Origin of the sequence: Streptomyces olindensis, assembly GCF_040645895.1 — a bacterium.
GTDB lineage: Bacteria > Actinomycetota > Actinomycetes > Streptomycetales > Streptomycetaceae > Streptomyces > Streptomyces olindensis.
Genome location: NZ_JBEYZD010000002.1, coordinates 55,625 through 111,663, shown reverse-complemented (window position 1 = coordinate 111,663; position 56,039 = coordinate 55,625). Strand labels below are relative to the sequence as shown.

The 56,039-nt window shown below is 72.5% G+C and carries 51 protein-coding genes, 1 pseudogene and 1 riboswitch (1 of these 53 cut by a window edge); of the genes and pseudogenes, 27 read left to right on the top strand and 25 right to left on the bottom strand.

Going from position 1 to position 56,039, the window contains the following annotated elements; translation table 11 throughout:
* The 4 genes in view from ABZ948_RS01660 to ABZ948_RS01645 are tightly spaced (at most 30 nt apart) and all read right to left on the bottom strand, a layout consistent with a single transcriptional unit that may run on beyond the window.
* A protein-coding gene (locus ABZ948_RS01660) for a class I adenylate-forming enzyme family protein (RefSeq protein WP_359756259.1) crosses the window boundary here: on the bottom strand, nt 1-1,141 show its 5' portion. 431 nt of this gene lie to the left of the window's left edge; the window shows 1,141 of its 1,572 coding nt (coding positions 1-1,141); the start codon lies at nt 1,139-1,141; its stop codon lies beyond the left edge, outside the window.
* Nucleotides 1,142-1,164: 23 nt separating this feature from the next.
* Nucleotides 1,165-2,688, bottom strand: coding sequence for an AMP-binding protein (locus tag ABZ948_RS01655; protein WP_359756258.1), 1,524 nt, complete (start codon nt 2,686-2,688; stop codon nt 1,165-1,167).
* A complete protein-coding gene (gene pabB / locus ABZ948_RS01650; RefSeq protein WP_359756257.1) occupies nt 2,685-5,633 on the bottom strand; it encodes an aminodeoxychorismate synthase component I in 2,949 nt (982 codons plus the stop codon). Before pabB ends, ABZ948_RS01655 begins: the two co-directional genes overlap by 4 nt.
* Nucleotides 5,634-5,663: 30 nt before the next feature.
* A complete protein-coding gene (locus tag ABZ948_RS01645; RefSeq protein ID WP_359756255.1) occupies nt 5,664-6,242 on the bottom strand; it encodes an antibiotic biosynthesis monooxygenase in 579 nt (192 codons plus the stop codon).
* Nucleotides 6,243-6,542: 300 nt separating this feature from the next.
* Here ABZ948_RS01645 and ABZ948_RS01640 point away from each other — a divergent pair, with 300 nt between their 5' ends.
* The 3 genes from ABZ948_RS01640 to ABZ948_RS01630 all read left to right on the top strand — a co-directional run bounded on the left by ABZ948_RS01640 (nt 6,543) and on the right by ABZ948_RS01630 (nt 9,710).
* Nucleotides 6,543-6,899, top strand: a complete 357-nt coding sequence (locus tag ABZ948_RS01640; RefSeq protein WP_359756253.1) for a hypothetical protein — start codon at nt 6,543-6,545, stop codon at nt 6,897-6,899.
* 15 nt (nt 6,900-6,914) lie between these two features.
* Nucleotides 6,915-8,096, top strand: a complete 1,182-nt coding sequence (locus ABZ948_RS01635) for a glutathionylspermidine synthase family protein (RefSeq protein WP_359756252.1) — start codon at nt 6,915-6,917, stop codon at nt 8,094-8,096.
* A gap of 45 nt (nt 8,097-8,141) precedes the next feature.
* A riboswitch (ZMP/ZTP riboswitch) is annotated at nt 8,142-8,227 on the top strand.
* 34 nt (nt 8,228-8,261) lie between these two features.
* On the top strand, nt 8,262-9,710 hold the full coding sequence (locus ABZ948_RS01630) for a glycine hydroxymethyltransferase (RefSeq protein WP_359756250.1): 1,449 nt from the start codon (nt 8,262-8,264) through the stop codon (nt 9,708-9,710).
* Nucleotides 9,711-9,722: 12 nt separating this feature from the next.
* Here the strand turns inward: ABZ948_RS01630 and ABZ948_RS01625 are convergent, their stop codons facing one another.
* Complete coding sequence (locus ABZ948_RS01625; protein ID WP_359756401.1) at nt 9,723-10,091, bottom strand: hypothetical protein; 369 nt, start codon at nt 10,089-10,091, stop codon at nt 9,723-9,725.
* A gap of 29 nt (nt 10,092-10,120) precedes the next feature.
* Nucleotides 10,121-10,345 (bottom strand): annotated as a pseudogene (locus tag ABZ948_RS01620) (sigma factor); the annotation flags it as partial.
* Nucleotides 10,346-10,434: 89 nt separating this feature from the next.
* Here ABZ948_RS01620 and trpS point away from each other — a divergent pair.
* Together trpS and ABZ948_RS01610 are read left to right on the top strand one after the other, a co-directional pair.
* Nucleotides 10,435-11,448 (top strand): tryptophan--tRNA ligase, encoded by a 1,014-nt coding sequence (gene trpS, locus ABZ948_RS01615; RefSeq protein ID WP_359756249.1) that lies wholly within the window; start codon nt 10,435-10,437, stop codon nt 11,446-11,448.
* 142 nt (nt 11,449-11,590) lie between these two features.
* On the top strand, nt 11,591-12,172 hold the full coding sequence (locus ABZ948_RS01610) for a 2'-5' RNA ligase family protein (protein WP_359756247.1): 582 nt from the start codon (nt 11,591-11,593) through the stop codon (nt 12,170-12,172).
* A 29-nt stretch (nt 12,173-12,201) separates the two neighbouring features.
* Here the strand turns inward: ABZ948_RS01610 and dprE2 are convergent, their stop codons facing one another.
* Together dprE2 and dprE1 are read right to left on the bottom strand one after the other, a co-directional pair.
* Nucleotides 12,202-12,957, bottom strand: a complete 756-nt coding sequence (dprE2, locus tag ABZ948_RS01605; RefSeq protein WP_031119875.1) for a decaprenylphospho-beta-D-erythro-pentofuranosid-2-ulose 2-reductase — start codon at nt 12,955-12,957, stop codon at nt 12,202-12,204.
* 33 nt (nt 12,958-12,990) lie between these two features.
* Nucleotides 12,991-14,373, bottom strand: a complete 1,383-nt coding sequence (dprE1, locus tag ABZ948_RS01600; RefSeq protein WP_359756245.1) for a decaprenylphosphoryl-beta-D-ribose oxidase — start codon at nt 14,371-14,373, stop codon at nt 12,991-12,993.
* 133 nt (nt 14,374-14,506) lie between these two features.
* On the opposite strand from dprE1, the gene ABZ948_RS01595 reads away from it, so the two are divergent.
* Genes ABZ948_RS01595 through ABZ948_RS01580 form a run of 4 tightly spaced genes read left to right on the top strand, consistent with a single transcriptional unit; the run spans nt 14,507 to nt 17,319 of the window.
* Nucleotides 14,507-15,028: a phosphatase PAP2 family protein gene (locus ABZ948_RS01595; protein WP_359756244.1), complete on the top strand. Its 522-nt coding sequence runs from the start codon at nt 14,507-14,509 to the stop codon at nt 15,026-15,028.
* A complete protein-coding gene (locus ABZ948_RS01590; protein WP_359756242.1) occupies nt 15,021-15,965 on the top strand; it encodes a decaprenyl-phosphate phosphoribosyltransferase in 945 nt (314 codons plus the stop codon). Before ABZ948_RS01595 ends, ABZ948_RS01590 begins: the two co-directional genes overlap by 8 nt.
* On the top strand, nt 15,962-16,414 hold the full coding sequence (locus ABZ948_RS01585) for a GtrA family protein (RefSeq protein WP_359756241.1): 453 nt from the start codon (nt 15,962-15,964) through the stop codon (nt 16,412-16,414). Before ABZ948_RS01590 ends, ABZ948_RS01585 begins: the two co-directional genes overlap by 4 nt.
* Nucleotides 16,402-17,319 carry a YihY/virulence factor BrkB family protein gene (locus tag ABZ948_RS01580; RefSeq protein WP_359756239.1) on the top strand — a complete coding sequence of 306 codons (918 nt, stop codon included), beginning with the start codon at nt 16,402-16,404 and terminating at the stop codon, nt 17,317-17,319. The genes ABZ948_RS01585 and ABZ948_RS01580 overlap by 13 nt, the downstream gene beginning before the upstream one ends.
* On the opposite strand, the gene ABZ948_RS01575 is transcribed toward ABZ948_RS01580, so the two are convergent.
* Nucleotides 17,267-18,586, bottom strand: coding sequence for a D-alanyl-D-alanine carboxypeptidase family protein (locus ABZ948_RS01575; RefSeq protein WP_359756238.1), 1,320 nt, complete (start codon nt 18,584-18,586; stop codon nt 17,267-17,269). The genes ABZ948_RS01580 and ABZ948_RS01575 overlap by 53 nt on opposite strands.
* 91 nt (nt 18,587-18,677) lie before the next feature.
* Between ABZ948_RS01575 and ABZ948_RS01570 the strand changes: the two genes are divergently transcribed.
* The 3 genes from ABZ948_RS01570 to ABZ948_RS01560 all read left to right on the top strand — a co-directional run bounded on the left by ABZ948_RS01570 (nt 18,678) and on the right by ABZ948_RS01560 (nt 22,146).
* On the top strand, nt 18,678-18,917 hold the full coding sequence (locus tag ABZ948_RS01570) for an SCO4848 family membrane protein (protein ID WP_359756237.1): 240 nt from the start codon (nt 18,678-18,680) through the stop codon (nt 18,915-18,917).
* Between the two features lie 23 nt (nt 18,918-18,940).
* A complete protein-coding gene (locus ABZ948_RS01565; RefSeq protein WP_359756235.1) occupies nt 18,941-20,422 on the top strand; it encodes a metallophosphoesterase in 1,482 nt (493 codons plus the stop codon).
* Between the two features lie 167 nt (nt 20,423-20,589).
* Nucleotides 20,590-22,146 carry an ABC transporter substrate-binding protein gene (locus ABZ948_RS01560; RefSeq protein ID WP_359756233.1) on the top strand — a complete coding sequence of 519 codons (1,557 nt, stop codon included), beginning with the start codon at nt 20,590-20,592 and terminating at the stop codon, nt 22,144-22,146.
* A 20-nt stretch (nt 22,147-22,166) separates the two neighbouring features.
* Here ABZ948_RS01560 and ABZ948_RS01555 read toward each other — a convergent pair whose 3' ends face one another.
* The 8 genes from ABZ948_RS01555 to ABZ948_RS01520 form a co-directional block, all read right to left on the bottom strand.
* Nucleotides 22,167-22,913, bottom strand: coding sequence for a TetR/AcrR family transcriptional regulator (locus tag ABZ948_RS01555; protein ID WP_359756231.1), 747 nt, complete (start codon nt 22,911-22,913; stop codon nt 22,167-22,169).
* Between the two features lie 11 nt (nt 22,914-22,924).
* The gene (locus tag ABZ948_RS01550) at nt 22,925-23,464 is read right to left on the bottom strand and encodes a thiol-disulfide oxidoreductase DCC family protein (protein WP_359756229.1); all 540 of its coding nucleotides are present in this window, start codon (nt 23,462-23,464) and stop codon (nt 22,925-22,927) included.
* A 14-nt stretch (nt 23,465-23,478) separates the two neighbouring features.
* Nucleotides 23,479-23,886, bottom strand: a complete 408-nt coding sequence (locus tag ABZ948_RS01545) for a hypothetical protein (protein ID WP_359756227.1) — start codon at nt 23,884-23,886, stop codon at nt 23,479-23,481.
* A 146-nt stretch (nt 23,887-24,032) separates the two neighbouring features.
* Complete coding sequence (locus ABZ948_RS01540; protein ID WP_359756225.1) at nt 24,033-24,812, bottom strand: succinate dehydrogenase iron-sulfur subunit; 780 nt, start codon at nt 24,810-24,812, stop codon at nt 24,033-24,035.
* Nucleotides 24,812-26,566, bottom strand: coding sequence for a succinate dehydrogenase flavoprotein subunit (gene sdhA, locus ABZ948_RS01535; RefSeq protein ID WP_359756223.1), 1,755 nt, complete (start codon nt 26,564-26,566; stop codon nt 24,812-24,814). The genes ABZ948_RS01540 and sdhA overlap by 1 nt, the downstream gene beginning before the upstream one ends.
* Nucleotides 26,567-26,585: 19 nt before the next feature.
* Nucleotides 26,586-27,068, bottom strand: a complete 483-nt coding sequence (locus ABZ948_RS01530) for a succinate dehydrogenase hydrophobic membrane anchor subunit (protein WP_359756221.1) — start codon at nt 27,066-27,068, stop codon at nt 26,586-26,588.
* Between the two features lie 5 nt (nt 27,069-27,073).
* Nucleotides 27,074-27,454, bottom strand: coding sequence for a succinate dehydrogenase, cytochrome b556 subunit (gene sdhC, locus ABZ948_RS01525; protein WP_031107855.1), 381 nt, complete (start codon nt 27,452-27,454; stop codon nt 27,074-27,076).
* A gap of 220 nt (nt 27,455-27,674) precedes the next feature.
* Nucleotides 27,675-28,148, bottom strand: coding sequence for a 2-oxo-4-hydroxy-4-carboxy-5-ureidoimidazoline decarboxylase (locus ABZ948_RS01520; protein WP_359756220.1), 474 nt, complete (start codon nt 28,146-28,148; stop codon nt 27,675-27,677).
* Between the two features lie 224 nt (nt 28,149-28,372).
* Here ABZ948_RS01520 and ABZ948_RS01515 point away from each other — a divergent pair, with 224 nt between their 5' ends.
* From ABZ948_RS01515 to ABZ948_RS01500, 4 genes are all read left to right on the top strand, one after another.
* Entirely contained in the window at nt 28,373-30,016 is a 1,644-nt protein-coding gene (locus tag ABZ948_RS01515) for a beta-N-acetylhexosaminidase (protein ID WP_359756218.1), read from the top strand.
* 96 nt (nt 30,017-30,112) lie between these two features.
* The gene (locus tag ABZ948_RS01510; protein ID WP_359756217.1) at nt 30,113-30,619 is read left to right on the top strand and encodes a hypothetical protein; all 507 of its coding nucleotides are present in this window, start codon (nt 30,113-30,115) and stop codon (nt 30,617-30,619) included.
* A gap of 108 nt (nt 30,620-30,727) precedes the next feature.
* Nucleotides 30,728-31,282, top strand: a complete 555-nt coding sequence (locus ABZ948_RS01505) for a hypothetical protein (protein WP_359756215.1) — start codon at nt 30,728-30,730, stop codon at nt 31,280-31,282.
* Nucleotides 31,283-31,436: 154 nt separating this feature from the next.
* Nucleotides 31,437-31,832, top strand: coding sequence for a hypothetical protein (locus tag ABZ948_RS01500; protein ID WP_359756214.1), 396 nt, complete (start codon nt 31,437-31,439; stop codon nt 31,830-31,832).
* Between the two features lie 2 nt (nt 31,833-31,834).
* Here ABZ948_RS01500 and ABZ948_RS01495 read toward each other — a convergent pair whose 3' ends face one another.
* Nucleotides 31,835-33,031, bottom strand: a complete 1,197-nt coding sequence (locus tag ABZ948_RS01495) for an N-acetylmuramoyl-L-alanine amidase (RefSeq protein WP_359756212.1) — start codon at nt 33,029-33,031, stop codon at nt 31,835-31,837.
* Nucleotides 33,032-33,243: 212 nt separating this feature from the next.
* Nucleotides 33,244-35,844, bottom strand: coding sequence for an FG-GAP-like repeat-containing protein (locus ABZ948_RS01490; RefSeq protein ID WP_359756397.1), 2,601 nt, complete (start codon nt 35,842-35,844; stop codon nt 33,244-33,246).
* Nucleotides 35,845-36,214: 370 nt separating this feature from the next.
* Between ABZ948_RS01490 and ABZ948_RS01485 the strand changes: the two genes are divergently transcribed.
* The 4 genes from ABZ948_RS01485 (at nt 36,215) to ABZ948_RS01470 (ending at nt 40,325) form a co-directional block, all read left to right on the top strand.
* Nucleotides 36,215-36,832 (top strand): RNA polymerase sigma factor, encoded by a 618-nt coding sequence (locus ABZ948_RS01485; RefSeq protein ID WP_359756210.1) that lies wholly within the window; start codon nt 36,215-36,217, stop codon nt 36,830-36,832.
* A gap of 162 nt (nt 36,833-36,994) precedes the next feature.
* Nucleotides 36,995-38,008 (top strand): hypothetical protein, encoded by a 1,014-nt coding sequence (locus ABZ948_RS01480; RefSeq protein WP_359756209.1) that lies wholly within the window; start codon nt 36,995-36,997, stop codon nt 38,006-38,008.
* Between the two features lie 494 nt (nt 38,009-38,502).
* On the top strand, nt 38,503-39,177 hold the full coding sequence (locus ABZ948_RS01475; protein ID WP_359756396.1) for an RNA polymerase sigma factor: 675 nt from the start codon (nt 38,503-38,505) through the stop codon (nt 39,175-39,177).
* Nucleotides 39,177-40,325 (top strand): hypothetical protein, encoded by a 1,149-nt coding sequence (locus ABZ948_RS01470; protein ID WP_359756208.1) that lies wholly within the window; start codon nt 39,177-39,179, stop codon nt 40,323-40,325. The genes ABZ948_RS01475 and ABZ948_RS01470 overlap by 1 nt, the downstream gene beginning before the upstream one ends.
* Nucleotides 40,326-40,495: 170 nt before the next feature.
* Here ABZ948_RS01470 and ABZ948_RS01465 read toward each other — a convergent pair whose 3' ends face one another.
* Nucleotides 40,496-41,353 carry a L,D-transpeptidase family protein gene (locus tag ABZ948_RS01465; protein WP_359756206.1) on the bottom strand — a complete coding sequence of 286 codons (858 nt, stop codon included), beginning with the start codon at nt 41,351-41,353 and terminating at the stop codon, nt 40,496-40,498.
* A gap of 135 nt (nt 41,354-41,488) precedes the next feature.
* Between ABZ948_RS01465 and ABZ948_RS01460 the strand changes: the two genes are divergently transcribed.
* Together ABZ948_RS01460 and leuE are read left to right on the top strand one after the other, a co-directional pair.
* Nucleotides 41,489-43,069 carry an acyl-CoA mutase large subunit family protein gene (locus ABZ948_RS01460; RefSeq protein WP_359756204.1) on the top strand — a complete coding sequence of 527 codons (1,581 nt, stop codon included), beginning with the start codon at nt 41,489-41,491 and terminating at the stop codon, nt 43,067-43,069.
* 60 nt (nt 43,070-43,129) lie between these two features.
* Nucleotides 43,130-43,777: a leucine efflux protein LeuE gene (leuE, locus tag ABZ948_RS01455; protein ID WP_359756202.1), complete on the top strand. Its 648-nt coding sequence runs from the start codon at nt 43,130-43,132 to the stop codon at nt 43,775-43,777.
* Between the two features lie 7 nt (nt 43,778-43,784).
* Here leuE and ABZ948_RS01450 read toward each other — a convergent pair whose 3' ends face one another.
* From ABZ948_RS01450 to ABZ948_RS01435, 4 genes are all read right to left on the bottom strand, one after another.
* Nucleotides 43,785-44,705, bottom strand: a complete 921-nt coding sequence (locus ABZ948_RS01450) for a class I SAM-dependent methyltransferase (protein WP_359756201.1) — start codon at nt 44,703-44,705, stop codon at nt 43,785-43,787.
* A gap of 63 nt (nt 44,706-44,768) precedes the next feature.
* Nucleotides 44,769-45,923, bottom strand: a complete 1,155-nt coding sequence (locus ABZ948_RS01445) for an acyltransferase family protein (protein ID WP_435857444.1) — start codon at nt 45,921-45,923, stop codon at nt 44,769-44,771.
* A gap of 179 nt (nt 45,924-46,102) precedes the next feature.
* The gene (locus ABZ948_RS01440; RefSeq protein WP_359756199.1) at nt 46,103-47,434 is read right to left on the bottom strand and encodes an alpha-2,8-polysialyltransferase family protein; all 1,332 of its coding nucleotides are present in this window, start codon (nt 47,432-47,434) and stop codon (nt 46,103-46,105) included.
* Nucleotides 47,434-48,420 carry a glycosyltransferase family 2 protein gene (locus tag ABZ948_RS01435; protein WP_359756197.1) on the bottom strand — a complete coding sequence of 329 codons (987 nt, stop codon included), beginning with the start codon at nt 48,418-48,420 and terminating at the stop codon, nt 47,434-47,436. The genes ABZ948_RS01440 and ABZ948_RS01435 overlap by 1 nt, the downstream gene beginning before the upstream one ends.
* A gap of 198 nt (nt 48,421-48,618) precedes the next feature.
* Between ABZ948_RS01435 and ABZ948_RS01430 the strand changes: the two genes are divergently transcribed.
* Genes ABZ948_RS01430 through ABZ948_RS01415 form a run of 4 tightly spaced genes read left to right on the top strand, consistent with a single transcriptional unit; the run spans nt 48,619 to nt 53,480 of the window.
* Nucleotides 48,619-49,965, top strand: a complete 1,347-nt coding sequence (locus ABZ948_RS01430; protein ID WP_359756195.1) for a DUF6716 putative glycosyltransferase — start codon at nt 48,619-48,621, stop codon at nt 49,963-49,965.
* A 35-nt stretch (nt 49,966-50,000) separates the two neighbouring features.
* A complete protein-coding gene (locus ABZ948_RS01425) occupies nt 50,001-51,266 on the top strand; it encodes a cytidylyltransferase domain-containing protein (protein ID WP_359756194.1) in 1,266 nt (421 codons plus the stop codon).
* A gap of 13 nt (nt 51,267-51,279) precedes the next feature.
* Nucleotides 51,280-52,218, top strand: a complete 939-nt coding sequence (locus tag ABZ948_RS01420; protein WP_359756193.1) for an N-acetylneuraminate synthase family protein — start codon at nt 51,280-51,282, stop codon at nt 52,216-52,218.
* Nucleotides 52,219-52,265: 47 nt separating this feature from the next.
* Nucleotides 52,266-53,480 carry a ferritin family protein gene (locus ABZ948_RS01415; RefSeq protein WP_359756191.1) on the top strand — a complete coding sequence of 405 codons (1,215 nt, stop codon included), beginning with the start codon at nt 52,266-52,268 and terminating at the stop codon, nt 53,478-53,480.
* 181 nt (nt 53,481-53,661) lie between these two features.
* Here the strand turns inward: ABZ948_RS01415 and ABZ948_RS01410 are convergent, their stop codons facing one another.
* Nucleotides 53,662-54,363 (bottom strand): class I SAM-dependent DNA methyltransferase, encoded by a 702-nt coding sequence (locus tag ABZ948_RS01410; RefSeq protein WP_359756190.1) that lies wholly within the window; start codon nt 54,361-54,363, stop codon nt 53,662-53,664.
* Nucleotides 54,364-54,661: 298 nt separating this feature from the next.
* On the opposite strand from ABZ948_RS01410, the gene ABZ948_RS01405 reads away from it, so the two are divergent.
* Nucleotides 54,662-55,894, top strand: coding sequence for a M20 family metallopeptidase (locus ABZ948_RS01405; RefSeq protein WP_359756394.1), 1,233 nt, complete (start codon nt 54,662-54,664; stop codon nt 55,892-55,894).
* Nucleotides 55,895-56,039 lie beyond the last annotated feature (145 nt).

Sequence of the window (56,039 nt, the reverse complement as noted above, 5' to 3'; positions counted from 1 at the left end):
GGCCCCGGGTGCGGGCCTCGATCCGGCCCGGTGTGCCCGGCGGGACCGTTCTGCCCCCGGCGTCGGTGACACGGACCCGGGTGAAGCCGGGTATCCCGTACCCGACCCGGCGGCCGTCCGCGCGGGCGGCGCTGCGCCGGGTCACCACCTGGAACGCCACCGGGCCCGTCTCGCTCTGCCCGTACAGCTGGACCAGCCAGGGCGTACGGCGCCGCGACGCGCCCAGCAGCCGCCGCACGGTACGCGGATGGATCGCGTCGAACGTCGAGCCGTACGACCGGACCCGGGACAGCGGGGCGCCGGGCGCGCCGGCCAGCTCCTCCCACAGCACGAACGTGTTGGGGTGCGTCTCCACGATGCCGGGCCGGTGCCGGACCAGCAGCGGGCCCACCGCGGCCGGGTCCGGGTCGGTGATCAGTACGAGCGGGCTGCCGAAGTGCAGCAGCACGCCGAGCAGATGGTAGAAGCGCGAGTGCACGAACGACATGTGCAGGGCCGCGGTCTCGCCCCGGGTGGGCCAGCCCATCGCCTGCTGCGGCACGAGCCGGTTCCACATGGCCTGTGCGCAGTGCACGGCCAGTTTGGGCACGCCCGTGGTCCCGGAGCTGTGCGTGATCAGGGCGGGTTCGCGGGGATGGAGCCGTACGGGCGGGGGCGGCTCGGCGCCGGCGTGCCGCGCCAGGGGTTCCGCCCCGGGCGCGTCGTCGACGGTGAGCGTCCGCCGCACGAGCCCGGGCAGGTCGACGCCCCGCAGTCCGTCCAGCGTCGCGCCGTCGGTGATCAGCCAGGGCCGGCGCAGCCGTGCCAGGAGCTGCCCGGCCACGGCGGGGGCCAGCGCCGGCGACAGCAGCACCGGCACGGCCCCGATACGGGAGACCGCGCAGGTCAGCAGCATGAGGTCGACGTTGTCCGCCTTGTGCACGACGACCTGCTCCGAGGGCCGCACCCCCGCCTCCCACAGCCGCCCCGACAACTCCTCGACCAGCTCGGCCAGGACCGTGTAGGTCAGGTCGACCCCGAGGGCGGGGGCGACGTCCAGCGGCCGGTCCAGGGTGACGAAGACGGCCCCGTGCCGGTCGGCGGCACGCCGGAAGACCGGTCCCAGATAGAAACCGCGGTCGGCGAACAGGGGCTGTCTCATGGGCCGTTCCTTTCCGAGGTGGTTCACCAGGCGCCCCGGCGGACCAGCAGGCGACGGAGCTTCCCGGTCGCCGTGCGGGGCAGCGACGGGACGAAGCTGACGCTGCGGGGGACCTTGAACGCGGCGAGGTTCTCCCGCGCCAGGGCGATGAGTTCGTCCGCCAGCCCGTCCCGCACCGGCGCGGCCGGCACCACGAAGGCCCGCAGCCGGCTCGCGCCCCGCCCGTCCGCGACGGCGGCGACCGCCACCTCCCGCACCGCCGGGTGACCGCGCAGCACGGCCTCCACCTCCAGCGGGGACACGGTGATCCCGCCGACCATCTCCATGTCGTCGACGCGGCCCAGATGCCGGTAGGAGCCGTCCGGCTCGCGGCGGGCCCGGTCCCGCGTCGCCAGCCAGCCGCCCACCAGGGTCCGGGCGGTCTCCTCGGGCCGGTTCAGATAGCCGGGCGTCACCGTCGGCCCGCGCACCCACATCTCGCCCTCCTCGCCGTCCGGCACCGGGCGCCCGTCCCGGTCGCGCAGCTCCACCTCGAAGCCGGGCACGGGACGCCCGACCGTGCCCGGGCGGTGGTGGGCGAAGCCGTTGGCGCAGAACGCGTGCCCGGCCTCGGTGGAGCCGATCTGCTCCAGCACCGGCGCGTCCAGCAGCGCGCCCACCTGCTCGGCCAGCGGCTCCGGCAGGCTCTCCCCGGCCGACACCGCCGCCCGCACCGACGCGAAGCACCCCTCGTGCCCACTGCCCCGCTCGGCCACCAGGGCGGCGTACGCGGACGGCACGGAGTAGAGCAGCGTCACCCGGTGCCGGGCGACGAGCTCGTCGAGGGTCGCGGGCGTGGGGCGCCGGTCCACCAGGACGGCGGACGAGCCCGAGAAGAGCGGGAAGACGAAGGCGTTGCCGAAGCCGTAGGCGAAGAACAGCTTCGACACCGACAGGGTGACGTCGTCCGCGGTGATCCGCAGCACCCGCCGGCCGATCAGGTCGTGGTACGTCCGCGGATCGCCGTGCGTGTGCACGACACCCTTGGGGCGGCCCGTGGTGCCGGAGGTGTACTGGACGTAGAGGGGGCTCCGCGCGTCGACCTGGTGGGCGGGCACGGGCCCGGCGGCCGGTGCCAGGGCCATCAGCTGGTCGGCGCCGAGGCGTGACCGGCCGGCGAACCGCTCCTCCAGACCCGGGCCCGTCACGCACAGCACGGCCCCGGTGTCCTCGGCGAGGAACACGTGGTCGGCCGCCGGGAGTTCGGGGTTGACCAGGACCGCCACGGCACCCAGGCGGGCGGTGGCGAGGAAGGCCGTCACCCAGGCGAGGGAGTCGGGCAGCGCCAGCAGCACGCGGTCGCCGGGCCGGACCCCGTGCCCGGCCAGCACGGTCGCGGCCCGGGCCGCGAGGTCGTGCACCTCGCCGTGGGTCCAGGACCGGTGGCCCTGGTGGAAGGCGGCCCGCCCGCCCCAGCCGCGCCGCTCGGCCAGCCCGGCCAGCTGGGCGGCGAGATTCCCGGGCGCCCCGGCCTCGGCCGGGTGCGGGGCGACCTGCGGACTGGTCATCGCCGGGCCTCCTCGGCCGTCCCCGCCCGGCTCCCCGGCGGGGCCTGCCGCCGCATCCGGTCGGCCGTGTGCTGGTTCAGGGCCCGCATCGGGGCCGCCGTCTTCAGCAGCATCTCCTCGTACTCGGCCTCCGGATCGGAGCCGAGGACGATCGCCCCGCCCGCACCCAGGTGCAGCCGACCGTCGGCGACCACGGCGGTCCGGATCACGATGCTGAGATCGGCGCCGCCGCCGCACCCGAAGTAGCCGAGCGCCCCCGAGTAGACGCCCCGGGCCTCGGTCTCCAGCGAGTCGATGATCTCCATGGTGCGCAGCTTGGGCGCACCGGTCATGGAGCCGCCCGGGAAGCAGGACCGCACGCAGTCCACCGCGTCCGTGCCCGGGCGCAGCCTGCCCTGCACGGTCGAGACGAGCTGGTGCACCGTGGCGTACGTCTCCGTGGCCATGAGCTTGGACACCCGCACCGACCCGGTCCGGCAGACCTGCCCCAGGTCGTTGCGGAGCAGGTCCACGATCATCAGGTTCTCGGCCCGCGTCTTGGCGTCCGACGCGAGCGCGTCCCGCAGCCGGGCGTCCTGTGCGGGACTGTCGCCCCGGGGCGCGGTCCCCTTGATGGGTTTGGCCTCGACCGTGCCGTCCCGGCCGATCCGCAGGAACCGCTCGGGCGAGGAGCCGGCCACCTCCAGCTCCCCGAACCTCAGGAACGCCGCGTACGGCGCCGGGTTGTCGCGGCGCAGCGTCCGGTAGAACTCGAAGGTGTCGGGCGGGGCGGGCAGCCGGGCGGCGTTGGTCAGGCAGACCTCGTAGCTGGTGCCGGCCCGCAGCTCCCGCCGGCACGCCTCGATGTCCGCGAGGTACCGGGCCCGGTCGCGCACCAGCCACGGCTCGGCGGCGCCGGGGTCCGCCGGGGCCGGCGGCACGGGCAGGGGCGGCCGCTCCGCCGCCACGCAGCTGAGGTCGGCCAGGGCGCCCTCCAGCCAGTCGGCGGCCTCCCGGGCGGCCTGCGGGGTGTCCTCGGCCAGGCAGACGGCGTACGTGAAGCCCTCCTGGTGGTCCACCGCGATCACCCGGTCGGCGAACAGCCAGGCGGCGTCCGGGACCGGGGAGCGGTGCCGGTTGGGCGACCCGCAGTCGGCCTTCATCTCGTAGCCGAAGTAGCCGACATAGCCCCCGGTGAAGTCGAACGGCAGCCCGGTCGCGTCCACGCGACGGTTCGTCAACTGCCGCTTCAGGTAGTCGAAGACACTCGCCGTGACCTTCCGCACCGGCCGCCCCGCCCGCTCGATCTCGCAGCGCCCGGTGCCGACGTCGTACCGCACGAACTCGGCGAGCGGCCCGCTGCCGTCCCCGAGGAACGAGAACCGGGACCGACCCGGCTCGACCAGGGAGCTGTCCAGCCAGAACCCGCGCGGGGCCCCGGCGAACATCCGGCCGAACACCGCCTCGGTGTCGACGGCACCGGTGATCCGCCGACTGTGCAGCCGGTACCCGACACGGTCGGGGCGGCGGGGCCGGGGAATGGTGGCGGAGGACGCCACTGCTGTGCCGCCCAGGGCACCCCTGCCGCCCACGGCACCCCGGCCGGACCCGGCACCCACCGCCGGCACGGTTCCCGCGGACCTGGCAGCTTCACCGGTCTTGGCTGCTCCGTCGGACGCGGTGATCCTGTCGGGCCCGGCAGCTCCGTCGGACGTGGCGACCCTGTCGGGCCTGGCAGCCCCGCCGGACGCCACACTCCCCGACGTGACGGCCCCGTCGGACCTGGCGGCTTCGCGGGACGCGGTACCTCCCGACGTGACGGCCCCGTCGGACCCGGCGGCCTGGCGGGACGCGGCGGTCCCGCCAGGCTTGGCAGCCTCAGCGGTCCTGGCACCTTCGCCGGACGCGGCGACCCCGTCGGTCCTGGCAGCTCCGTCGGACGTGGCGACCCTGTCGGGCCTGGCAGCCCCGCCGGACGCCACACTCCCCGACGTGACGGCCCCGTCGGACCTGGCGGCTTCGCGGGACGCGGCGCCCCCGTCGGGCTTGGCAGCCCCGCCGGACGCGGTACCTCCCGACGTGGCGGCCCCGTCAGCCCCGGCGGCATCGCGGGACGCGGCGATCCCCTCAGGCTCGGCCGCTCCGCCGGACGCCGTGCCCCCGCCGGGCCGGCACGCCTCGCCACGGGAGACCGCGGTGACCTGGAAGACGGCCGCGGCGGCCGCAGGGCGTGGGACGACGCCGTTCCCGGCGACGACCGCCCCGGTCCCGACGACCACCCCCGCTCCCGGCCGCCGTACCCCGGCGTCGCACTCCGGCACCCCGGGGCGGCGCAGCACGCCCTCGTGCGACGGCACCGCCGTGTTCTTCGTGCGCAGCTTGCCGGCCCGCTCGGCGGTCAGGTTCCGGAAGTTCACCAGCATGCGGTGGCCGTACTCCGTGAGGACGGACTCCGGGTGGAACTGCACGCCCCACAGCGGCCGGCTGCGGTGCCGCAGCCCCATCAGGACGCCGTCCTCCGCCCAGGCCGTCGCCTCCAGCGACGCGGGCAACGGCTCGCGCACGGCCAGCGAGTGGTAGCGGACGGCGGTGAAGTGCTGCGGCAGGCCCCGGAACAGATCCCGTTCGTCGTGCCGGACCGTGGACAGATGCCCGTGCCGCGGCTCCGGGGCCGGCCCCACCAGCCCGGCCTCCGCGAGCGCGATGCCCTGATGCCCCAGGCACACGCCCAGCACGGGCACCGGACACGTGGCGAGCAGCCTGGCCCCGATGCCGAAGTCCCGCGCGTCACCCGGGTGTCCGGGGCCGGGGGACACCACGAGGTTGTCGAACTTCCCGGGATCCGGCAGGTCGTCGACGGACACGTCGTTGCGGACCACCACCGGCTCCTCGCCGTTGACCTCGGCGATCAGCTGGAACAGGTTGTACGTGTACGAGTCGTAATTGTCGATGAGCAGGGTCTTCACCCGCCCACCTCCCTCTGTTCGTTCGCGAGCCTAGGTGGCCCGGCGTTTGTGCCGTCCGCGCAGCGCCTGGAGCGACGGGTACAGCCATTTCCTGAAGAAACGCTGGAGCCGTGGCATGAGAATCCAGGTGACAAGGGCCGTCACACACAGACACAACAACAGCGTGCGCAGCAGTGCATTGAGGTCACCGAGATAGGGAAGCACCGTCAGATTGAACAGGAGCACCGGCGGAAAAACCGCGCTCATATTCACGAACCAAAGTTTCCATTTCGACGGCGGAGCAGGCGGCGCCGGAGTCAGGGTCTGCGCATCGAACCAGGCCCGGGCACCCGGCACCCGCCTGCGCTCGGCCTCCCGGGCGATTCCCTCCAGCCGGGCATCCCACTGTGCCCGGGAAGGCGATTTCTCCCAGGCCAGGGCCGAACCCTCGCTGGCGAAGCGATAGACGACATGCCACTCCGCCCCTCCGTCGACAAGTACCCCACCCCCCAGAAATCCCGGCTGACGCGCGGTCGCGCCCAGCATGGCCCACCCCCAGGAGTGGAAGTCGGCCGCACGGCCCGGCGTCACGCGATAGGCCACGGTGACCGTGACGGGATTACTGGTCACGCCGTCCCTTACGGAAAGCGCTCCCTCCGCGTTCAAGATTCAACAAAGGATTTTCCGGTTGTCCGGAAGGTGAAGGTTGTGTGTAGCCGGGAAAGCACTTGCGGTCACTTCCCCCAGCGCGCGTCACCCAGGGCACCAAAAGCCCACACCGCTCCAAAGGCCACAATCCGACGGCGGGGGAGGACGCTAGCCCGGGGGGCCTCCTGCACGCCCGTTCCCACCGCTCTCTAGGCTGTCCGCTCGGCAGTGCACACGGGGACACCCGGCAGTGCGCACGGGGACACCACGGGGAGACAGGACATGGCGGAAACACGGCGACGACTGCGTTCGAGCACGGTGGTGCTGGGCGGCATGGGCGTCCTCGCGGCGGCACTGTCCGCGTGCGGCTCCGACCCGGACCGCCGCTGTGTGGACCGGGAGAGCTACGACTACATCAACGGCTACAAGATCGTCGCCGACAAGAACTGCACGTCGTCCTCCGGCTCCTCCACCGGCAAGGCCCGCAAGAACACCGGCAAGACCAGGGCCATGGACGCCGACTGGTACTACGACGCCGACGTCAGCGGCGGCTACGCCGACCACGGCACCTTCAGCCGCAGCGAGGCCGTCGACCGGGGCGGCTTCGGCTGCTCCGGCTCCGGCAGCGGCGGCGGCTGACCGGGCCGTACGCAGATGGAACGCCGCACTGCAGAGCCCCGCGCCGGCTGGCAGCAGACCGTCGAGGAACAGGGCCTGATCTACCCGCTCACCCGCTACCCCGACGACTCCCTGCGCCCCTACTGGGACGAGAGCGCCTACTACGTCTTCACCCTCCCGGAGATCGAGGCCCTGGAGGAGGTGGTCGAGGACCTCCACCGCATGTGCCTCGCGGCGGCCGAACACATCGTCGCCGAGGACCGCTTCGCCGACCTGGGCATCACCGACCCCCGCGTGGCCCGGGCGGTCGCCGAGGCCTGGCACCGCCGCGCCGAACTCCCCTCCGTCTACGGCCGCTTCGACCTCCGCTACGACGGCACCGGCCCGGCCAAGCTCCTGGAGTACAACGCCGACACCCCCACGTCACTGGTCGAGGCCGCCTCCCCCCAGTGGTTCTGGATGGAGGAGCGCTTCCCCGGCGCCGACCAGTGGAACTCCCTCCACGAACGCCTCATCGACGCCTGGAAGAAGCAGTCCGCCCTCCTCCCGCCGGGCAGCCCCCTGTACTTCGCGTACTCCTCCGCCGACGAACTCGGCGAGGACCTGATGACGGTCGCCTACCTCAAGGAGACCGCCGAGCAGGCCGGGCTGCCCACCGAGTGGATCTCGATGGAGGAGATCGGCTGGGACCGCCTCTCCGGCCGCTTCGTCGACCAGCGCCTCCGCTTCATCCGCAGCATCTTCAAGCTCTACCCCTGGGAGTGGCTCACCACCGACCGCTTCGCCGGCCACGTCCTGGACACCCTCGACAACGGCGGCGGCACGGGCTCCACCCTGTGGATAGAACCGGCCTGGAAGATGCTCCTCAGCAACAAGGCGCTGCTCGCGATCCTCTGGGAGCTCTACCCCGGCCACCCGAACCTCCTCCCGGCCTACCTGGACGGCCCCCGGGACCTCACCGCCACGGGCTGGGCCGCCAAGCCCCTCCTCGGCCGGGAGGGCGCGGGCGTCACCATCCACGAGCCCGGCACGGACCCCGCCCCGCGCGACGAACCCTGCTGCTACCAGCAACTGGCCCCCCTGCCCGACTTCGACGGCAACCGCGTGGTCCTGGGCGCCTGGGTGGTGGAGGACGAGTCGGCGGGCCTGGGCATCCGCGAGTCGTCGGGCCTGATCACGGACGAGTACGCGAGGTTTCTTCCCCACGTGATCCTCTGAGGTGCGAAACCCGCGCCCGGCACCGAAGGGCGACCCGGTAGGCTGACCGAGGGCCGTGACTGGCGCGCTGGGATGGACTAACCATCGGGGAGCGGCCCGAGCAGAGAGAGCCGTGCGCCTGGGCCGTACCGTGAACGCTGAACACAACGTCCGGAGGTCCCACACATGTCAGCCGAGCCCCTCTCCACCGCTTCCACCGCCTACCGCGCAGCCCTCGACGTCATCCGCGCCGTGGAACCCCGCGTGGCGGACGCCATCGGCCAGGAGGTCGCCGACCAGCGCGAGATGCTCAAGCTGATCGCCTCGGAGAACTACGCCTCCCCGGCCACGCTCCTGGCGATGGGCAACTGGTTCAGCGACAAGTACGCCGAGGGCACCATCGGCCGCCGCTTCTACGCCGGCTGCCGCAACGTCGACACCGTCGAGTCGCTGGCCGCCGAGCACGCCAAGGAACTCTTCGGCGCCCGCCACGCCTACGTCCAGCCGCACTCCGGTATCGATGCCAACCTCGTCGCCTTCTGGTCGGTCCTCGCCCAGCGCGTCGAGCTGCCCGCCCTGGAGAAGGCCGGCGTCCGCCAGGTCAACGAGCTCTCCGAGGAGGACTGGGCGGAGCTGCGCCGCGCCTTCGGCAACCAGCGCATGCTCGGCATGTCCCTGGACGCCGGCGGCCACCTCACCCACGGCTTCCGCCCGAACATCTCCGGCAAGATGTTCGACCAGCGCTCCTACGGCACGGACCCGGCCACCGGCATCCTCGACTACGAGGCCCTGCGCGCCTCCGCCCGCGAGTTCAAGCCGCTGATCATCGTCGCCGGCTACTCGGCCTACCCCCGTCTGGTGAACTTCCGGATCATGCGCGAGATCGCCGACGAGGTCGGCGCCACGCTCATGGTGGACATGGCGCACTTCGCGGGCCTGGTCGCGGGCAAGGTCCTCACCGGCGACTTCGACCCGGTGCCGCACGCGCAGATCGTGACGACCACCACCCACAAGTCCCTGCGCGGCCCCCGCGGCGGCATGGTCCTGTGCGACGACTCCCTGAAGGACCAGGTCGACCGCGGCTGCCCGATGGTCCTCGGCGGCCCGCTCCCGCACGTGATGGCCGCCAAGGCCGTCGCCCTGGCCGAGGCCCGCCAGGAGTCCTTCCGCGACTACGCCCAGCGCATCGTCGACAACTCCCGGGCGCTCGCCGAGGGCCTCATGCGCCGCGGCGCCACGCTGGTCACGGGCGGTACGGACAACCACCTGAACCTGATCGACGTCGCCTCCTCCTACGGCCTCACCGGCCGCCAGGCCGAGGCCGCCCTCCTCGAGTCGGGCATCGTCACCAACCGCAACGCCATCCCCGCCGACCCGAACGGCGCCTGGTACACCTCGGGCATCCGCATCGGCACGCCCGCGCTCACCACCCGCGGCCTCGGCACGGCGGAGATGGACGAGGTCGCGGGCCTGATCGACCGCGTCCTCACCACCACCGAGCCGGGCACCACCAAGTCGGGCGCCCCCTCCAAGGCGGCCCACGTCCTCGACCCGAAGATCGCCGACGAGATCTCCCGCAGGGCGACGGACCTGGTGGCGGGCTTCCCGCTCTACCCCGAGATCGACCTCGGCTGAGCCCCGCCGGGCTCATCGCAGGCGGGATCTCGACGCGCTCACCGACGTCAGGGACCCCAGGTCGATCAGCTCATGTCGTGGCTCCTCTCCTGGCGGTGGTCCGGCTTCGTGCCGGGCCGCCGCGCGGCGTAGGACATGACCGCCGCCGAGCCCCAGGAGCAGGCCCCCGGCCGCCCACCAGACACCGCCGCCGACCGGGCCGGACCCTCTCGCGGCGGACCGGTCACCGGTGCTCCCGTCGGGCACGGGCAGGGCTGCTGCGGCCGGCTCCACCGGCTCTCCGAGCAGCCCGGCCCGGTCCATCTGCGAGTGGATCGAGCGCGGTGCCCGATGCCAGCGGATGTCGTCGTCGTCCACGCCGGGCGCCGGATCGGAACGCACCCACGGCGTGCCGTCCTCGGCGAGGAACTGAACGCCATGCCGTCCCGGAACCGGCCCAGCGCGCAGTACGCCTTGACGAAGGCCTGCTGCACCACGTCCTCCGCGTCCGGCCCCGCCCCGAGCGCCGCGGCCGCGCGGAGCGCGATCGCCGTATGCGCACGCACCAGCACCGCGTACGCCTCCGGATCTCCGGCGCGTACGCGTGCGATCACCGCGGCCTCATCGACGATGCGGCCCCCCTCCCGCGTCCTCACATGCTTGTTACACCGCCGGGCACGGATCGGTTCCCCCCTGTTTCGGACCAGTTCCGGATCGCCCTCCGGGACCTGAGAGAATGGTGAGCATGGCCTCTGACCGACCCCGCGTGCTCTCCGGCATCCAGCCCACCGCCGGCTCGTTCCACCTCGGCAACTACCTCGGCGCCGTCCGCCAGTGGGTGGCCCTGCAGGAGACCCACGACGCGTTCTACATGGTCGTCGACCTGCACGCGATCACCATCCCGCAGGACCCCGAGGACCTGCGCGCCAACACCCGCCTGGCCGCCGCCCAGCTGCTGGCCGCGGGGCTGGACCCGGACCGGTGCACGCTGTTCGTCCAGAGCCACGTCCCCGAGCACGCCCAGCTCGCCTGGATCATGAACTGCCTCACCGGCTTCGGCGAGGCCAGCCGGATGACCCAGTTCAAGGACAAGGCCGCCCGGCAGGGCGCCGAGCGCGCCTCGGTCGGCCTGTTCACGTACCCGATCCTCCAGGTCGCGGACATCCTGCTCTACCAGGCGAACGAGGTCCCCGTCGGCGAGGACCAGCGCCAGCACGTCGAGCTCACCCGCGACCTCGCCGAGCGCTTCAACGGCCGCTTCGGCCCCACCTTCACCGTCCCGAAGCCGTACATCCTCAAGGAGACGGCGAAGATCTACGACCTTCAGGACCCGTCGATCAAGATGAGCAAGTCGGCGTCCACGCCGAAGGGCCTCATCAACCTCCTCGACGAGCCGAAGGCCACGGCGAAGAAGGTCAAGAGCGCGGTCACCGACACGGACACGGTGATCCGCTACGACGCGGAGAACAAGCCCGGCGTGTCGAACCTCCTCACCATCCACTCCACGCTCACCGGCACGTCGATCGCCGAGCTGGAGCAGGAGTACGAGGGCAAGATGTACGGCGCGCTCAAGACGGACCTCGCCGAGATCATGGTCGAGTTCGTGACGCCGTTCCGGGAGCGCACGCAGCAGTACCTGGACGACTCCGAGACGCTCGACTCGATCCTGGCCAAGGGCGCCGAGAAGGCCCGCGCGGTCGCCGCGGAGACCCTCGCCCAGGCGTACGACAGGGTCGGCTTCCTGCCCGCCAAGCACTGAACCCGCCCCCGCGCGCAGCCGTACCACCGCACAGCGCTGTACATCACTCCGGTTGCGCCTGCCTGTAACCGGGTCGTGGCCGTACAGTCGATAACCGGGTGGTCGTATCAGCGGCCCGCTAACTGAACCGACAGGAGACGATGTGGGGACCGTAACGATCGGTGTCTCGATCGCGGTCCCGGAGCCTCACGGCAGCGAGCTCCAGCAGCTGCGCGCGGGCTTCGGCGACGCCGCGGCTCACGGCATCCCCACGCACGTCACCCTGCTGCCGCCGACGGAGATCGACGAGACCGTCCTGCCGGCCGTCGAGGCCCATCTGACCGAGGTCGCCGCGGCCGGCCGGCCGTTCCCCATGCGCCTGTCCGGCACGGGCACCTTCCGGCCCCTGTCGCCGGTGGTGTTCGTCCGCGTCGTCGCGGGCGCGGAGGCCTGCACCGAGCTGCAGCAGCAGGTCCGCGACCCCGCCGGGCCGGTCGCACGCGAACTGCAGTTCCCGTACCACCCGCACGTCACCGTCGCCCACGGCATCGACGAGGCGGCCATGGACCGCGCCTTCGAGGAACTCGCCGGCTACGAGGCCGAGTGGCCCTGCACCGGCTTCGCCCTCTACGAACAGGGCGCCGACGGCGTGTGGCGCAAGCTGCGCGAGTTCACGTTCGGCGGCGGCTCGGTGGTCCCGCCCCAGGCCGGCCGCGTGGAACGGGGCTCGGTCCCCACGCGCTGATCCGCCGGCGGGTCCGCAGCCACCCCCTCTCAGATCGGCAACCGCCGGAACACCCCCCGCGGCAGATGCCGCAGTGCCGACATCACCACCCGCAGCGCGCCCGGGACCCACACCGTCTCCGAGCGGCGTCGCAGACCCAGTTCCACGGCCGTGGCGACCGCCTCGGGCGTGGTGGCGAGGGGCGCCTCGGGGAGGCCGGCGGTCATCCGGGTCCGGACGAAGCCGGGGCGTACGACCATGACGTGCACGCCCGTGCCGTGCAGCGCGTCGCCCAGGCCCTGGGCAAAGGCGTCCAGGCCGGCCTTGCTGGAGCCGTAGATGAAGTTGGCGCGGCGGGCCCGCTCGCCCGCGACGGACGACAGCACGACCAGCGAGCCGTGCCCCTGGGACTGGAGCGCGCGGGCGCACACCAGGCCCGCCGAGACCGCGCCGGTGTAGTTGGTCTGCGCGACCCGCACCGCCGCCTCCGGCTCCCGTTCGTCACGAGCCTGGTCGCCGAGCAGCCCGAAGGCGAGCAGCACCATGTCGATGTCGCCCTCGGCGAAGATCTTGCCGAGCACGGCCTCGTGGGAGGCCGGGTCGAGCGCGTCGAACGCGACGGTGTGCACATCGGCGCCGAGGCCGCGCAACTGCCCGGCGGCCTCCTCCAGCGCGGGCGAGGGGCGGCCCGCCAGCCAGACCGTGCGGGTGCGGCGGGCGATCAGCCGGCGGGCGGTGGCCAGCGCGATCTCGGACGTACCGCCGAGGACGAGCAGGGACTGGGGGAGGCCGAAGGCGTCCTTCATGACAGCTCCTAGGGGTTGCCTGGTTTCCGGTGCCTAGAGACCGAGGCGGCGGGACAGGTCGGACACGAAGACCCCGTGCGGGTCCAGTTCGGCGCGCAGGGTGCGGAAGTCGTCGAGGCGCGGGTACATCGCCGCGAGCAGCTCCGGGCGCAGCCGGGCGTCCTTGGCGAGGTAGACGCGCCCGCCGGCGGCGGCGACCTCCTCGTCGAGTTCGTCGAGGAACGCGCCGAGCCCGGGCAGACCCGCCGGGATGTCCAGCGCCAGCGTCCAGCCCGGCACGGGGAAGGACAGCCAGCCGGGGTCGGACTCCCCGAAGCGCTTGAGGACGGCGAGGAAGGACGGGCAGCGGCGTTCGGAGATCCGGCGCACGATGCGGCGCAGGGCGTCCTCCTGGCCGTAGCCGACGACGAACTGGTACTGCACGAAGCCGCCTTGGCCGTACACACGGTTCCAGTGGGGCACGCCGTCCAGGGGGTGGAAGAAGGCGGAGATCCGCTGGAGTCGACCGGCCCGGGCGCGGGGAGCCTTGCGGTACCAGAGCTCGTTGAACAGGCCCACGGTCGTGCGGGTGAGCAGGCCCTCGGGCAGGAGCGCGGGCGCGGACGGGAGGCGGGAGGTGCGGAAGGACAGCGCGTCGCGGCGCAGGCGGGCGGGGAGCGCGTCCAGGGGCGCGTGGTCGCCGCGGGTGAGGACCGCGCGGCCGGTCGCGGCGCCCCGGGCCAGCAGGTCGATCCAGGCGACCGAGTAGCGGTAGCGGTGGTCGGTGGCGGCCAGCCGGGCCATCAGGTCGTCGAGGTCCGCCGCCCGTTCGGTGTCGACCGACATCAGCGAGGTCTCCACCGGCTGGAGCCGGATCGTCGCGGTGAGGATCACCCCGGTCAGGCCCATGCCGCCCGCGGTGGCGTCGAACAGGGGCGTGCCGGGGATCACCGTGCGGATCTCGCCGTCCGCGGTGAGCAGTTCGAGGGCGAGCACGTGCCGGGCGAAGGAGCCCGAGACGTGGTGGTTCTTGCCGTGGATGTCGGCGCCGATCGCCCCGCCGACGGTGACATAGCGCGTGCCCGGGGTGACCGGCACGAACCAGCCCAGCGGCAGCAGCACTTCCATCAGCCGGTGCAGGGAGACGCCCGCGTCGCACAGCACGGTGCCGCCGTCGGCGTCGATCGCGTGGACCCGGTCCAGGCCCGTCATGTCGAGCACGGCCCCGCCCGCGTTCTGCGCGGCGTCCCCGTACGCCCGTCCCAGGCCCCGGGGGATCCCGCCGCGGGCCCCGCACTCCCGGACGGCCGCCGCGGCCTCCTCGTACGTCCGCGGGCGGATCAGCCGGGCGGCGCTGGGGGCGGTGCGGCCCCAGCCGGTGACGGTGGTGTGGTCCAAGCCCATGACGTCCGGGGCGGAATCGGTGTCGGCAGACATGTCGGTGACCGTATCGCCCTGGTGTGAGCTATTAGTTCGAGAACATGGCATCCCTCCCCGAAACGGGTGATTAATGGGATGTCGCTCAATATTGCCGGAGTTCAGGCCAGGTGGGCGTGAACAGTGAGTCCACATGGACGACCTCGACGACCTGCACGACATGGACCACCGGATCGTTTCGGCGCTCAGGGCGTGCGGCACCGACCCGCGCGTGGCCGGGGCCGCACGCGCCCTGTCCTGGGCGGGGGAGCACGCGGCGCTGTGGCTGGCGGCGGGGCTCGCCTCAGCCGCCGTGGACGGCAGGAGACGCGGCGCCTGGCTGCGCGGCACGGCCCTCACCGCGGGGGCGCACCTCGTCAGCATGGGGGTGAAGCGGATCGTGCGCCGCCCGCGCCCCGCGCACGTCGAGCCCCTGGTGCGCACCGCCGGCCGGCACTCCTTCCCCAGCTCCCACGCCACCTCCGCCGCGGCCGCCGCCGTGGCCTTCGGCGCCCTCGGGGCCCGCGCGGTCCCGCCGCTCGCCGCCGCCGTGTGCGTCTCCCGCCTGGTCGTCGGTGTCCACTACCCCTCCGACGTCGCGGCCGGCGCCGCCCTCGGCGCCCTCACGGCCCGCCTGGGCGCCCGCTGGGTGAACGGAGGCGCCCACCATGAGTGAGACGGCCGTCCTGCCCCAGCGCGCCCCCGAGCAGCCCTCCGCGCCCTCCCGCGGGGGCGGTCTCCTGGCCGGTCTCGTCAGGACCGCGCGCCCCCGGCAGTGGGTCAAGAACGTCCTCGTGGTCGCGGCCCCGGCCGCCGCGGGCGAGCTGTTCTCCCGGCACGCCCTGATCCGGCTCGCCCTGGTCTTCGTCCTGTTCACCGCCTGCGCCGCCGCCGTCTACCTCGTCAACGACGCCCGCGACGCCGACGCCGACCGTGCCCACCCCGTCAAACGGCACCGCCCGGTCGCCGCCGGACAGGTCCCCGTGCCCGTCGCCTACGCCGTCGGCGGCGCCCTCGGCGTCCTCGCGCCCTGCGCCGCGGCCTGGCTGTGCGGTCCGGCCGTCGCCGCCCTGCTGACGGCCTACCTCGCCATGCAACTGGCCTACTGCATCAGCCTCAAGCACGTCCTCGTCGTCGACCTGGCCGTCGTCACCACCGGGTTCCTGATGCGGGCCATGGCCGGCGGACTCGCCCTCGGCATCCCGCTGTCGCGCTGGTTCCTGATCACGACCGGGTTCGGCGCGCTGTTCATGGTGTCGGCCAAGCGCTACTCGGAGGCCGTGCAGATGGCCGGAAAAGCGGGCGCCACGCGCGCGTTGCTCACCGAGTACACCACCGGCTACCTCCGTTTCGTCTGGCAGCTCGCGGCCGGTGCCGCCGTCCTCGGCTACTGCCTGTGGGCCATGGAGGAGGGCGGCGTCCCGCACACCAGCGTGCTGCCCTGGCGGCAGCTGTCCATGGTCGCCTTCATCCTCGCGGTCCTCCGGTACGCCGTGTTCGCCGACCGCGGCACGGCCGGGGAACCCGAGGACGTCGTCCTGCGCGACCGGGCGCTCGCCCTCATCGGCCTGGCCTGGGTGACGATGTACGGCCTGGCGGTGGCCAACTGGTGACCCCGCGCGCGTGGCCGAGCCCCCCGGCCCCCGGCCGCCACGAGCTGCTGGGCTTCGCCGTCGTCGGTCTCCTCGCCTACGCCGTGGACCTGGCCCTCTTCACGTACCTGCGCGGCCCCGCCGCACTCGACCCGCTCACCGCCAAGGCCCTGTCCTTCGTGGCCGCCTGCGCCGTCGCCTACGCGGGCAACGCCCTCGGCCCCTACCGGACCGCGCGGGCCAGGGGGCTGCGCCCGTTCGCCGTGTTCTTCGCGGTGAACCTCGCCGGGGCCGCCGTCCAGCTCCTCTGCCTCGCCGTCAGCCACTACGGCCTCGGGCTCACCTCCCGGCGCGCCGACACCGTCTCCGGCGCGGTCGTCGGCATGGCCCTGGCCACAGTCCTGCGGTTCTGGGGTACCCGTACATGGGTGTTCCGGGCGGAGGGCAGAGTCGGATCATGGACTGGCTGAAAAGGCTCCCGGTGGTCGGACCGTGGGCGGAGCGGCTGATGATCACCCATGCGTGGCGGTCGTACGAGCGGCTGGACCGCGTGAAGTGGACGCGGCTGGCCGCCGCGATGACCTTCACCAGCTTCGTCGCGCTGTTCCCGCTGCTGACCGTGGCCGCCACCATCGCCGCCGCCACGCTCAGCACGGAGCAGCAGAACGCGCTGCAGGACAAGATCGCCGAGCAGGTGCCCGGCATCTCCGACCAGCTGGACATCGCCGGACTGGTGGACAACGCCGGCACGGTCGGCCTGATCGCGGGCGCGGTGCTGCTGTTCACCGGCATCAGCTGGGCCGGCTCCATGCGCGAGTGCCTGCGCGCGGTGTGGGAGCTGCCCGACGAGGAGGAGAACCCCGTCCTGCGGTACGGCAAGGACGCGGGCGTCCTGATCGGCCTCGGCGGCGCGCTCCTCGTCACCATCGCCGCCTCGGCCGTCGCCTCCGCGATGATCGGCTGGATCACCCGCCAGCTCGGCATCGACGAGGGCGGCTGGGGCGGGGCCCTGCTGCACGTCGCCGCGTTCCTGGTCGCCGTCCTCGCCGACTTCCTGCTGCTGCTCTACGTGCTGACGCTGCTGCCCGGCGTCGAGCCGACGCGCCACCGCCTGTTCGTGGCGGCGCTGACCGGCGCGGTCGGCTTCGAACTGCTGAAGCTGCTGCTCAGCGGCTACCTCCAGGGCGTGGCCGCGAAGAGCATGTACGGCGCGTTCGGCGTGCCCGTGGCGCTGCTGCTGTGGATCAACTTCACCTCGAAGCTGGTGCTGTTCTGCGCCTCCTGGACGGCGACGCAGAGCAAGCAGGAGGAACTCCCGGCCGTCACGGGCGAGTCCGGCGGCGCACCAGATCCGGCAGCGGCCACCGGCGGTTGACCAGGAACGCGCCGCCCGCGAGGAGCACCAGCACACCCCCGGTGATGCCGAGCGCGACCCCGATGCCGCTGGAGCCGTCCGCGGCCGGGGCGCTGGCCACCGGCTTGGCGCCGGTCCCGGCCGTGCCGCTGCCGCCGTCCCCGGAGCCACCGGCCTCGCCGGAGGGGTTCGCGCCCGGCTGGGCACTGGCCCGCGCGGCGCTCTTCGGCGGCACCAGCTCGCCCACCGGCTGCACCTTCCCGGCCGCCTTGAAGCCCCAGTCGAACAGCCGGGCGGTCTCCTTGTAGACCTCGTTGTGCTCGTCCTTCTCCGGGTTCATGACCGTGACCAGCAGCACCTTGCCGTTCCGCTCGGCGACCCCGGTGAAGGTGGCTCCCGCGTTGGTGGTGTTGCCGTTCTTGACGCCGGCGATGCCCTGGTAGACGGGGACGTCCGAGTCCCCGGCCAGCAGCCGGTTGGTGTTCTGGATCTCGAAGGACTTGCGGACCGTCTTGCCCTTCTTGTCCTTCTTCGTCTCGCCGGGGAACTTCGCGGTGACCGTCGAGGCGTACTCGCGGAAGTCCTTCTTCTGCATCCCCGAGCGGGCGATCAGCGTCAGGTCGTACGCGGAGGAGACCTGCCCCTCGGCGTCGTAGCCGTCCGGGCTGACCACGTGCGTGTCGAGGGCCTGGAGCTCCTCGGCGTGCTCGTTCATCTCCCTGACGGTGTTCTCGACGCCCTTGTTCATCGCGGACAGCACGTGCACGGCGTCGTTGCCGGAGCGCAGGAAGACGCCCAGCCAGAGGTCGTGGACCGTGTAGGTCTCGTCCTCCTTTATCCCGACCATGCTGGAGCCCGAGCCGATGCCGGCCAGGTCGGAGGGGGCGACCTTGTGCTGGGCGGTCCGGGGGAACTTCGGCAGCAGCGTGTCCGCGAACAGCATCTTCAGCGTGCTCGCCGGGGCGAGGCGCCAGTGCGCGTTGTGCGCGGCCAGCACGTCACCCGTCTCGGCGTCGGCGACGATCCAGGAGCGGGCGCTGACGTCCTTCGGCAGCACCGGCACGCCGCTCGCCAGGTTCACCTGCGTCCCCGGCTGCCCGAGCCGGGCGCCGCCCACGGTCGACATCGACGCCGGGGGAGTGGCCGAGGGGCTCGCCGACGGGCTGCCCGAGGGGCTCGGCGACGGGCTCGGGGCCGCGACGGCGGCGGGCGCGGCCAGGGCGAGGGACGACAGGACGGCGGAGGTGACCAGCAGGGATCGCCTGGCGGTCTTCTTCGGAGCGGGCACGGTCGGAAACGTACATGCCGTACGCAGGGAAGTCCCGCCTCCGGCCCCACCCCGCGAACGGAACCGGACAGGCTCTGGCGATACTGGACTCATGAAGCTCAGCCGCCCCGTCTCCTGGTTCCTGCTCGCCTTCGGGGTGTGGAGCTGGGTCATCTGGATCACTTTCGTCAAGAACCTTGTCAAGGACAGCAGCGGGCTCGCCTTCAACGACGGTCATCCCACGGCCTACTTCTACGTGCACCTGCTGCTCGCCGTCGTTTCCTTCGTATTGGGGACGGCCGTCGGGGCCATCGGGTTGCGTGGTCTGCGCGCACTGCGCCGGACGTCATAACACCGATCGGGAGACACGACACCGTGGCCATCGTCTTCGTGCTCGTCGCGACACTCGTCCTGGCCGTCCTCGTGACGGCCAACTGGTACGTGTGGCGCCGCCTGTTCCGTGACACCACCCGGGGTCCGGGGCTCGCCCGCCGCGCGGGCGCGGTGCTGGTCGCCGGCGGCTGGGTCCTCGCGATCACGGCCTTGGTCGCGGAACGCTCGGGCGCCCCCTTCTGGCTCCAGCAGGTACTCGCCTGGCCGGGCTTCCTGTGGCTGGCCCTGTCGATATACCTGTTCCTCGGGGTACTGGCGGGAGAGGTCGTACGGCCGCTGCTGCGGTGGTTCCTGGAACGGCGGGCGAAGGCGCGGGCGTCGGCGCGGAGCCTTCCGGTGGAGCCGGACACCGGGACACCGCTCGCCACCCCGCCGGGCACGGCCCCGCAGGGGGGAGCGGGCGCGGCCGGTGTCAGTGCGGGTGCAGGTGCGTCCGGTGCCGGTGCCAGCGCGGAGGCCGGTGCCGGTGCCCGTGCCGGTGCCAGCGCGGAGGCCCCTGCCGGTGGGTCCGGGGCCGTGGTCGCCTCCGCCACCGCGCCCCCGCCGCAGCCGGATCCCGTGCCCGCCGCCCCCCAGGGCTCGGCCGAGCCGCTCGACACCCCCGGCGCGGCCGGGGCCGCCGCGCCCGCGTCCGCCGGGCCCTCCCGGCGCCTCTTCGTCTCCCGGGTCGTCGGCGGGGCCGCCGCGGCCGCCGCCGTCGGCACCGTGGGCTACGGCACGTACGGCGTGCTGCGCGGGCCGAAGGTGAAGCGGGTCACCGTGCCCCTGGCCAAACTGCCGCGCGCCGCGCACGGGTACCGGATCGCCGTGGTCAGCGACGTCCACCTCGGCCCGGTCCTGGGCCGCGGCTTCGCCCAGAAGGTCGTCGACACGATCAACGCGACCCAGCCCGACCTGATCGCGGTCGTCGGCGACCTGGTCGACGGCAGCGTGAAGGACCTGGGCCCCGCGGCGGCTCCGCTGGCCCAGCTGAAGGCCCGTCACGGGTCCTACTTCGTCACCGGGAACCACGAGTACTTCTCGGGCGCCGAGCAGTGGGTCGAGGAGGTCCGACGCCTCGGCCTCACCCCCCTGGAGAACGCCCGCAGGGAGATGCCGTACTTCGACCTGGCGGGAGTCAACGACGTCGCCGGCGAGGACGAGGGCCAGGGCCCCGACTACGCCCGGGCCCTCGGCGACCGGGACACGGCACGCGCGTGCGTGCTCCTCGCCCACCAGCCCGTCCAGATCCACGACGCCGTCGAGCACGGCGTCGACCTCCAGCTCTCCGGCCACACCCACGGCGGCCAGCTCTGGCCCGGAAATCTCCTCGCGGCCGCCGCCAACCCGACCGTCGCGGGCCTGGAACGCTACGGCGACACCCAGCTCTACGTCTCCCGCGGCGCGGGCGCCTGGGGCCCGCCCACCCGCGTCGGCGCCCCGTCGGACGTCACGCTGATCGAGCTGGCGTCGAAGCAGGCCTGACGCTGTGGGAACCCTGTGAAACCGGACCGAACCGCCCATCGGTAAGGTCTTTCCCAACTCGGCAGATCTCTCTTCCCCCGGGTCAAACACCTGTGATTGGGTGAGGCCGCCACGAAGGGGTGTGGCGTACGCACAGGGGCCCGACGGCCCGGGGAAGGACAGGGCCGATGCGATCGGTTCGCATACGGATACTCGCGGGGCTGCTCGTCCTGGCGGCCGTGGGAGTGGGAGCCTGGCAGCTCGTGCCGCCGAAGAAGGACAGCGGCACCATCTCGGTCGGCACGACCGACGCCGTCACCTCGCTCGACCCCGCCGGCGCCTACGACGCCGGATCGTGGGCGCTGTTCAGCAACGTCTTCCAGTCGCTGCTTACCTTCGCGCCGGGCGGCACCGCACCCGTGCCGGACGCGGCGAAGAGCTGCTCCTTCACGAACGGCGACCTGACCACGTACCGCTGCGAACTGCGCTCCGGCCTCACCTTCCCCAGCGGCCGGACGATGACCGCCGAGGACGTGAAGTACTCCTTCGACCGGATCCTGCGCATCAAGTCCCCCGTCGGCCCGGCATCCCTGCTGGAGACCCTGCGTTCCGTGGACGCCGACGGCATGACCGTCACCTTCCACCTGTCCTCGCCCGACGCCACGTTCCCGTTCAAGGTGGCCACCGGCGCCGGCTCGATCGTCGACCACACCGCGTACCCGGCCGGCAAGCTGCGCACCGGCGACGGTGCCGACGGCACGGGCCCGTACACCCTCACCTCGTACACGAAGGACAGGACGGCGGTCCTCGCACCCAACCGGCACTACCAGGGCGCCGTCAAGGGCGGCGCGGACCGGCCCGTCGAACTGCGCTACTACGCCGACCCGGATGCCCTGAACACCGCCTGGAAGGACAAGCGGATCGAGGTGGCGACCGACCAGCTGCCGCCCGACGTCCTCGCCGGCCTGAACCCCAGCGACCCCGCCCAGCGCGTCTTCGAGGCGGACGGCTCCGAGACCCGGAACCTGTACTTCAACACCCGCAAGGGCAAGCCCCTGCACGACCCGAAGGTCCGGCAGGCCATGGCCTGGCTCATCGACCGCGAACGGCTGGCCGCCACCGTGTACGACGGGACCGTCGACCCGCTGTACTCGCTGATCCCGGCCGGCCTCAACGGCCACACCGCCTCCTTCTTCGACGACTACCCGAAGCAGGACCCGAAGAAGGCGCGGCAGCTCCTCACCGAGGCCGGCGTGACCCTGCCGGTCCGCTTCACCTACGGCTACGCCGAGGGGCGCGGCGCCGGTGCCCAGGAGGCCGCCGAGATCAAGCGGGAGCTGGAGGCGAGCGGCCTGTTCAAGGTCACCGTCCAGGGCTACGAGTGGACCGACTTCCAGAAGCGGTGGGCGAGCGGCAGGCTCGACGCGTACGCCGTCGGCTGGGTCGCCGACTTCCCCGACCCCGACACCTTCGGCGCCGCGCTCGTCGGCACCGGCAGCGCCATGAACACCGGCTACAGCAACCGGAAGGTCGACCGGCTCATCACCGACAGCCGGCGCTACGCCGACCGCGGCGAGGCCGACCAGGACTTCCGCGCCGTGCAGCAGACGGTCGCGCAGGACGTGCCGGTGCTGCCGCTGTGGCAGGCGAAGGAGTACGTCGTCACCACCGAGGACATCGGCGGCGGCCAGTACCTCTCGGACGGCACGGGTGTGTTCCGCCTCTGGAGCCTCACGGGGATCTGACGACAGGCCAACAAGGGCCCCTAGGGGGTGTCGCCGCGCCGCGCGGCCGGGTCCGGGACGGCCCGGGTCATCCCCGGCAGGAAGTCCGTGAACAGCTCGTGCACCTCGCGCACGAGCGGCCGCAGTACCCGGAAGCGGGCCAGGGCGACGCCCCGCGCGGTGAGCCGGGCGCCGCGCTCGGCGAGCCGGTAGCTGCGCTCCCGCCCCTCGGTCCGGTCGAAGATCCAGTACAGGCAGAGGCCCATCTGGGACAGCCACATCAACTCGGGGAGGATGCCCCGCAGTTCCTCGGCCACCTTGGTCTTCGTCGCCCCGGCCAGCACCTCCCGGTGCACGCTGATGGCCTCCTCGCGCGCGTGCTCCGACTCGGGCGAGAAGGGGCTGAGCGGGCTGTCCGGGTCGGCGGCGTTCTTGAAGAACTGCACCGCGAACTCGTGGTACGGCGCGGCGATGTCCAGCCACGCCCGCAGCACACCCGCGAGACGCGCCTCCAGGTCGGTCTCCCGCTCCAGGATCTCCCGGACCGCCACCTGGTGTTCGGCGGCGATCCGGTCGTAGAAGCCCTGGATCAGGTGCTCCTTGCCCGCGAAGTAGTAGTACGCGTTGCCGACGGAGACCCCGGCCTCCTTGGCGATGGCCCGCATCGTCGTCTTGTCGTAGCCGTTCTCCTGGAACAGCCGCATGGCCGTCTCCAGGATCAGAGCGCGGGTCTGCTCGGACTTCGTCGGGTGGGCGCCGTCGTCGGGGCCGTCGTTCTTCGCGGGCACGGGAAGAGAGCCTAACGTCCGCGCCCGGGCACCCGGTCAGGGGCGCAGCCGCCGTCGGCGCAGCCCGGGGCGGCGTGGGTCCAGCCGCCGTCCGGGTCGTACGCCCACCCGTCCGCCCGCCGGTACACCCGGCCGCCCCACTGGGCCCCGCCCTGCCGCCCCCGGTGCCGCCGGGCCCCGCGCCACTTGGCGGCGGCGAGCACGGCGCCCCTGGCGAGCCGGGCACCCGACGGCGTGCTCAGCCGGTGGGCGAGCGGCCGGTGTTCCCTGAGCGCCCACAGGGTGACGACCCAGGCGGCGGGGCCCTGGTAGACCTGCCCGGCGTCACCCACGACGGTGATCTCGTCGAGGGTGCGGCCGTGGTCGAGGCCGGGGTGGCGGCGCCGGGCCTCCTCGGAGCCGGCCGGGACCAGCTCCAGCGGCACGAGCTGGGCCTGCCGCCGGAGCCAGTCGCGCAGGAACGTGCACAGGGAGCACTCGGCGTCGTACAGGACGGTGAGCCGGCGGACCGGGGCGGCGCCCGGTCGTGGGCCCTGCGCGGTGGCGTTCATGTGCCGGTCTCCGCTCAGGCCCGGGCCTGCGGGGCGACCCAGCCCTGCGGCGGCACCGGCGGCACCTGCTCCCGCTCCATGGCGCCCCGGCGCCGGATCCGGTTGAGCACGTAGACGTTGGCCAGGTGCATCACGCCGAGCACCAGCAGCACCACGCCGAGCTTGGTCGACAGGGCCTCGAAGACCCCGCGCGTGTCGGTGATGGTCTCGTCGCCGCTCAGGTACAGGGCGACGAACCCGAGGTTGACCAGGTAGAAGCCGACCACCAGGAGGTGGTTGACGGCGTCGGCGAGCTTTTCGTTGCCGTGCAGGACGTCGGCGAGGAAGACCCTCCCGTTACGGCTGAGCGTGCGGGCCACCCAGATGGTCAGCCCGATGCTGACGACCAGGTAGATGACGTAGGCGACGACCGTGCGGTCCATTGCCCCCACCCTTCTTGAACACGTTCAAAACGCTGTCGGGTATGACTGTAGACCTCTTTTTGAACATGTTCAACAACAGAAGGCCCCGTCACCAAGCGGTGACAGGGCCTTCTCGGTCCAGCGGACCAGCGGTCAAGCGGTCGGGCTCAGTAGCGGCGCGTGATCAGCGCCCTCTTCACCTCGGCGATCGCCTTCGTGACCTCGATGCCGCGCGGGCAGGCGTCCGTGCAGTTGAAGGTCGTGCGGCAGCGCCACACGCCGTCGCGGTCGTTGAGGATCTCCAGGCGCTGCTCGCCCGCCTCGTCACGCGAGTCGAAGATGAAGCGGTGCGCGTTGACGATGGCGGCCGGGCCGAAGTACTGGCCGTCGTTCCAGAAGACCGGGCACGACGTGGTGCAGGCCGCGCAGAGGATGCACTTCGTGGTGTCGTCGAAGCGCTCGCGGTCCTCGGCGGACTGCAGCCGCTCCCGCGTGGGCTCGTTCGTGTCCTTCGTGATGAGGAAGGGCATGACGTCCCGGTACGCCTGGAAGAACGGCTCCATGTCGACCACGAGGTCCTTCAGGACCGTCAGGCCCTTGATGGCCTCGACCGTGATCGGCTTCTCGGGGTTGATGTCCTTGATCAGCGTCTTGCAGGCCAGGCGGTTCTTGCCGTTGATCCGCATGGCGTCCGAGCCGCAGATGCCGTGCGCGCAGGACCGGCGGAACGTCAGCGTGCCGTCGAGCTCCCACTTGATCTTGTGGAGGGCGTCGAGGACGCGCTCCTTCGGGTCGATCTCGACCTGGAAGTCCTCCCAGGTGGCGTCCGCCGAGACCTCCGGGTTGAAGCGGCGGACCCGGAAGGTGACCGTGATGTAGGGGGAGTCGGCGAAACCGGGCTCGGGCTTGCCGGCCGCGTCTTCCTTGTCCAGAACGGGGGTAGCCATCAGTACTTACGCTCCATCGGCTGGTAGCGGGTCTGGACGACCGGCTTGTAGTCGAGACGGACGGTTTCGGAGCCGTCGGCGCCGACCTCGCGGTACGCCATGGTGTGCCGCATGAAGTTGACGTCGTCGCGGTTCGGGTAGTCCTCGCGGTAGTGACCGCCGCGGGACTCCTTGCGGGCCAGCGCGGAGACCGCCATGACCTCGGCCAGGTCGAGCAGGTTGCCCAGCTCGATGGCCTCCAGCAGGTCCGTGTTGAACCGCTTGCCCTTGTCCTGGATTGCCACGTTCTTGTAGCGCTCGCGCAGCTCCGCGATCTTCTCGACCGCCGTCTTGATGGTCTGCTCGGTGCGGAACACCATGACGTTCGCGTCCATGGTCTCCTGCAACTCGCGCCGCAGGACCGACACCCGCTCGGAACCGGTGGAGTTGCGCAGCCGCTCCACCTGCTCCAGCACGAGCTCCGCCGGGTTCTCGGGCAGCTCGACGAAGTCCGCCTTCTGCGCGTACTCCGCGGCGGCGATGCCCGCGCGCTTGCCGAAGACGTTGATGTCCAGCAGCGAGTTGGTGCCGAGGCGGTTGGCGCCGTGCACGGACACGCAGGCGACCTCGCCGGCCGCGTACAGGCCCGGGACGACCGTGGTGTTGTCCGCCAGGACCTCACCCTCGACGTTGGTCGGGATGCCGCCCATGGCGTAGTGCGCGGTGGGCTGGATCGGGATCGGGTCCGTGTAGGGCTCGATGCCGAGGTACGTGCGCGCGAACTCGGTGATGTCCGGGAGCTTGGCGTCCAGCTGCTCCGGCGGGAGGTGCGTGAGGTCGAGGTAGACGTGGTCGCCCTCGGGGCCGCAGCCGCGGCCCTCGCGGATCTCCGTGTAGATGGAGCGCGAGACGACGTCACGGGACGCGAGGTCCTTCATGACCGGCGCGTACTTCTCCATGAAGCGCTCGCCGTCCTTGTTGCGGAGGATGCCGCCCTCACCGCGGGCGCCCTCCGTCAGCAGGATGCCCATGCGCCAGATGCCGGTCGGGTGGAACTGGAAGAACTCCATGTCCTCCAGCGGCAGACCCCGGCGGTAGACGGCCGCCTGGCCGTCACCGGTCAGCGTGTGCGCGTTGGACGTCACCTTGAAGAACTTGCCGCAGCCGCCGGAGGCGTAGATCACGGACTTCGCGTGGAAGACGTGGATCTCGCCGGTGGCCAGCTCGTACGCCACCACACCGGAGGACTTCTTGACGCCGTCGACCTCGGTGATCAGCTGGTCCAGGACGTAGAACTCGTTGTAGAACTCCACGCCCTCCTTGACGCAGTTCTGGTACAGCGTCTGGAGGATCATGTGGCCGGTGCGGTCGGCCGCGTAGCAGGAGCGGCGGACCGGGGCCTCGCCGTGGTTGCGGCTGTGACCGCCGAAGCGGCGCTGGTCGATGGTGCCGTTCGGGGTGCGGTTGAACGGCAGGCCCATCTTCTCCAGGTCGAGGACGGAGTCGATGGCCTCCTTCGCGAGGATCTCGGCGGCGTCCTGGTCGACCAGGTAGTCACCGCCCTTGACCGTGTCGAAGGTGTGCCACTCCCAGTTGTCCTCCTCCACGTTGGCCAGCGCGGCGGCCATGCCGCCCTGCGCGGCGCCCGTGTGGGAGCGGGTGGGGTAGAGCTTCGTCAGGACGGCCGTGCGGCTGCGCTTGGTGGACTCGATGGCCGCGCGCATGCCCGCGCCACCGGCGCCGACGATGACGGTGTCGTACTTGTGGATCTTCATGATTCTCGCAGCCCCGTGCCTAGCGGATGTTCGGGTCGAAGGTGAAGATCACCAGCGTGCCCAGCAGGATGGTGAACACCGTGGCCGTGTAGAGCAGGCCCTTGAGCCACAGCCGGGTGTTCGCGCGCTCCGCGTAGTCGTTGATGACCGTGCGCAGGCCGTTGGCGCCGTGCAGCATCGCGAGCCAGAGCATGAGGAGGTCCCAGACCTGCCAGAAGGGGCTCGCCCAGCGGCCCGCCACGAAGGCGAAGCCGATCTTGGAGACGCCGCCGTCCAGCACGAGCTGGATCAGCAGGTGGCCGAGGACCAGCACGACCAGCACGACGCCGGACAGGCGCATGAACAGCCAGGCGGCCAGCTCGAAGTTGCCCCGGGTGGTCTTCGGGGTCTTCTTGGTGCGCTTGCGCGGGGCCTCGATGAAGGGGGCCGGGTTGTCGACGGTGTAGACGGCGCCGCCCTCGACGGGGCCGACGCCGACGGCGGTCTTATCGGTCGTGGACATTGGCGTCAGCTCCCGAACAGTTCACGAGCGGCGTGGCCGAGGACGGGGTAGATCGCCCCGAGCATCAGCACGACCCACAGGGCGACGACCGTCCAGAGCATCTGCTTCTGGTAGCGGGCGCCCTTGATCCAGAAGTCGACGGCGATGACACGCAGGCCGTTGAGCGCGTGGAAGAGGATGGCGGCGACGAGGCCGTACTCCAGCAGCGCGACGATCGGCGTCTTGTACGTGGCCACGACGGTGTCGTAGGCCTCCGGGGACACCCGCACGAGAGCGGTGTCCAGCACGTGAACGAACAGGAAGAAGAAAATGAGGACGCCGGTGACTCGATGAGCCACCCAGGACCACATTCCTTCCCGGCCGCGGTACAGCGTTCCAGCCGGCACGGAAGTTTCCTCCGGGAGCGGGGATTGGGGCCGCGCCGGCTTGGTGTGTCGGTCGGGCCCGGCCGGGTACGGTCCACCGGCCCCCAGCATCGTAGCGAGGCGCTGCCGCTGGGCTGAGCGGGGGGTCCGGGGTGTGATCAAACTGGCACGCAAAGAGGTACAGGTGGGCTAGTGCGGCCAAGGGGTGTGGGGTGCGCCCAGGGCGGCCGGGTGCGGGCCGTCAGTGGTTGATCGCGCAGTTCCCCGCGCCCCTGAGGGCAGTCAGCAGACGCTCCCTGGCGAGGCGCCGGAGTTCGTCCGCCGTCACGGCCCGCTCCTCCTCCGGATCGTTCGTCAATCGTGACCGGATGGCTTCGAGGAGGCGGTCGAGGACCTCTTCCGGGGCCACGCCGTCCAGGCAGATGACGAACACGTGGCCGAAGCGGGCCTCGTAGGCGGCGTGCGCCGCGCTGAGCGCCGTGTGGGCCGCGGAGTAGGTGTCCGGCGGGAGCGGCGGCAGGGACTCACTGGCCAGGGCCTCGGTCAGGTCGGCCCAGGTGAGGTCGTAGGCCGCCTCGTCCGCGGCGGCGAGCAGGGAGTCGAGGTCCGGGTAGGGACGGTGCTCCGCGACACGCCCGGCCCAGCGCGGGCTGCGGAGGCAGCTGAGGAGGGTCTGCTCCAGATCCTCGGCGGAGGCTGCGTTGAAGTGCTCCACCGGTATGGCGAGTCGGCCGGGGAGGTCTGGGAGACGGTGCGCAGGCAGCGTGGGTCCTCGTGGGCGTCACGTGTGTCGGCAGGGCATGTTGTGAGAGATGTGACGTCACGCTATCGAGTACGACCATGACGTGTCCGACGGATGCCCGAATTTCACCCGGGAGAGAGAGTTTCGGCACGCGTGGTGGACGCGCGCCGGGCGAGGTCGGGTCTTAGGTTGGCCGTGTGAGTCAGCACAGGCGCCGGACTTCGGCGAAGCAGGGAAAGCAGCGGCAGGTGCTGGTCGTGGCCACGGCGGTAGCCCTGGTCGTGGTCGCGGCCGGGGTGAGTCTCGGGCTCTGGGCGGCCTCGGGCGGTGAGGGCGGCGCCACCGGGCCGGAGGCCAGAGCCTCCCGGGGCGGTGCCGCGGCCGCGCCCACCAGCCCCAGTCCGACCCGCTCGTACCCGCTGTCCGAGGCGCCCCGCACCATCCCCGCCGTGCGCGACCACACCCCGGCGCGCGGCCCGGGCTGGCGTCCCGAGAAGGGCCACCGCGTGGTCGTGGACGACCCGGCGCTGGCCGACGAGGGGCGGCTGGTCGCCGGGGAGCTGGGGCTGTCGTACCAGGGCGAGAAGAGCGACAAGCGGGCCGGTGACCTGCGGCTCAGCCTGAACGACGATGAGGGCGCGAACCCGGAGTCGTACGTGATGACCGTGCGCGACGGGCGGGTGGAGATCAGCGGGCCCGCCGAGGCCGGCGTCTTCTACGGCACCCGCACGCTCAAGCAGGCGGCGCACGACGGCGGGACGGCGCCCGAGGGCGTGGTGCGCGACGAGCCGGCCAAGGCGCAGCGCGGGTTCATGCTGGACATCGCGCGCAAGAACTACACGGCCGGCTGGATCGAGGACCGGATCCGGGAACTGGGCGACCTGAAGTTCAACCAGCTGGGGCTGCACTTCTCCGACGACCAGGGCTTCCGGATCGAGTCCGCCTCGCATCCGGAGGTCGTGTCCCAGCAGCACCTGACCAAGGCGCAGGTGCGGAAGATCGTCGACCTCGCGAAGAGCCGGCACATCACCGTCGTGCCCGAGATCGACTCGCCCGGGCACCTCGGCGCGGTTCTCGACGCCCACCCCGACCTCCAGCTGCGCAGCGCGCAGGGGTCGCCGGTGCAGGGCGCGATCGACATCTCCAAGAGCGAGAGCGCCGACATCGTCGACGACCTGCTCGACGAGTACGCGGACCTCTTCCCCGGCGGGCCCTGGCACCTCGGCGGCGACGAGTACCAGGCGCTGACCCGCTCGAACCCGGAGGCGTCCTTCCCGCAGCTGGCCGCCGCCGCCCGCGAGCAGTACGGCTCCGGCGCGACGGTCGCCGACCTGACCACCGGCTGGCTCAACGACCGGGCCGCCACCGTCCGCAAGCACCAGCGCACCCCGCTCGCCTGGAACGACGGCTTCTTCCGCGGCACGTCCGTCGAGGCCGCCAAGGACATCCGGGTCGCCTACTGGACGGGCAAGGAGATCGGCGCCCGGCAGCCCGCGGAGTACCTGAGCGCGGGCCGCAAGGTGATCAACTACAACGACGAGTTCCTCTACTACGTGCTCGGCGAGCCGCAGACGTTCGTCTACCCGACGGGGCAGCGGATCTACGAGCAGTGGACGCCGCGGGTGCTGCGCGGCACCACGGCCGTGCCGGAGCGCTACGACGGGCAGATCCTCGGCGGCTCCTTCGCCGTCTGGGGCGACCGCCCGAACGCCCAGACGCAGGACCAGGTGGCGGCCGGGATCCGGATGCCGCTGCGGGCGACCGTGCAGAAGCTGTGGGATCCCGACCGGCCCGAGCTGTCCTGGGCGCAGTTCCGGGCACTGGCGGACAGGCTCGGCTGACCCGGCACGCATTGGCCCATATGGCTGCGAACTTTCGTACGGCTGTGGTGGTCTTCTGACGGGAGCCGAATCGAATATGCCGGGGGGAACCGGGACATGGGCTACTGGGGTTACTTCGTCGTGGGCCGGGGGGACCGGCCGCTCGCGGAGCTGGACGCGCTGGCGGAGGCCGGTGACGGCCTGACGCGGCGCGGCTCGGCGCCGGGCGGGTGGCAGCTCTGGGAGTACCCGAGCGGGGACGGCGACGTCGGCAACATGAACGTCCTCGCCCGGGAGACCGGGGCGCCCGCGCTCTTCGGGTACGTCATGAACAGCGCGTGCGTGGTGCTGGAGGCCGCCGGGCCGGAGAGCGGGGCCTGGACGACCTGCCTCGGACGGGCCGCCATGGCCGGGTACCTCGGGGCCGACCGGGAGGGCCTCACGCTGGAGGACTACTTCCTGGAACCCGGCGACGCCGCCGAGCGCGCCGTCCGCTGGGCCGCCGAGGCCGGACACGAGGTGAACGCCGACGCGCTTCTGGACGTACTGACGTCAGACCCCGATCCCCTGGCCGAAAACCTCTTGTTCCGTTTCCTCGACAGGCTGGGCGTGGTGCCCCTGTGACACTCCGGGGCCGTCGCACGCAGTAAGGGGAAGTGCGGGTTCCGTAAGGGGTGAGGGCTGGAAGCGGCCTGATAGGGCCCTGGAGAAGGCCCGCGGAGGGAGGCGTGGATGAGCCTGGTGGAGTTGATCGCACAGGCCGATGAACGCGGGCTGGCCGCGAGCGGGCTGGCTTGTTTGGATCGGTGTGTGCCCCTGCTGGGCGGCGACGACGAGATCCTGCGCCCGCTGTGGGCGAGCCTCACCGACGGCGCCGGCGCCGAGGAGTGGGGCGAGCGGCTGGAGCAGGCGCGCGGGAAGCTGGACGGCGCGGGCGCCGAGGACGAGGCGGTCCTGCTCGCCCACCGGATGCTCGAGGCCGTTCCCGCCGGGCGGGCCGCCGCCGAGGTGCGGGTGTGGGCCGACGCCTGCTCCGTCGCCTCCCTCCAGATCCACCGCCTCCTCGACACCGCCGAGGACGAGGCCTCGTCCGTCGCCGTACGCCGCGAGGGCCGTACGGAGGGCATGTCGCCGCTCGTCGCCGCGGAACTGCGCCGCCAGATCGTCGTGCTGGAGGTCCTGGCCGGGCACGGCCAGGCCGGGCTGCGCCGGGCGCTGGAGATCTCGACGGAGGGCCGGCGGGTGCTGCGCGCCGTGGTGTCGCGGCGAACCCGGCAACAGGGCTGAAAACGGGGCTTCCGACGCCTCTGACCGGCCCAAACCCCCGTTTCTGGAAGGGTCCTGTGACCGTCCCTTGAGCGAGGTGGGGCGGTCCTGCGCCGGTTGCGGGAAGCCGCCGGTTCCGCGTGACGAAAGCCCGCGTCACAGCGCTTCTCGGGGTGTGACGACTCAAGCGGAGACCAGGCCGTCGGCGGCGTCGAAGCCGCTCAGGTGGGCGGCGGACACGGTGGCGACGATGCGCGAGGGGGCACGGCTGCGCCTCGACTACTCGGCGCAGAGCCTGTGGAGCATCGACCGGATGATCGAGGGGATACGGCGGGAAGGGGCGCCCTACGCGGCCGTGGCGGAGGTGCTGCGCGGATTCGGCGCCTACGCCGGTGAGGTGATGGCGCGTCAGACCGGCGCCGAGTGGTGGGCGACCGGCGGCGACCACTGGATCCGCACCCCCGACGGGCGCCTGTGGGACCCGATCGACGAGGCCCGGCGCGCCTACGCCGGGCACGGGTCGCTGCGGCTGCTGTGCCGGGACGCGGTGAACTCCGCGCCCCGGCGGTAGGTTCAGCGGCCGAGCACGGCCTCGGTCCCGGGGCCGGTCGGCTCCGGGGCGGGTTCGGTGGGCTTGCCGGCGTTCCCGGCGAGGGCGCGGATCTCGGGCAGGTCGTCGTAGAGGTTCTGGCCGGGGCACGCGGTCGGGTAGCCGTCGCGGTGCCCGGAGACGCGGTGCAGCGTGACCTTCTGGCCCAGCTTGTACTTGCCGTTGTCGGCGCCGGCGGTCAGCACCGTCGTCCCGGTCGGGTCGAGTCCGTACAGGCCGAGCTTCCAGGCGGCGACCTTGGCGACCGACTCGCGCACCGCGGTGTTCGTGGTCGCCGTGGTGTAGTCGCCGAGCACGGAGACGCTGCTGGTGGCGGTGTTGAAGCCGTAGGTGTGCGCGCCGAGGACGGGCTTGTCGACGCCGCCCGCGCGGCCCTCGAAGACGGTGCCGCACTTGTCGACGAGGAAGTGGTAGCCGATGTCGTTCCAGCCGTTGCCGCGCACGTGGTACAGGAACACGCCGCGCACGATCGACGCGGACTCCTCGCAGGTGTAGTCGTTGGTGCCCGCCGTGTGGTGGACGAACAGCGCCTGGGTGTCGGCGGTGTAGGAGGGCGGGTCCTTCACCAGGGACTCGTCGGCGCCCCAGGCGGAGCGCGGCGTCATGGCGGGGCGCTCGGCCGAGGGCGCTCCGGCGGCCGGGCCGACGACGGCCGGCGGGACGTCCGGTTCGACGAGGTCCGGCTCGACGACGGCGGTGTGCACGGCCTCCGCCCCGCCCTCGGGGTCGACCAGTTCGACGCGCAGCCCCGCGGGCAGCCGGGAGCCCGAGACGCTCACCTGGACGCCGTCCGAGGGCCCGGCCCACAGCGGCTGGGTGCCGCCGCGCACCGAGGCGCCGTCGCGGTCGGGGCCGGTCTCGGGCGTCCGCACGTCGGTGTCCAGGGCGCGCCACGGGCTCCACGCGCCGCTCTCGCGGGAGCGGGTGCGCACCTGGGCGGTGCCGTCGAGGGCCGCGTCCGGGTCGTCCCAGGTGATGCCGAGCATGCTGAACGGCTCGGTGGTGCGCGGTGCGAGGGACCGCTCGTGCGGATCGCCGCCCGGCACCCGGACGGTGTGCACCCCGTCCGAGGAGGGGGAGGCCAGGGCCGGTCCGGCCGGGCCGAGGGCGCCGAGGGCCAGGGCCGTGGCGACGGCGGTGCGCAGCAGATGGCGTGTCATTCGGGCTCGTCTCCGGTCCACTCGGGCTCGTCTCCGGTCCGCCTGCGGGGCGGCGTGATGTCGGGATGGTCCTTCCCGCCCGCCGGGTCGTGGCGTTCGCCCGCCCGGAGAAATCCGGCGAACGGAGGACGGCCACGCCCGAAAAGGGAAGGGGCCCCGTGCGGTGCACGGGACCCCTGCTCTCACTGGTTCTCAAGCGGACCGGCGAGGTGTCACGGCGTCAGCGTCTGGCCCAGCCGGGCGTCCGTCGGCGTGCCCAGCGTGGTCTTGCTGAAGATGACGGAGTCGGCGTAACCGAGGCCGGTGCTGTTGCTCGGCAGGTGCAGCAGGATGCCGTCGCCCCCGTCCTCGCCGTCGGCTCCGAAGGTGAGGTCCGCCCGGCCGTAGCCGGACAGGTCCGTCAGTGACACGGACGAGCCGAAGCGGTCGCCGGTCTCCGTGGAGCCCGGGATGCCGGACGTGTCCTGCGAGATACCGGTCGAGCCGGAGCCGGTCAGGCCGGAGGCGGAGCCCTTGACGAGGATCGCGTTGCCCGCGTCGGCACGGTTCACACCGTCCCGGGTCAGGTCCTCGCCCGGGGCGCCCGCGAGGGCGTCCGCGTAGCCGTCGGCGTTGTAGTCGCCGACCGCGACGGAGGTGCCGAGGGCGTCACCGGACTCGTTGCCGCCCGGCACGTACGCCGTGTCCTGGTGGATCACGGTCATGCCGGTGGTGGTGAAGCCGGTGGACGTGCCGGGGACCAGGGTGATCTGGCCGCCGGACTTCCCGCCCGACTCGGAGGCGACCGGCTGGCCGATGACGATGTCGTCGTAGCCGTTGCCGTTGACGTCCCCGGCCGCGAGGGACCGGCCGCCCTTGACGGAGATGACGCCCACCTTGCTCAGGCCCGTCGCCGAGCCCGCGAAGCGGACCACGCGGCCGATGCCGCCGGTGTCGCGGTAGTTGAGGGCGATGTCCGCGTAGCCGTCCCGGTTGAAGTCGCCGGTCGCCGCGTCGAGGTAGGAGACGGCGCCCGTGGCCGTGGTGAGCGTGCCGTACTTGGTGGCGCCGCCGGTCAGCCGGGCGTTCCAGTTGCCGCCCTTGCCGGTGCCGGCGGAGAAGACGTCCGCCTTGCCGTCGCCGTTGAAGTCGCCGACGGCGACCGTGGAACCGAGCCTGGCGCCCGTCGACGTGACCCCTGACGTGGCGTAGGAGAAGCCGGTGTCGAGGGCGGGGCCGTACATCACCGTGACGGAGCCGCGGTCGGCGTGGCCGCTGGTGTCGTCCTCGCCGGGCGCGCCGATCGCGAGGTCGGCGTAGCCGTCGCCGTTGACGTCGCCCCAGGCGGTGGCGGTGCCGAAGGCGTCACCGGACTCGTTCGAGCCGGGCACGCCGGGGCTGTTCTGGCCGAGCGTCACCTTGGCGGACGTGACCGGGCCGTCGACGCCGCCCGGGACGACGGTGACGGTGCCGCCGCCGAGGGCCTTGGGCGTGCCCGCGACCAGGTCGGTGACGCCGTCCCGGTCGTAGTCGGAGGTGGCCAGGGCGTGCGAGATGCCCGGGGTCTTGGCGACCTGGGCGATCCGGGAGAGCTGGGAGTAGAGGTTCGCGCCGGGGCAGGCGGTCGCGTTGGTGTCGCGGTGGCCGAAGACGCGGGGCAGCGTGATCGAGGTGCCCTTGGCGACCTTGTTGCCGTCCTGCCCGGCCGCGCTGCCGGAGGTGAGCGTCACCTTGCCGGTCGGGTCGATGCCGTACATCCCGAACTTCCAGGCGACGAGCCGGGAGATCGCGTCGAGCGCGGCGCGGCTCGGCCTGGCCTTCTCGAAGTTGCCGAGGTACGAGATGCCGACGGTGTCGGTGTTGAAGCCGACGTCGTGGGCGCCGGTGACCGGCAGGTCCATGCCGCCGCTGCGGCCCTCGAAGATCTGGCCGCAGCGGTCGACGACGAAGTTGTAGCCGATGTCGTAGTAGCCGCGGGCGAAGTGCTCCTGCTGGATGGAGCGCATCCGGGCGCGGGACTGGGCGCAGGACAGGGTGTTGTCGCTGTCCATGCCGGTGTGGTGGACGACGGCGGCCTTGATCTCGGTGCCGTAGGCGGGAGTGCCGTCGTAGTCCGTGGAGGCGCCCCACTCGGCCTGCGTGATCACCGGCGGCTTGACGACGGTGGAGGGGCGGGGCGCGGGGACCGTGGAGGTCGGGGAGGGGGAGGCCGTCGGGGACGGGGAGGCGGACGCCGACGTGGAGGGCGACGGGGACGCCGTGTCGCCGGGCGTGCCGGTCGGCGTGGCCGTGTCGCTCGGGGCGGTCGTCCCGGTCGCGGTGGCGGTGTCGCCCGGGGTCTCGGTGGGGACCGTCGGCTCGGTCGTCGGGGCCGGGGTCTCCTCGGCGTACGCCGCGGGCCGGATGCCGTCCTTCGGGTCGGTGCCCGGGTCGAGCAGCTTCACGTCCATGCCGGCGGGCTGACCGCCCGCCTCGGTGCCGTCCGCGTGCACGACGCGCACCTCGACGCCGTCCGCGTCGCCGGTCCACAGGGACTCGGTGCCACCGCGCAGTGCGGCCCGCTCGCCCTCGGCGCCGTCGGCCTGGCTCGGCTCGGCCGACAGTTTCTGCCAGCCGGACCACCGCCGGCTCTCCAGGTCCCTGGTCCGCACCTCGGCCGTGCCCCGGACCCGGGAGTCGGGGTCGTCCCAGGTCACCAGCACCGCGCTGAACCGGTCCGTGTCCTGCTTGGCCAGGCCCTTGCGCCCGGCGCCCTTGTCCTTGAGCTTCACCGTGTGGACGGACGGCTCGCGGCTCTGCGCCGGGCCGCCGGAGCCGCCCGGCGGATCGGCCATCGCGTACGTGACGACCCCCGCTCCGCTCAGGACGACGGCACCGACCGTCAGCCACGCCCGTCTCTTCAGACTGAGCGGTTTGTACGCGCGCGTGCTCCGAGGACTCAAGACCCCACCCCTAGATATGGACACATGCGCACCTGGTGTCACACAGGTGCCATTCACCCAGCGCACAGCTATGGCCAGACGTCACGCGGCCGTGGCATTCCGCCCCGCTGTGACACTTCTCCGCGGCGTGGCGCTGATGACCGTGGAGGACGTGCACGGACGCGTCCCCTGCGGTGTGAGCGCATCGGGCAGGGCATTCCGGGCATCCGGGGTGTTCCGGCCGGGCGGTCCGCCGCGCACTCGGTACGGACTAGGACGGTTCTTGGGCCAGGGAGGCGCACCCCGGCGCGTGCAGGCGCACGACGGGGAACTGGGCGCGGCCGTCGCGCGGGCCCAGAACGGTGACGAGGCGGCCTTCGCGGTCGCCTACCGGATCGTGCAGCCCGGGCTGCTGGGCTACCTGCGCGGACTGGTCGGCGAGGACGCGGAGGACGTGGCCTCCGACGCCTGGCTGGAGATCGCCCGGGACCTCGGGCGGTTCAAGGGCGACGGCGCCGGGTTCCGCGGCTGGACGGCGACCATCGCCCGGCACCGGGCCCTGGACCACCTGCGCCGCCAGCGGGTACGGCCTAGGCCCGCCACGCTGGAGCAGGACGTCCTGGACCTGCCCGGGCCGCACAGCACGCACGACCAGGCCCTGGAGGCCATCTCCACCGAGCACGCCCTCCGGCTGGTCGGCGGTCTGCCGCAGGACCAGGCCGAGGCCGTGCTCCTCCGGGTCGTGGTGGGCCTCGACGGACCCGCCGCCGCCCGCGTCCTCGGCAAGCGGCCGGGGGCCGTGCGGACGGCCGCGTACCGGGGACTGAAGCGCCTCGCCGCCCAGTTGGACGCCGAAGGTGTGACGGATGAGGCTCCACGGACGCTGGGGGAGTCGAAATGAACGACGCCGGCGGGCCGGGCGGACAGCCCCGGCCCGGTGCCCTGAACAGAGCGGGCGAGCGGAACGTATGGATCGGCCCCGGAACGCCGGGCCGACCGGCCCGGTCGTGGGAACACGGCGGGCCAAGCGGAGCGTGTGGATCGAGCAGGGACGGAACCGGACATGGGTGAACATCAGAGCGACGGCGGGTTTCCCGGCCGTCGGCGTGTGCACCCCGGCGGTTCCGCGTACGGCGACCGGGCGGCACACGATGCCGGCGGCCGGCCGTCCGGCCGCCTCGGCGCGCACGGCTCCGGCGCGCACGGCCTCGACGGCCCGGGCCTCGTCGGCTCCCGGCACCTCCTGGACGACGCCGAGCTGGAGACGCTGCTCGCCGCCGCCCTCATCCGGGACGGGATCGACGCGGAGGCCGAGCAGCGGGCCGTGGCCGCGTTCCGGGCCGCCCGGGACGCCGGCCCGCACCGGGTCCGTACCCGCCGCCGGGACGACTGGCGGCCCCGCGAGCGGCGGCATCCGGGGCGTTCGCTGAAGGCCACGCTCTCCGTGCTGCTCGCCAGCCTCACGCTGGGCGGTGTCGCCGTCGCGGCGATCGGCTCGGCGGGATCCACGGACGGTGCCGACGACCGCGGCCGCACGCCCGCCTCCACCAGCGCCCCCGGCGCCACGTCGGGCGAGCCCGGCGACAGCCCGTCCGGCTCCGCCTCCGCGCGCCCGGACCGCCCCGCGCCCGCCCAGGACACCGAGGCCCGGTGCCGTGCCTACGAGCAGGTCGACGGCCGGGGCAAGGCCATGGAGGCGACCGCCTGGAAGCGCCTCGTCGAGGCCGCGGGCGGTGAGAGGAACGTCACGGCGTACTGCGCCGAGCAGCTGGCCCGCTCCGAGGAGAAGCCCGGCGGCACCGCCCGGAGCGGCAAGGGCACGGACGCCCCGGGCTCCGGCGGCGCGGGCAACGGCTCCGGCAGCCGCTCCGGCAACGGCGACACCGGCGCGGGCAGCGCGGGAAACGGCTCCGGCAACGCGGACACCGGCTCGGGCACCGACCGGAGCGGCGGGGGCGGCGCTGCCGACAGCGGCTCGTCGTCCGGGTCGTCATCCGGTTCGTCTGGTTCTTCTGGTTCATCCGGTTCGTCCGGGAGCCAGGACAAGCCCGTCCAGCCCAACGGCCGTCGCCAGTAACCGACTCCGGCACCGGGTCACGGGAACGCTCCGCAGCGGGCTTCGGAGAGACTGCGTGTCCGCAGCGGGCTTCAGAGAGACTGCGTCTCCGCAGTGGGCTTCGGAGAGACTCCGCGTCTGCCTGGGGCCCGTTCCGCTGCCGCTCCCGGCACGTGCCGTTCGGCCCCGCCATGGCAACGGCCGGGGCCGCCACCCCCCACAGGAGAGGCCCCGGCCGTCGCGCGGCACGGGCCGCGCGGCGGCCCGTACTTCCTACAGCGCCTCGGGTGCGTTTTCTGTCACACCCACCCGTGTCACGGCTTAGTTGCATCTCGGGCGGACATGGACGGGGAGTGGTTTCAGGTCGTAACGTGCCATTCGCGCCAACAGCGGAGGCGGCAAGACCACCGCAACCACCTGCGGCCTTGTGAAACCGCAACCACCAATTGAGCAACCACTACGGCGAGAACCCGGTCCGCGAGAGCGGCGCCGGCTTAGGCGCAGAAGGGCGCGCGGTGCTGGGGGACGACGCGGAGCTGACCGCCGCGGTGCGTGCGGCACAGGACGGAGATGAGACCGCGTTCCGGACTGTGTACCGGACCGTGCACCCGCGGCTGCTCGGATACGTACGGACGCTGGTCGGCGACCCCGACGCCGAGGACGTGACGTCCGAGGCCTGGCTGCAGATAGCCCGTGACCTGGAGCGGTTCACCGGCGACGCGGACCGCTTCCGCGGCTGGGCCGCCCGCATAGCCCGCAACCGCGCGCTGGACCAGATACGCATGCGCGGACGCCGGCCCGCGATCGGCGGTGACGAGACCGAACTGACCGGCCGGGCCGCCGAGTCCGACACCGCCGGCGAGGCCATCGAGGCGCTCGCCACCGACGGCACGTTCTCCCTGATCTCCCGGCTGCCGCAGGACCAGGCGGAGGCGGTCGTGCTGCGCGTGGTCGTGGGCCTCGACGCGAAGACGGCCGCCGAGACGCTGGGCAAGCGGCCGGGCGCGGTCCGCACGGCGGCGCACCGGGGCCTGAAGCGGCTCGCCGAGCTGCTGGGCGACAATCCACAGGCCGATCCGGAATCGGCCGGGGTGCTCGACGCCCTGCCGCCCCAGCGAGAACCGCGCGGCGGTGCGGTGACGTCCGCAGGTGTGACGCACAGCGTTGCGCGGACGCAGAAGGATGTGTGATGGCCGACGAGCAGTACAGGTGGCTGGACCGCGAAACGGCGGAGCGTTTGCTGAGCGGAGAGCCACCGGAAGCTGTCGACGGCGCCCACCGGGGCGAGGCCGAACGCCTCGCCAGGACACTCGGCGCGCTGTCCGGCCCACCCCCGCTGACCAGCGAGGAACTCCCCGGTGAAGCTGCGGCGATGGCCGCTTTCCGCAAGGCGCGCGCGGAACGCGCCGACGCCGGTGCGACCCCCGCGGCCGGCGGAGGACAGGCTTCCGGCGAGGTAGCCGACACCGGACTGGTCCGCATCGGCGCCCCGGGTGACCCCGGCTCCGGCGATGTCCGGCGGCCCCGCTGGGCTCGCCCCGCGCGCCTCGCGCTGGCCGCGGTGCTGGCCGTCGGCATGGTCGGCGGTGTCGCCGTCGCGGCCGGAACCGGAGTGCTGAGGACACCGTTCGGCGGCGAGGAGCCCCACCCGGGCGCCTCCGTCTCGGCCGGGGTCACTCCGTACGAGCGCCCGCTGGTGTCGCCCTCGCCGAGCGAGCCGCCGCAGGGCGGCGCGACCCCCGACGACGGCACGCGGGACGGCACCTCGGCCGGCGGCGCCGGCGGCTCCGGGGGTTCCGCGGGTTCCGGGCGGGGCGAGGCGCGCGACGACGCGGACTCGAAGCCCGGCTCCGGCGACAAGAAGGGCCGCTCCGGCGACAGCCGCCGGGATCTCGCCGCCGCCTGCCGCGACCTCCGTGACGGCAAGCGGCTGGACGCCGACCGCAGGCGCGCCCTGCGGGACGCGGCGGGCGGCACCCGCGTGTGGCGGTACTGCGAGCGCGTCCTGTCCGAGGCCGACCCCCGCTCCGGGGAGCGGAACGACCGGCGTCAGGACAAGGGCGGCCACAAGTTCCGGGACGGCGGCCCGGGACAGGAGCCCGGGCAGGGCGGCAAGCGGGGCCGCGAGCAGGGCGGGACGCAGGACCGGCCCGGGCACAAGCACGGCGACCGGCCCGGGGACAAGCACGGCGACCGGCCCGGGGACAAGCACGGCGAGCGGGCCGGGCAGCAGGACGGCGGTGCGGACGACGGGGACCGCGGCCGGTCGACGCGAGCGCTCGCACCCCTCCGACCTGCGGTTTCGTCCTCCCTGAAAATCTCTTCGGCGAGGGTGTGACGTTTTCGGCCGCCCCGGCGCAGTAATGAGTGAGCCGACTGGTCATCGGCCGTCGCACGGAGCCGGGGTTCCCCCCGTACCTACGGCTCGTGCACTGAGCGCGGGCGGGACACGTTCCCCCGGTCCCGCCCGCGCCCCACTCCCTCCCCTCCTCGCCGGTACAGGCACGCTCACCGGGACACGACGACCTTGTCGCCGTTGCGCACCTGCGCGAAGAGACCGGCGATCGCCGCCTCGTCCCGTACGTTGACGCAGCCGTGCGAGGCGCCCGCGTAGCCCCGGGCGGCGAAGTCCGCCGAGTAGTGCACGGCCTGGCCGCCGCTGAAGAACATCGCGTAGGGCATGGGGGAGTCGTAGAGCGTCGACACGTGGTCGCGGGACTTCCAGTAGACGGAGAAGACACCCTCCCGGGTCGGCGTGTACGCGGAGCCGAAGCGGACCGCCATCGTCGACAGGGTCCGCCCGTCGACCATCCAGCGCAGCGTCCTGCTGGTCTTGTCGACGCACAGCACCCGGCCGGTCGCGCAGCGCGGGTCCGGCGGGTCGGCCGGCTGCCCGCCCATCAGATACAGGTCCCACTTGCCCGGCTCGCGCGTCATCCCCAGCAGCCGCTGCCAGGTGACGGTGTCGGTCTTCCCGGTGCGCGGCAGCCCGCGCTTGCCCTGGAAGCCGCTGACCGCCTTCTGCGTCGACTCGTCGTACGTCCCGGTCGGCCCGTCGAACAGCCAGGCGACCTGCCGCAGCCGGGCCTGGAGTTCGCGGACGTCGCGGCCGGTGTCGCCGCGGGACCACAGCACGCGAGGCGCGGCCCGGGGCCGGTCGTCACCGGTCGGAGCGGGCGCGGTGCTGCCCGGTCCGCCACCGCCGCCGGCGCCGTCGCCGCCCGGCGTGCGGGCCGGGGACGGGGTGCCGTCGGGGATCTCGATGTGCACCGGCGACCGGCGCTTCCCGTCGCCGTCGGGGGCCTGCACGGTACAGCCGGTCACCACGGCCAGTGCGGCGGCCGCCACCCCGATCGCTCTCCCCATGCCCCTGGTACGCACACGACCCCCCGTCGTCTCACCGGCGTGCCCGGATGTCACCTGAGATGTTCCCCGGGCGTGACCGGTCGCGAACCAGGGGGCATGGTGGTGAGCCAGGACACTGCTGCGGGAGGCATCACGATGGCGCGAGAGTCGGAGTCGGGGCTGCCGATCGAGCCGGTCTACGGGCCGGAGGCCCTCGCGGGCTGGGATCCGGCGGAGAAGCTGGGGGAGCCGGGGGCGTATCCCTTCACCCGGGGCGTCTACCCGACCATGTACACCGGCCGTCCGTGGACGATGCGCCAGTACGCCGGTTTCGGTACGGCGGCCGAGTCCAACGCCCGCTACCGGCAGCTGATCGCCCACGGCACGACGGGCCTGTCCGTCGCCTTCGACCTGCCCACCCAGATGGGCCACGACTCCGACGCCCCGCTCGCGCACGGCGAGGTCGGCAAGGTGGGCGTCGCCGTCGACTCGATCGACGACATGCGCGTGCTGTTCGACGGCATCCCGCTGGACCAGGTCTCCACGTCGATGACGATCAACGCCCCGGCGGCGCTGCTGCTGCTCCTGTACCAACTGGTGGCGGAGGAGCAAGGCGTCAGCGCCGACAAGCTGACGGGCACCATCCAGAACGACGTGCTCAAGGAGTACATCGCCCGCGGCACGTACATCTTCCCGCCGAAGCCCTCGCTGCGCCTGACCGCCGACATCTTCCAGTACTGCCGGGCCGAGATCCCGAGGTGGAACACGATCTCGATCTCCGGCTACCACATGGCCGAGGCGGGCGCGTCCCCGGCGCAGGAGATCGCGTTCACGCTGGCCGACGGCGTCGAGTACGTGCGCACCGCGGTCGCGGCCGGCATGGACGTGGACGACTTCGCCCCGCGCCTGTCCTTCTTCTTCGTGGCCCGTACGACGATCCTGGAGGAGGTCGCCAAGTTCCGCGCGGCGCGCCGGATCTGGGCACGGGTGATGAAGGAGGAGTTCGGCGCGCGGAACCCCAAGTCGCTGATGCTGCGCTTCCACACGCAGACGGCCGGGGTGCAGCTGACGGCCCAGCAGCCGGAGGTGAACCTGGTGCGTGTGGCGGTGCAGGGCCTCGCCGCGGTCCTGGGCGGCACCCAGTCCCTGCACACGAACTCCTTCGACGAGGCCATCGCCCTGCCGACCGACAAGAGCGCCCGGCTGGCGCTGCGCACCCAGCAGGTCCTGGCGCACGAGACGGACGTGACGGCCACGGTGGACCCGTTCGCGGGCTCCTACGCCGTCGAGAGGATGACGGACGACGTGGAGGCCGCGGCCGTCGAGCTGATGACCAGGGTCGAGGAGCTGGGCGGCGCGGTCGGCGCCATCGAGCACGGCTTCCAGAAGGACGAGATCGAGCGCAGCGCCTATCGCATCGCGCGGGAGACCGACTCCGGCGAGCGGGTCGTGGTCGGCGTCAACCGCTTCCGGCTCGACGAGGAGGAGCCGTACGAGCCCCTGCGGGTCGACCCCGCCATCGAGGCCCGGCAGGCCGAGCGCCTGGCCGCGCTGCGCGCGGAGCGCGACCGGCCGGCGGTGGACGCGGCCCTCGCGGCCCTGCGGAAGGCCGCCGAGGGCGAGGACAACGTGCTGTACCCGATGAAGGAGGCGCTCAGGGCCCGGGCGACGGTGGGCGAGGTCTGCGACGCGCTGCGCGGGGTGTGGGGGACGTACGTGCCCTCGGACGCCTTCTGACCCGAGGCCGGGGCGGGGAGCCCGGTGCGGGTGTCAGACCTCCGTGCGACACTCCTTCGCATGTTCGGTGTCATCGATCTGCCCACCTACCTGGCGGGCCTCGTCCTGATCATCCTGCTGCCCGGTCCCAACTCGCTGTACGTGCTGTCCGTGGCCGCCCGCCGGGGCGTGCGCGCCGGGTACACCGCCGCCGCCGGAGTCTGGTGCGGGGACGCGGTGCTGATGACGCTCTCCGCGGCCGGGGTCGCCTCGCTGCTGCAGGCGAACGCCGTGCTGTTCGGGATCGTCAAGTACGCCGGGGCCGGCTATCTGACGTGGCTGGCCCTCGGCATGCTGCGGGCCGCGTGGGGCATGTGGCGCACGCGCGCGGAGCGGTCCGCCGGCGATGAGGCTCCCGCGCCCGCCGAGGAGCGGCCCTTCCGGCGCGCCTTCGTCGTCAGCCTGTTCAACCCCAAGGCGATCCTCTTCTTCGTCGCCTTCTTCGTGCAGTTCGTGGACCCCGGGTACGCCTATCCGGCCCTGTCCTTCGTCGTCCTCGGCGCCCTCGCCCAGGTCGCCAGCGTGCTGTACCTCAGCGCGCTGATATTCGGCGGCACGAAGCTGGCCGCCGCCTTCCGCCGCCGCAGGCGCCTGTCGGCGGGGGCCACCTCGGCGGCGGGCGCGCTGTTCCTGGGCTTCGCGGTGAAGCTGTCGCTGACGAGCGCGTAGCGCGGGGTCAGGCCCGCTTCGCGCGGGCCCGTCGTACCGCCCGGGTGACCACGGGCGGCAGCAGGTCCTTGACGAGCCGGCGGGCCCGGGAGGGGGCGGGCCGGGCCGGGCGCGCCGCGCGGGACTCGGCGGGCGTGGGGGCGGGGGCCGGCGCCGGCGCGGGCTCCACGTAGTGCCGGGAGGGCGGGAACGACGGCGGCTTCATGCCCCGGGAGCGGGCCCTGACCAGCGTGTGTCCGGCCGCCTGCTGCACGCTCAGCCCGCAGTCCGAGCGCTGCCGGAGCATGGCGAGCAGTTCCTCCTGGATCGGCTCGGGGTCGCCCCAGGTGGCGTACAGCTTCTGCGTGCTGAGGCAGATCGGGCGCAGACCGCGGTTGAGGACGGCCTCCCAGGCGGCGACGGAGACGCCCGGGGTGTGCTCGGAGCGGAAGTCGTCGAGGACCACGATGCCGTCGGGCAGCAGGATGTCGTGGGCCGCGCCGATGTCGCCGTGCACGTGCTCGTACAGGTGCGAGGCGTCGATGTGGACGAAGCGGCAGCTGTCGGGGGCCACCTTGCCGGCCACCAGGGAGCTGGGGCCCGCGATCACCGTCGGCAGGGTGTCGTGGAAGGAGAGGTAGTTCCGCTCGAAGGCCTGCCGGGTCAGTGAGGCGTACGACTTCTGCGACTCCGCCTGGTTGGCCCCGTCCGGGGCATCGCCCTCGAACAGGTCGCAGACCGTGAACTTCTCGCCGTCCTGGAGATGGTGGCCGAGCAGGATGGCGCTCTTGCCCATGTAGACGCCGAGTTCCAGCAGGTCGCCCTGCATTCCCTGCTTCTTCTGCTGCTCCAGGAACCAGGTGAACAGCATCTGGTCCAGCGGCGGGAACCAGCCCGGGACGTCGGCGAGTTCGCCGGGGTGCTTGTCGGTCGCTTGTGCGTTGGTCATGAGACGAGCCTTCTCTGTGAGCGTTGCCCAAACCGACGATGGGTTGAACGTCCCGTGAACAGCTCAGCGGGCCTTGGCCAGTGCGGCCCGCAGGCGTGGCGTCAGCGGATTCTCCACATATTTGTTCAGCAGCCACGCCAGCAGCAGCATTGACGCCGCCGTCAGGGCGAAAGTCGCCGCCGATGGCAGACCGAGGCCGCGGTGCAGGGCGTGGATCACCACCCAGCCGAGGTGTTCGTGGACGAGGTAGAACGGATACGTCAGCGCCCCCGCCACCGTCAGCCAGCGCCAGTTCGCCCAGCGCAGCCAGCCCAGCGCGATCGCCGCGACCGCCACGAATCCGAAGGTGACGACGAGGATGATGCCGGTGGCGGAGCGGTACGAGAAGCCGCCCGCGTCGGGCGCGTGCCACAGGCTCTGCACCGCGTAGTGCTGCCCGATCAGCCAGCTCACGGCCACGATGCCCCACCCGTAGGCGTCCCGCCGGTCGAGGTGGACGAGGTAGAGGCCGACACCGCCGATGAAGAAGGGGGCGTACTCGGGCATCAGTACGATGTCGAGCAGCGGCATGTTCGCGTTCTCGGCGATCACCGCCGCGAGCAGCCAGCCCGCGCAGAACATGATCACCCGGCGGCGGTTCGCCCCGGGCAGTACGACGCACAGCGCGAACAGGGCGTAGAAGCGGATCTCCGCCCACAGCGTCCAGCACACGCCGAGCACCCGGTCCACGCCGAGCGGCATCTGCAGCATGGTCAGGTTCACCAGGGCGTCGCTCGGCGAGACCGCCTTGTAGGCCACCATCGGCAGCGCGAACACGGCCGTGACGATGACGACCGCCACCCAGTAGGCGGGCAGCAGCCGGGAGGCGCGGGAGGCGAAGAACGACTTCAGCGGCCGGCCCCAGCCGCTCATGCAGATCACGAACCCGCTGATCACGAAGAACACCTGGACGCCGAGGCAGCCGTAGGCGAAGAACTCGTGCAGCGTGGGGAACTGGAGCTTCGGCGAGGAGCCCCAGGCCTCGGCGACCTCGCCGTCGCGTCCGCCGTAGTGGTAGGCCGCGACCATCAGCGCGGCCACCAGCCGCAGGCCGTCGAGGGCGCGCAGCCGCCCGCCGGAGGCCTGGCGGCGCCGCGGGACGGTCGGGGCGCCCGGTGGTTCGACCAGCACGGCGACACCGGGCTGGGGCTTGCGGGTGCTGACGACCGTCTCGGTCACGCTGAAAACCTCTGTGTGGCTCGTATGTCCTTTTCCTGAGCCGCCTGTGGGCGGGCAGGGCGCCTGTCACCCTAGGACGTGAATTGACGCAATTACGTTCGATGGCAACAGGCTTCGCCTGCCGGTCCCCGCGGGTTCATCTGGATGTTGCCGAAGCGGTCCGCCGCGCGGACCGCTTTTCAGCGGCGTACCGCCTTGCGCAGCGCCCGCGCCCGCCGGACCACCCGGCGTGCCGTGGAATTGCGCGGCAGGAACGCCAGCCGCTGCGGAATGCCGCCGGGAAGTCCCAGCGCGGTGAGGCGGCGCTTCTTGAAGTAGCGCCGGGTGCGCGGCCCCAGATGGCTGGAGAGGAACTGCTCCGCCTGCGCCCGCAGATCCGGATAGATCTGCGGCTGCATGGTGAAACCGACGGCGGTGACCAGGTCGGGCAGCCGCTCGGCCGGCAGGACGTCACCGTCGTCGTCGCTCTCCAGACCGGGCAGCAGCGCGTCCGCCAGGGTGGTGGGGACGCGGTTGCTGTTCTGGTAGGGCGTCAGCCGCTCCAGCAGCAGGTCGGTACCGATGCGCGCGGCCGGCAGGTCGTAGAACGCGGAGGCCGTGAACAGCGCGGTGGAGAAGCAGCCGACGACCAGGGCGGGCCGGGTGCGGTCGAAGAGCGCCTCGGCGAGGACGGGCGTGTCCAGCACCGTGAGGTCCACGCCGAGCTTCTCGGCCTCGGTCTCCAGGGCGCGGCTGTAACGGGCCGGAGCGGTCGGGTGCGGCTTGAAGACGACCGTGCGGTGGCCGCGGGCGACGGCGCCCCGCATCATCCGCACGTGCAGGTCCTCTTCCTCCTCGGGGGAGAGGATGTTCAGCGCCGACAGGTACTGGCCGAGCAGCAGCGCCGAGTCGCCGGGCAGCTCGGGCAGTTCGGGCACGGTCTCGGTGACCTCGCCCAGCACCTTCAGGAACGCGGGCGTCGGCACCAGGTGCGCCGGCACGCCGAACTCGGTCAGCAGCATCGGCGTGAGCCCCGGCACCAGGTCCAGGTGGAGCAGCCGCCGCACGCGGGTGCCGACCAGCGGGTCGAGCTTGTTGCGCGTGGGGCCGTAGCTCATCAGCCCGTCGGCGTAGACGTCGATGGGGGCGTCGGTGAACAGCTGGGCCACCGTGAGCGCGGGCGTGACCTGGATGGACTCCAGGACCAGGCTGACGCGGTCGTCGCCGAGGCCCCACAGCATCCGCAGGTAGCGCTCGAAGAGCGGGATGTCGTCCGAGCGCGGCGTCCAGGCCCCGGGGTGGAAGGGGCGGATGGCCTCGTTCCAGGACAGGACGTCGTCGAAGTGGGAGCGCAGCGGCTCGAAGCCCGGCATCTCGTCGAGGGCCGGGGTGGTCTCCGGGGTCGTGGAGTTGTTGAACACCAGCAGGATCCGGCGGTCCGGCTCCTCGAAGAGATCCGAGTCGATCGCGGCCGCCAGGGTGGCGACGCCGTACAGCGTCGAGGCGCAGAAGATCTGTGTGGTCCCGGGCATCAGGCGGCCGCTCCCGTCGTGGTCGCCCGGCGTCGCAGCCGCCGCAGCTTGGACGCTCGGTCCATGTCCATGGCCTCCAGTGCGTCACCGAGCGCGTCCTGCGGCATGCGCTTGATGGCCGCCGCGCTCATCGACCGCAGCTGCCTCGCCACGGCCGGCTCGAACCTGTCTTCGTTGGAGAGGTGGTGGGCGATGATCGCGCAGTAGGTTCGCACCGCCTTGGGCAGCAGCCGGTCGGCCTCGCGGTCCGCGGCCGTCTCCTCGATCACCTGGTCGAAGGCGCGGATGAAGTCGAGCTGGCGGACATCGCCGATCTGAGTCAGGGACGAGGCCACCCCGCGCCGGTAGAACACGCCCAGCAGACTGACCACGGCGAACGACTCCGCCTCGCGGTGCAGCTTCCAGATCCACGGCCGGTCCTCGGCCGTGCGCAGCCCGTCGGTGAAGTGGAGCACGCCCTTGTCGACGAGGCGGCGGTGGTAGGCGCCGGCCCAGGCGTAGGCGTAGTCCACCGAGGTGGAGCGGTGCGCCGGGAGGATCGCCTCACGCGGGTCGAAGGCCTCCCAGCGGCGGCCGACCGGGACCCGGTGCACCGAGCGGGCGCGGGCGGTGGCCTGCACATGGTCGGTGCGCACGAAGTCGCAGCCCAACCGGTCCATCGCGGACACCAGTTCGGTGAGGTAACCGGGGGCGAGCCAGTCGTCGCCGTCCAGGAACGTCAGGTACTCGCCCTGTGCCGCGTCCAGGCCGGTGTTGCGGGCCGTGGCGAGCCCGCCGTTCTGCTCGTGTCGGATGTAACGCACCTGCGCGACGTCCGAAAGGTCCTCGGCCGCACGTTCGAGAATGGCCGGCGTTTCGTCCTTCGAATGGTCGTCGACCAGGATGAACTCGAAATCGCGGTCGGCGTTCAACCGAAGGCTTCTGAGGGTGTCCGGGGCATATTGCTGCACGTTGTAGAACGGCACGATCACGGAAAGCTTAGGCACCCGCAAAACGTTAGGAGGCCGCCCGGCAGCGGAACTTTCCGATGGTCGTACACCGGGTGAACTCAATGTGTCAGAACGGTGCACCCCGTGTACTTCCCGCTTTCCGGCAGGCCAGTTCGGCTCTCGGTGGGGTGTTGTTAACTTTTCGTTGAGTCCCGGTTCCGCCATACCTAGGATTCGCTTCCTAGCGTCTTCGACGTGCCAGCAAGTACACCGAAGCGCCCGCGCATCGCGGTCCTCGCGGACTCCGACACCCGATGGAAATGGGGTGCGCTGACCGCGCACCGCATCGCCCCGGGACCGTCCATGGAAACCGGAGCGCGCGAGGGCGCGCAAGTCGGCCCCCTCCTCGACGGATTCCTGCTGCGCGGCCGGGCGACGCCCACCCCGCGCCAGCTTCAGGAAGTGGGCGTGCGCGCGGACTCCCTGCGGGAGGTCACCGCGGTCGAGTTCCTGCGCGCCATGGCCGAGGAGTCCTACGACGTCCTCGTCCTGTCCCTGGTGGGCGGCGGTGTGCAGGCGATGCTGCACGGCCTCAAGCGCGTCTGGGAGGACCGCTCCTCGCGTCCGGTCGTCGTCACCGGATACGTCGGCGTCGTCTACGAGAAGCTCGCCGACGGCCTGCTGCTGCGGCACGGCGCGGACCTCGTCCTCGCCAACTCCCGCCAGGACGCGGACCGTTTCCGGGCCGTGTACGACGGCGTGGGCGCCGACGCCTCCTCGGTGACGGAGGTGGCCCTGCCGTTCCTCGGCGGCGCGCCCTACGAAGGTGAGCACGACCCCTACACGGTCGTCTTCGCCGCCCAGCCCTCGGTCCCCGAGAGCCGCAAGGACCGTACGTACCTGCTGAACCGGCTGGTCGAGCACGCCCGCAGGCACCCCGAGCGCGAGGTGCTGCTGAAGCTGCGCTCCAAGCCGGGCGAACACACCACCCACATCGAGGAGTTGCCGTACCAGAAGCTGGTGCAGCGCCTCGACCCGCCGGCCAACTTCCGCCTCGTGTACGGGAACATGGGCGAGGTCCTCGACCGGACCGACCTGCTGGTGACGGTCAGCTCCACGGCCGCCCTGGAGTCGCTGCACCGGCGCATCCCCACCGTCGTGCTGACCGACCTGGGCATCCGCGAGTCGCTCGGCAACCACCACTTCGTCGGCTCCGGCTGCCTCGCCTCCTGGGACCAGCTCGACGCCGGACACCGGCCGGTACCCGACGAGGAATGGGTCTCCCGGCAGGGCGTCGCGGCGGACGGCTCCTACGACTCGGCCTTCGACGCGGCCCGCGAACGCATCGCCAAGCTGCTCGACCGGCCCGGCGGCCTGCCCCCGCTGACCCCGTACTACACCCCCGTCACCGCGCCCGGCTATCTGCCCGGGATCCTCGCCCGCCACCACCTCGGCCCGGACGGCACCCCGCTGCCCGGCGCGCCCGCCGCCGACAAGGAGCCCGGACCGGTCCGGCAGATCGTGCGCCGGGCGGCGCGCGGCGCCTACCGGCACGGCGTGCAGCGCGTGGCGCCCGTCATCCGGCGGATGGGCGAGCTGTGAGCCGCCCCGAGACCCCTGTCCAAGGAGTAGACCCCATGTCCCAACCGGAAGCGGGCCAAGGCGCCTCGGTGCGCCGCGTGCTCGCGGTGATCCCCGCACGCGGCGGCTCCAAGGGCGTGCCCGCGAAGAACCTCCTCCCCGTCGGCGGCGTCCCGCTGGTGGCGCGGGCGGTCCGCGAGTGCCGCGCCGCGCGGCTCGTGACGGACGTCGTGGTCTCCACCGACGACCAGGCCATCGCGGCCGCCGCCCGCGAGGCGGGCGCCGAGGTCGTGCTGCGCCCGGCCGCCATCGCCGGCGACACCGCCACCTCCGAGGCCGCCGTCCTGCACGCCATGGACGCCCACGAGGCCCTGCACGGGGCGCCGGTGGACGTGGTCCTGCTCGTGCAGTGCACCAGCCCGTTCATCGTCCGCGAGGACATCGACGGGGTGGCCGGCGCGATCGCCGAGAACGGCGCCGACACCGCCGTCACCGTCGCGCCCTTCCACGGGTTCATCTGGCGTGACGCCGACGACGAGGCCGCGGCCGGCTCCGTCGCCGAGTCCGACGCCGAGGTCGGCGGCGGCTACGGCGTCAACCACGACAAGTCCTTCCGGCCCCGCCGCCAGGACCGCCCCCAGGACCTGCTGGAGACCGGCGCCGCCTACGCCATGGAGGCGACCGGCTTCCGCAAGCACCAGCACCGCTTCTTCGGCCGCACCGAACTGGTCCGCACCGACCCGGCGCGCGTGCTGGAGATCGACGACCCGCACGACCTCGCCCGCGCCCGGGCCCTCGCGCCGCTGTTCGACGCGGACCGGCCCGGCGCCCTCCCGACCGCCGACGACATCGACGCGGTCGTCCTCGACTTCGACGGCACCCAGACCGACGACCGGGTGCTCGTCGACTCCGAGGGACGGGAGTTCGTCTCCGTGCACCGCGGGGACGGACTCGGCATCGCGGCCCTCCGCAGGAGCGGCCTGAAGATGCTGATCCTGTCCACGGAACAGAACCCTGTGGTCGCCGCCCGGGCCCGGAAGCTCAAGCTCCCGGTGCTGCACGGCATCGACCGCAAGGACCTCGCGCTGAAGCAGTGGTGCGAGGAGCAGGGCATCGCGCCGGAGCGCGTGCTCTACGTCGGCAACGACGTCAATGACCTCCCGTGCTTCGCCCTCGTGGGCTGGCCCGTGGCGGTCGCGAGCGCCCACGACGTCGTGCGCGGCGCCGCACGCGCGGTCACCACCGTCCCCGGCGGCGACGGCGCGATCCGAGAGATCGCCAGCTGGATCCTCGGCCCCTCTCTCGATTCCCTCACCAAGTAAGGACATCTCTGCCATGAGCACCAACTCCCGTATCCGCCGCTTCGGTTCGCGCGAGGTCGGCCCGGGCCGTCCGGTCTACGTCTGCGGTGAGATCGGCATCAACCACAACGGCGAGCTGGAGAACGCCTTCAAGCTGATCGACGCCGCCGCCGAGGCCGGCTGCGACGCCGTCAAGTTCCAGAAGCGCACGCCGGAGATCTGCACCCCGCGCGACCAGTGGGACATCGAGCGCGACACCCCCTGGGGCCGGATGACCTACATCGACTACCGCCACCGCGTGGAGTTCGGTGAGGACGAGTACCGCGCCATCGACGACTACTGCAAGTCGAAGAACATCGACTGGTTCGCCTCCCCGTGGGACACCGAGGCCGTCGCCTTCCTGGAGAAGTTCGACGTCCCCGCCCACAAGGTCGCCTCCGCCTCCCTCACCGACGACGAGCTGCTGCGCGCCCTGCGCGCCACCGGCCGCGCGGTGATCCTCTCCACCGGCATGTCGACGCCGAAGCAGATCCGCCACGCGGTGGAGGTCCTCGGCTCGGACAACATCCTGATGTGCCACGCCACGTCGACCTACCCGGCCAAGGCCGAGGAGCTCAACCTGCGCGTGATCAACACCCTGCAGCAGGAGTACCCGAACGTCCCGATCGGCTACTCCGGCCACGAGACCGGCCTGCAGACCACCCTCGCCGCGGTCGCCCTCGGCGCCACCTTCGTCGAGCGCCACATCACCCTCGACCGCGCCATGTGGGGCTCGGACCAGGCCGCCTCCGTCGAGCCGCAGGGCCTGACCCGCCTCGTCCGCGACATCCGCACCATCGAGGCCTCCCTCGGCGACGGCGTCAAGAAGGTCTACGAGTCCGAGCTCGGTCCGATGAAGAAGCTGCGCCGCGTCACCGGCGTGGTCGCCGAGGCGGAGATCGCCGACGCGGCGGGCGAGCCGGTCGGCGTCTGAGCGCAGCACCCCCCACAACCCCCTTACGACGGGACGGTCGTACGTCGATGAGCCCCCGCGCCGGGAACGCCGGCCCCCACACTCTCGCCTTCGTCGAGAGCCCGGTACAGCTGCTGAACGTGCTGGAGTGGGCGCACGCGCACGCGTCCGGCGTGGGGCTCACCCTCGTGGTGCTGTCGCCCGTCGACCCGATGACGCGCGGCCAGCTGCGGCGGATGTCCGACCTGGCCCGCGACGAGGGGCACGAGGTCCGCTGGGAGGAGGCGCGCGGCGGCCCGCTCGCGCCCTTCCAGACCATCGGCGGCCTGGCCGGCCTGCTCCGCAGGGCCCGCCGGATCGTGCTGGGGGACCCCTTCTCCCGCTACGTCCAGCTGCTGCTGACCATCACCCGCGCCCGTGACCTGGTCGTCGTCGACGACGGCACGGCGACGATGGAGTTCGTCGGGCAGCTGGCCCGGGGCGAACGCCTGGTGCGCTGGCACCGCAAGGGCGGCCGCCCCGGCCCGCGGGACCTGCTCTTCGCGCCGGTGTCCTCCTCGGCCCGCCGCCGGCTGACCCCCGGGGGCAAGCGGCGGGTGGAGATCTTCTCCTCCATGCCGATGGAGGAGACCCCGCCAGGCGTCGCCGTCGGCGCCAACACCTTCGCCTGGACCCGGGAGCGCTTCGGACCGCCGCGCATCACCAAGGGCGCCGACATGGTGGGCACGTCCTTGGTGGAGACGGGCGTGGTGGACGACGACCGCTACCTGGAGGCCGTCCGCGCCCTGGCCAGGACCCACGGCGCCACGCGCTACTTCGCCCACCGCCGCGAGAGCACGGACAAGCTCCGCCGCCTGGCGGTCGAGACGGGCCTGGAGATCGTCCGGCCCGAACTCCCCCTCGAACTGATCGCCCGCCGCGGTCCCATCGGCCGGACGATCCTCAGCTTCCCCTCCACCGTCGTCCACACCCTGCCGCTCGCCCTGTCCGGCACCGAGGTCCGCGTCGCGGTCTGCGACATCGACCCGGCGTGGCTGACCCGGAACGCCTCCCCGCGGGCCCAGGGCTTCCTGTCCGGCGTGACCGGAACGGCCCGCGACGTCCACCGCCTGTCGACGACCCCGCCGCCGGACCCGCCGGAGCCGGAGACGACCCCGGGCACCCCGGGCCCGCTCGGCCCGGCGAGCTCTCCCGGGACGGTGAACCTCACGGGCTCCACGGCCGTGACCGGCCCGACCGGCCGCACCGGCACGGCGGGCGCCGCGGGGGCGGTGGCGGGTTAGCGGTCCCCCGGGGGGTGCGGGCTCGGACTCGCTGGTCGCCAGGCGTTCTGGACCCGCCCGTGAGCGGCGTCGGCCTTCTTGGGCCGGGCCGGTCGGCCGGGCCGGTGCCGCGGACGCGCTTGCCGCGGGTGGCGTGGGCTCCCTCAGGGGCGCCGCCGCGCCGCGTCGCACAGACGCCGGGTCAGGCGGCGCGGTCGGTGTCGGGCCCGGGCGGCACAGAGGGCTTGCGGGCCAGGAGGAAGGCGCGGGGCCGCTGCTCCCCGTCCTCGGGCTCGCGCAGGACGCGGGCGTAGAGCTCCAGGCCCGCCCCGGTGAGCTGCTCGGCGACCGCCTGAGGGGTGCGCCAGTGGTAGTCGAGCGAGATCTCCCGCCCGAAGCGCTCCGTCAGCCGCAGGCGCCCGTCCTCGTCCCCGGACTGGAAGGCGAGCAGCACGGGCGCCCCCGGCACCAGCACGCGGTGGAACTCGGCGAAGACCGACGGCAGATGATCGTCGGGGACGTGGATGATCGAGTACAGCGCGACGATGCCCCCGAGCGTCCGGTCCGGCAGGTCCAGGGCCGTCATCGAACCGACGTGGAAGCGCAGCTCCGGGTGCGCCCGGCGGGCCAGGGCGACCATGCGGGGCGAGACGTCGACCCCGAACACCGGCAGTCCGAGGGCGTGCAGCCGGGCCGCCACGTGTCCCGGACCGCTGCCGAGGTCCGCGACCGGGGCCTGCCCGGACCCCCCGCGCGCCCGGGCCAGCTCCACGAAGACCGTGAGCAGCGCGCTCTCCAGCGGTCTGCCGGCCAGACTGTCCGGGTGCTCGGCGGCATAGGCCTCGGCGACGGCGTCGTACGAGGCCCGCGTGGTCCGGAGGAACTCGGGGATGTCGGAGCGCACGGGGCGCACACTATCGGGGCGTGTGTCCGGCAGATGAACGCGCCCGTGTTCGCCGCGCACTGCGTGGTATCCGTGGAGAGGATGGATGGATACCGGAGTCGTGACGTGCATGTGGTCAACGTCACACTCCCTGGGGTGTGGTGCCCGGCTCGGCCCAAAAGGCGTGCGAGTTTACCCATCTCAGTAGATGGCTATGCGCCCGGCGGTCATATTTTCTTCCCCGAACGGGTTGAAGTTTTGTTGATCGAGGGTCAGCCGACCGGCCTGGCGCCCTACCCTTCAGAGGGTGAACCAATTGATGTCACTGGAGTCCGAGGTCGATCTTCCCGGGGGAGCCGTACTTCCCGGTGCGCTGCCCGACGCTCTGCGCGCCGAGCTCATCGCGTTCCGACGTGACCTGCACATGCATCCGGAGCTCGGCAATCAGGAGTTCCGCACCACCGCGGCGATCAAGGAGCGGCTCGAGGAGGCCGGCCTCAAGCCGCGCGTCCTCTCCGTCGGGACCGGGCTCGTCTGTGACATCGGCGTACCGGGCGAGCAGTGGAACGGCGGGCCCAGCATGCTCGCCCTGCGGGCCGACATCGACGGCCTGCCCATCCCGGACACCAAGTCCGAGTGCCCCTACCGCTCGACCGTGCCCGACCGCGCCCACGCCTGCGGCCACGACGTGCACACCACCGTCGTCCTCGGCGCCGGACTCGTCCTCGCCGAACTGCACAAGCAGGGCCGGCTGCCCCGCCCCGTCCGGCTGATCTTCCAGCCCGCCGAGGAGGTGCTGCCCGGCGGCGCCGCCGACGTCATCGACTGCGGGGCGCTGGAGGGGGTCGGCGCGATCATCGCCGTGCACTGCGACCCGCGCGTGGACGCGGGGAAGATCGGGCTCCGGGAGGGCCCCATCACCTCCGCCTGCGACCGGCTGGAGATCGCCCTGGACGGCCCCGGCGGGCACACCGCGCGCCCCCACCTCACGACCGACCTGGTCACCGCGGCCGCCCGCGTCGTCACCGACGTGCCCGCCCTGGTCGGCCGGCGCTTCGACAGCCGCAGCGGACTCGCCATCACCTGGGGCCGGATCGAGTCGGGCCACGCGCCGAACGTGATCCCGCAGCACGCCGAACTCTCCGGCACCGTGCGGTGCCTCGACATCGAGGCGTGGCGGACGGCCCCCGACGTGGTCGTCGCGGCGATCGACGAGGTCGCCAACCTGCACCGCGCGAAGTCGGAGATCAACTACGTGCGCGGCGTCCCGCCCGTCGTCAACGAGCCCGGCGTCACCGAGCTGCTGCGCGAGGCCATGATCGCCCGGCGCGGGGTCGAGTCCGTCGAGGGCACCGAGCAGAGCCTGGGCGGCGAGGACTTCTCCTGGTACCTGGAGCACGTCCCCGGCGCGATGGCCCGACTCGGCGTGCGCACCCCCGGCGAGCGCCACGTGCGCGACCTCCACCAGGGTGACTTCGACGTCGACGAGTCGGCGATCACGGTGGGCGTGGAACTCTTCACGGCGGCAGCCCTCGTCAACGGCCTCCGATAGCCCGACCCCCTTGGGGGCGCGGGGAACGGCGCGACCGGCCACGACGGCGCCGCGCACGAACCACGACCCCGCCCCCCCGGCCGGGCACCCACCCGCGCAGCCTCCGGTTGCGCCCGGCGCATCCCGGCGGCAGCCTTGGTCGCGT

What these genes read in the sequence shown, in the direction of transcription:
- ABZ948_RS01595 (WP_359756244.1), top strand. Translation starts at nt 14,507, where the DNA reads ATGGACGACCTCGACGACCTGCACGACATGGACCACCGGATCGTTTCG.
- ABZ948_RS01560 (WP_359756233.1), top strand. Translation starts at nt 20,590, where the DNA reads ATGCGATCGGTTCGCATACGGATACTCGCGGGGCTGCTCGTCCTGGCG.
- ABZ948_RS01460 (WP_359756204.1), top strand. Translation starts at nt 41,489, where the DNA reads ATGGCGCGAGAGTCGGAGTCGGGGCTGCCGATCGAGCCGGTCTACGGG.
- dprE2 (WP_031119875.1), bottom strand. Translation starts at nt 12,957, where the DNA reads ATGAAGGACGCCTTCGGCCTCCCCCAGTCCCTGCTCGTCCTCGGCGGT.
- ABZ948_RS01640 (WP_359756253.1), top strand. Translation starts at nt 6,543, where the DNA reads ATGGCGGAAACACGGCGACGACTGCGTTCGAGCACGGTGGTGCTGGGC.
- ABZ948_RS01415 (WP_359756191.1), top strand. Translation starts at nt 52,266, where the DNA reads ATGAGCCCCCGCGCCGGGAACGCCGGCCCCCACACTCTCGCCTTCGTC.
- trpS (WP_359756249.1), top strand. Translation starts at nt 10,435, where the DNA reads ATGGCCTCTGACCGACCCCGCGTGCTCTCCGGCATCCAGCCCACCGCC.
- ABZ948_RS01540 (WP_359756225.1), bottom strand. Translation starts at nt 24,812, where the DNA reads ATGGCTACCCCCGTTCTGGACAAGGAAGACGCGGCCGGCAAGCCCGAG.
- leuE (WP_359756202.1), top strand. Translation starts at nt 43,130, where the DNA reads ATGTTCGGTGTCATCGATCTGCCCACCTACCTGGCGGGCCTCGTCCTG.
- ABZ948_RS01550 (WP_359756229.1), bottom strand. Translation starts at nt 23,464, where the DNA reads ATGAACGCCACCGCGCAGGGCCCACGACCGGGCGCCGCCCCGGTCCGC.
- ABZ948_RS01580 (WP_359756239.1), top strand. Translation starts at nt 16,402, where the DNA reads ATGGACTGGCTGAAAAGGCTCCCGGTGGTCGGACCGTGGGCGGAGCGG.
- ABZ948_RS01480 (WP_359756209.1), top strand. Translation starts at nt 36,995, where the DNA reads ATGGGTGAACATCAGAGCGACGGCGGGTTTCCCGGCCGTCGGCGTGTG.
- ABZ948_RS01510 (WP_359756217.1), top strand. Translation starts at nt 30,113, where the DNA reads ATGGGCTACTGGGGTTACTTCGTCGTGGGCCGGGGGGACCGGCCGCTC.
- ABZ948_RS01505 (WP_359756215.1), top strand. Translation starts at nt 30,728, where the DNA reads ATGAGCCTGGTGGAGTTGATCGCACAGGCCGATGAACGCGGGCTGGCC.
- ABZ948_RS01465 (WP_359756206.1), bottom strand. Translation starts at nt 41,353, where the DNA reads ATGGGGAGAGCGATCGGGGTGGCGGCCGCCGCACTGGCCGTGGTGACC.
- ABZ948_RS01570 (WP_359756237.1), top strand. Translation starts at nt 18,678, where the DNA reads ATGAAGCTCAGCCGCCCCGTCTCCTGGTTCCTGCTCGCCTTCGGGGTG.
- ABZ948_RS01530 (WP_359756221.1), bottom strand. Translation starts at nt 27,068, where the DNA reads ATGTCCACGACCGATAAGACCGCCGTCGGCGTCGGCCCCGTCGAGGGC.
- ABZ948_RS01425 (WP_359756194.1), top strand. Translation starts at nt 50,001, where the DNA reads ATGTCCCAACCGGAAGCGGGCCAAGGCGCCTCGGTGCGCCGCGTGCTC.
- ABZ948_RS01495 (WP_359756212.1), bottom strand. Translation starts at nt 33,031, where the DNA reads ATGACACGCCATCTGCTGCGCACCGCCGTCGCCACGGCCCTGGCCCTC.
- ABZ948_RS01470 (WP_359756208.1), top strand. Translation starts at nt 39,177, where the DNA reads ATGGCCGACGAGCAGTACAGGTGGCTGGACCGCGAAACGGCGGAGCGT.
- ABZ948_RS01450 (WP_359756201.1), bottom strand. Translation starts at nt 44,705, where the DNA reads ATGACCAACGCACAAGCGACCGACAAGCACCCCGGCGAACTCGCCGAC.
- ABZ948_RS01635 (WP_359756252.1), top strand. Translation starts at nt 6,915, where the DNA reads ATGGAACGCCGCACTGCAGAGCCCCGCGCCGGCTGGCAGCAGACCGTC.
- ABZ948_RS01630 (WP_359756250.1), top strand. Translation starts at nt 8,262, where the DNA reads ATGTCAGCCGAGCCCCTCTCCACCGCTTCCACCGCCTACCGCGCAGCC.
- ABZ948_RS01590 (WP_359756242.1), top strand. Translation starts at nt 15,021, where the DNA reads ATGAGTGAGACGGCCGTCCTGCCCCAGCGCGCCCCCGAGCAGCCCTCC.
- sdhA (WP_359756223.1), bottom strand. Translation starts at nt 26,566, where the DNA reads ATGAAGATCCACAAGTACGACACCGTCATCGTCGGCGCCGGTGGCGCG.
- ABZ948_RS01655 (WP_359756258.1), bottom strand. Translation starts at nt 2,688, where the DNA reads ATGACCAGTCCGCAGGTCGCCCCGCACCCGGCCGAGGCCGGGGCGCCC.
- ABZ948_RS01420 (WP_359756193.1), top strand. Translation starts at nt 51,280, where the DNA reads ATGAGCACCAACTCCCGTATCCGCCGCTTCGGTTCGCGCGAGGTCGGC.
- ABZ948_RS01545 (WP_359756227.1), bottom strand. Translation starts at nt 23,886, where the DNA reads ATGGACCGCACGGTCGTCGCCTACGTCATCTACCTGGTCGTCAGCATC.
- dprE1 (WP_359756245.1), bottom strand. Translation starts at nt 14,373, where the DNA reads ATGTCTGCCGACACCGATTCCGCCCCGGACGTCATGGGCTTGGACCAC.
- ABZ948_RS01440 (WP_359756199.1), bottom strand. Translation starts at nt 47,434, where the DNA reads ATGCCCGGGACCACACAGATCTTCTGCGCCTCGACGCTGTACGGCGTC.
- ABZ948_RS01490 (WP_359756397.1), bottom strand. Translation starts at nt 35,844, where the DNA reads ATGGCCGATCCGCCGGGCGGCTCCGGCGGCCCGGCGCAGAGCCGCGAG.
- ABZ948_RS01405 (WP_359756394.1), top strand. Translation starts at nt 54,662, where the DNA reads ATGTCACTGGAGTCCGAGGTCGATCTTCCCGGGGGAGCCGTACTTCCC.